The following is a 53,175-nucleotide window of genomic DNA, read 5'->3' on the forward strand; positions in this document are numbered from 1 at the left end:
GGTCGTACATGTGCTCGAACGCGCTGGCACTGGCGCTGGTGCCCAGTTCCAGGCACTCGTTGAGGAAGATGCAGTACAGGTCGACCACGGTCAGCGAGTCGTTGAACAGGCGCGCCGCGCTCAGGTCGGCGCCGAAGGCCACGCCGTGCATGCCCTCGCCATCGCGGTTGGCGGCGATGGTGCCGGCCACGTGCATGCCGTGGGTATTGAAGTAGAGGAACGTGTTGTCCCAGAGGTAGTCGTTGGCCGGGTTGGGGAAATAGTCCTGCAGCTCCGGATCCCACCACTCGGCGATGATCGCGCTCTGGTCGCCGCGGGAATAGAAGCAGGCGTCAGGGCCGCCAAGCACGGTCGTGGAGCTGCAGCGCGCCCCATCCTCCAGCAGGTCGGCCATCTCCAGGCCGCGGTGGTCCTTGCCGGCGAATTCGGTGTGGTCGGCGAAGCTGACGCCAGTGTCCAGCAGGCCCAGCCGGATACCGGCGCCGCTGAGACCGCGCGCGTATGCGTGTTGGGCATTGATCGCGGCCAGGCCCCAGTCGCCCTGGAACTCCTCGTCGGCCCAGGATTCGGGGTCGCCGGGGTTGCCGGGCGTGACCGCCTGCCAGGTGCGGCTGAAAGCATCCTGCGGCAGCACGAAAGTGGCCGAACGTTCGACCTGCGGCCGCGTCATGCGGAACGCATTGGCAACCGCGGCCTTTGCCGCGTGCTGCTCCAGGCTGTCGAAGGTGGCGGCAGTGGCCGGCAGTGCGGCCAGGGAGGAGATTCCGGCAGCGATGGCAAGCGCCAAAGCGGAGTGTCCACGGGACTTGCGCCCACGGATCGGGAACTTCTTGTTCATTTGCTGTCCTTGTGCTGGGAAGCGCCACGGCATCGAGACCGTGCCCAGTGAAACTAGCTTTAGTTTGCGTTCAGGACAATGGCCTGCAAGCAATGCTTGCAGCGGGTTCGAAGATTCAAGGCGTTGCGACTTCGACCACCAGCTTCATCGGCGGCCTGTCCGGCGCTGTCACGCGCACGTCGTAACGGCCGGGCGTGGTCGGCGCCTGCAGCAGGACCCTTCCGTCGGTGGCTTCCGTGCGCGTGCCGAATGCCTCGACGATCGACCCGACAGGGACCTTCGCGGTGGCCTGGCTGCCAGGCTGCATCCGCGTCGGCACCACGATGCGGCTGCCAGGGACCTCGTAGCCTGGCTGGCCGGGGCGGGGGAGGTCCTTGCCGGGCGGCTGTTCGATGGGAGGTTTGCTGGCGATGGGTCCGCTGGTGTCGGGAGCGGTGAATGCAGCGCGCTGCGCTGGCGGAGCCGCGCAGGCGCAGGTGGCGGCCAGCAGTAGCGGACCGGCCATGCGGATGGCGGGCAGGGACCGGAGGGCAGGGCAGGGATGCTGGCTCATCCCGCTTCTGTACCAGAAGCGGGGGGAACGAGGCATCAAATCACATCTCCGCCGCGTGTGCGGTATGACGAACACGCCGCGCGCTACGTTGGTGAACAATCAGCCCAGGAGCACTCAAGTACCAGCGACGGGCAACGTGCACATTGAACTGCGCCCGGCGTACCCGGGGATCGCGGTGGAGATGAACCCCGCCGCACGCAGCGCTGGTGAACAGCCAGCCTAGGGGCGCTCAAGCACCAGCAAGGGGTCGATGCGCACATCGAACCGCGCCCCGATGTACACCAAGATCCCAGGGATCGCGGTCTAGATGAACCCGCCGCTGCGCGCAGCGTTGGTGAACCACCTTTTTCAGGGGCGCTCCAGCACCAGCAGGGGATCGATGCGCACATCGAACCAGTTCATCCCCCAATGCAGATGCGGACCGGTCGCGCGTCCGGTCGCGCCCACCGCGCCAACGACCTGGCCCTGTTCCACCCGGTCGCCCACCTTCACGTCGATCCGCGACAGGTGCAGGAAGTTGGAGCTGATGCCGAAGCCGTGGTCCAGCAGCAGGGTGCCGCCGGTGAGGTAGAGGTCCGGACCGGCGAAGGTGACCACGCCGGCAGCCGGCGCCTTGACCGGGGTGCCGGTGGGCGCGGCGATGTCCATGCCCGAATGCGGCGAACCGGGCTTGCCGTTGTACACGCGCTGGTTGCCGAAGCGGCCGCTGATGCGACCCTGCACCGGCCAGATGAAGCGCTGGGCGAAATCGGCGCGGTCGTCGTCGCGGGCCCGCGCCGCGGTGACCTGGGCCTGTTCGCGGGCGATGCGTTCGGCGATCGCCGGCGGCGGATCCACGGTCTTCGGCGGCACGCCATCGACGCGCTGCACCGGCCAGTCGCGCGGAGTCACCGCGATGCGCTCGATGCTGCGCGTGCCATCCGGGCGGACCACGCTGACCTCGACCGGTCCGGCCTGGTCGCGGCCGACACCGAACACCACCGTGCCGTAGCCGGTGGTGCGCAGGACGCGGCCGGCGTGTTCGACCCGGCTGCCCGGCGGGACCTTGCCGATCACCATGGCGCCCTGCTGGACGCTGGCGGGGAACACCACCCGGGTGTCCTCCTGGGCGGATGCGAGCGGAACAAACGCCAGCACCAGTCCCAGCAGCGCCAGGCGCGCCGCGGCAAGCGCGCGCCGCATCAGCGGGCGAACTGCAGGCGGCGACCGGCAGGCGCGCCGACCAGTTCGCGGCCGTTCCACACAAGCTGGCCGTTGACCCAGGTCGAGGCGATGCGCGAGCGGAAGGTGGTGCCCTCGAACGGCGACCAGCCGCACTTGGAGAGCACGTCCTCGCGGCGCACGGTCAGCGGCTGGTCGTCGACCAGCACCAGGTCGGCCCAGTAGCCCTCGCGCAGGAAGCCGCGTTCGGCCACGTCGAACAGCTGCGCCGGGGCATGGCTGGCCTTCTGCGCCACGCGGGTGATGTCCAGCTTGCCCTCGTGCACCAGCTCGATCGCCGCCAACAGCGCGTACTGCACCAGCGGCAGGCCGGAAGGCGCCTGCAGGTAGGGCTTCTGCTTCTCCTCGAGGGTGTGCGGGGCGTGGTCGGTGGCCAGCACGTCGATCACGTCGTCGACCAGGGCCTGGGTGATGGCCTGGCGGTCGGAAGCATCCTTGATCGCCGGGTTGCACTTGATGAAGTTGCCCAGCCGCTCGTAGTCGGCGCGGTCGAAGCGCAGGAAGTGGATGCAGGTCTCGGCGGTGATCTTCTTGCGCACCTTGCCGTCCGCGCCCACCAGCGGGCCGCGCTCGAACAGCGCCAGCTCGTCGGCGGTGGAGATGTGCAGCACGTGCAGGCGGGTGCCGTGGCGACGCGCGAGCTCCAGCGCCAGCTGGGTGGACTTGATGCAGGCCTCGCGCGAACGGATGTCGGGGTGCATCCCCGGCGTCAGCCCATCGGCGCCGTACTTCGCCTTGAACTCGGCGAGCGTGCGGTCGATGGTCGGGGTGTCCTCGCAGTGGGTGATGATCGGGGTCGGCGCCTCGCGGAAGATCCCGTCCAGGGTCTCCGGGTTGTCCACCAGCATGTTGCCGGTGGAGGCGCCCATGAACACCTTGATGCCCGGCGCGGTCTTCGGATCCAGCGAGCGCACCGCCTCGAGGTTGTCGTTGCTGGCGCCCAGGTAGAAGCCATGGTTGCCCCAGGCCCGGCCGGCGGCCGCCGCGTACTTGGCCTCCAGCGCCGCGGCGTCCAGCGTGGGCGGGTTGGTGTTGGGCATGTCCATGAAGCTGGTCAGGCCACCGGCCACGGCGGCGGCCGACTCGCTGGCGATGTCGCCCTTGTGGGTCAGGCCCGGCTCGCGGAAGTGGACCTGGTCGTCGATCATGCCGGGCAGCAGCCAGCGGCCGCGCGCGTCCACGACCTCCTCGCCGGCGCGGGCCTGCAACCCGCTGCCGATCGCCGCGATGCGGCCGTCCTCGATGCGCAGGTCGCCCTCGGTCTGGCGGCCTTCATTGACCAGGCGGGCGTTGGTGATCAGGGTGGATGGCATCAGTGGTGTCCTTGGCAGGAGTGCGGACGCTCGGGGACCGGGTCGTAGCCGCCGGGATGGAGGGGATGGCAGCGGCCGATGCGGCGCGCAGCCAGCCAGCCGCCGCGCCAGGGGCCATGGCGTTCGATCGCCTGCATCGCGTATTCAGAGCAGCTGGGCACGAACCGGCAGCGCGGCCCCAGCAGCGGACTGATGAAGGCCTTGTAGAAGCGCAACGCCAGGATGAGCAGGCGGGTGATCATCACCGCATGATAACTGCCGCCCCGTGAGGTTGCCGCCCGTGGTGGGGTGGGCTATAAAGGCGCGCTTTCCCGTTTCGTCGGGGAAAAATCGGAGGAACCTTCGTACGTGGCTGCCAAGAAACCCGTGAAGAAGGCCGCCAAGCCGGCCAAGAAGCCTTCCCCCGCTGCCAAGGCAGGGAAGACCGCCAAGCCCGTTGCCAAGAAGGCGGCTGCCGCCAAGCCGGCCAAACCCGCCAAGGCGGTGAAGGCGGTAAAGGCGACCAGGGCAGCCAAGCCCGCGGCAAAGAAGCCCGCCAAGGCGGTCGTCGCCAAGAAGGCCGCGACACCTGCGAAGAAGGCTCCGGCGCCGGCAAAGAAGGCTCCGGCCAGGAAGGCGGCAGTCGCCAGGCCGGCTCCGGCGAAGAAGACCCCGGCCGCGAAGCCCGCCAAGGCCCCGGCCAGCAAGAGCGCCAGCAAGCCGGTGACCCCGGCCAAGGCCACCAAACCGGCAGCGAAGAAAGTCACGGCCCCCGCCGCGACCGCCAAGCCGGCCAGCAAGACCCCCGCCGCCAAGTCCCCGAAGACGACAGCGCCCGTTACCGCGACCGCCAAGCCCTCCGCTGCCAAGGCAGCGCCCAAGCCGAAGACGGCCGCCGCAACTCCGCAAGAAAAGCCAGTGCCCGCAACGAAATCCCCCAGCTCCAATGCCCCGGCCAAGCCGGTCCAGACCCCGCCGGGAACCTCCGGCAAGGTCGCCGTCGCCGTGGTGTCGAAAAAGAACGACAATGTGAGCCCGGCCCCCACCCGCAGGAAGGTCGTGGAATACAAGATCGACGAAGCCACCGGACGCCCGATTTTGCCGGAAGGCTACAAGCCCTCGTCCGACGAGGAGTACATGAACCCGCTGCAGCTGGAGTACTTCCGGCAGCGGCTGATGCAGTGGCGCGCGGACCTGGTCGAAGAGTCCAAGCAGACCATCGAGAACCTCAAGGACGAAGTGCGCGACATCGGCGACGAAGCCGAGCGTGCCACCCGCGAGACCGAGAACTCGCTGGAACTGCGTACCCGCGACCGCTACCGCAAGCTGATCGGCAAGATCGACAGCACGCTCAAGCGCCTGGAGGCCGGTGACTACGGTTACTGCGTCGACACCGGCGAGGAGATCGGCCTGGAGCGCCTGGAGGCGCGCCTGACCGCCGAGCGCACCATCGACGCCCAGGAACGCTGGGAGCACCTGCAGAAGCAGCAGGGCGAGTAAGCCCCGCCGCCAGCGCAGACGACAAGGCCCGCCTCACGGCGGGCTTTGTTTTTTCAAACCCCAGCAGCGTTGCCCCTCTTCCCTCGGGAGAGGGCAGGTACTTGAGCGTCGCCTGCACCCCGACCCCTCGATCCCAGCCACTCCGCAACCCGATCCCGTCCACGGGATGCGGGCGTCCGACGCCATCCCCGCCAATGGCGCCCAAACTGACCCTCGACTCCATGGTGGGAGTCGGCAAGCGCACGTAGCCCGGGTAAGCGAAGCGCACCCGGGGATTTCCCCGCCGATCCGCCAAGGTGGATGCCTGCGCCACGAGCGCAAAGGTCAAACGAAGCCACGACCTGCAAACGCCCGAACACGCGCAGTACCGGGGGCGTGGGGCAAGCAGGCCATGGGTGGCCTGCGGTCGCGCGTTGGAGCAGGACGCGGAGTCGCGCGATGCCCCATGCCCCGGTGCGGCGCGGCTCCGTCCGGGTCCGTGGAACCTCGCAGCGGCCGCTCCGCCACCGCCCGTTACCCGGCGGCGGCCCGACAACGCCGTCAGTATTCCCCAGTCTAGGCGGGGCGCGGGTGGGTCAGAGCTTCCCCAGGTCCAGCCGCCGCAGCTTCGGTGCCTTCACCGCAGTGGTCGCGACCACGCCCAGGGTGACGCAGCCGCCCAGCACCACCGCCGGGACCAGGCCCAGCAACCGCGCCATCGAGCCGGCGTAGAACGCGCCCAGCTCGTTGGACGAGCCGATGAAGATGCCATTGATCGAGGCCACCCGGCCGCGCATGCCGTCCGGGGTGACCAGCTGCATGATGGTCGAGCGCAGCACCACCGATACGCCGTCGCAGACGCCCGACAGCAGCAGGAAGAACGCCGACAGCCAGAAGCTGCGCGACAGGCCGAAGCCGATGATGCACAGGCCGAAGCCGGCCACCGCCCACAGCAGCAGGCGCCCGGCGTTGCGGCCCGGGGTGTGGCGGGCCAGCACCAGGCCGACCACCACCGCGCCCAGGGCAGGGGCGGCGCGCAGGATGCCCAGACCCTCCGGGCCGTAGTGCAGGATCTCGTGGATGAAGGCCGGCGCCAGCGAGATCGCCCCGCCGAACAGCACCGCGAACAGGTCCAGCGCCTGGGCGCCGAGCATGACCTGGTTGCCGAACACGAAGCGCAGGCCCTCGCCGATGCTGGCGAACACCGGCGCGCGCGGGCCGGCCGCCGGCGGTTCCTCCACCCGCAGCGCCAGCAGCACCGCGCCGGAAGCCAGGGCCAGCGCCGCGGCCACGCCATAGGCGACGGTCTTGCCAGCCAGTCCCACCAGCAGGCCCCCCATCGCCGGCCCGCACACCAGTCCCATCTGGAACGCCACGCTGCCGATGCTGGCACCGCGGGCGAACAGATCGCGCGGCAGCACCCGCGCGAACAGTGCGGTGTAGACCGGGGTAAGGAAGGCGCGGACCAGGCCGGTCAGCACGATCGCGGCGTAGATCGGCCAGGTCGAGCCCGGTGCGATCCAGCCGGCGGCGATCAGGGCCAGCAGCACCGCGGTGCTGCACAGGCCGGCGGTGGCCAGCGCGCCGAGCCGGCGCTTGGGGAGGTGGTCGACCAGGTAGCCGGCAAACAGTGCCATGCCGATGTACGGCAGCACTTCGGCCAGGCCGACCAGGCCCAGGGCGAAGGTGTCGCGGGTCAGTTCGTAGACATGCCAGCCGACGGTGACCGCGACGATCTGGTAGGACAGGATCGCGGCGAGGCGGTAGCCGAGCAGGATCCGGAAGCCGCCATGCTGCAGCGGCGAGCGGGGCAGGGCGTCCGGCGCCGCGTCCACCTCAGGCCTGGGCGCGCGCGGTGTCGCGGATGAAGGCCAGCAGCGAGGCCAGGCCGTTGCTGCGGGTCGGCGACAGGTGCCTGGCCAGGCCGATGTCGGCGATGTAGTCCGGCTCGGTGGCAAGGATCTCGCCGGCCGTGCGCCCGGAGTACACGCGCAGGGCCAGGTAGATCAGGCCGGAGACGATGGCCGAGTCGCTGATCGCATGGAACTCCAGGCGCTCGCGGTTGCCCTGCGGCACGATCCAGACCATCGACTGGCAGCCGTGCAGGCGGTGCTCCTCGGTCTTCCACTCCTCCGGGAACGGCGGCAGCTTGCGACCCAGGTCGATCAGGTACTGGTAGCGCTCGGCCCAGTCGGCGAAGAACGCGAACTCGTCGCGGATGGCCTGCTGGGCCTCGGCGGCGGTGGGTTCGAGCGGGAAGGGGGAAGTGGTCATGGGGGTCTCTTGGGGTGTTCCTTGTCGCCGTCCCTGGCGCGGCGTTGCTGGCTCCGGCCGTCCGGCCCGGTCATCGATGGCCGCAGATCCGGAAGCGCGTCAGGCGCGCTTCCAGCGCACGCCCTGCGGCGTGTCCTCGAGCAGGATGCCCTCGGCGGCCAGCTGGTCGCGGAGGGCGTCGGCACGGGCGAAGTCGCGGGCCTTCTTGGCCGCGCCGCGCTCGTCGACCAGGGCCTGGATGCGGGCGTCGTCGTCGTTGGAGATGCCGCGGTTGAACCAGGCTTCCGGCGCCTGCTGCAGCAGGCCCAGGGCCAGGCCGGCACCGAGCAGGCCGGACTTCAGTCGCGCGCGCTCGCTGGCATCGGTGGCCTTGCGCGCCTCGCCGGCGATGCGGGCCAGCTCGGCCAGCGCAAGCGGGGTGTTGAGGTCGTCGTCCAGTGCCGCCTCGATCTCGGCCGGGATCACCGGGCTGGCCTCGATGTCGGCCAGGTCGCGCAGGGTGCCGTACAGCCGGTCCAGGGTGCGCACCGACTGCTCGACCAGGGCGTCCGACCATTCCAGCGGCTGCCGGTAGTGGGCCGAGATCAGCGCGTAGCGCAGTGCCTCGGGCGGATGCGCGCGGACCAGGTCGTGGACCTTCTCGATGTTGCCCAGCGACTTGCTCATCTTGGCGCCGCCGAAGTTGAGCATGCCGTTGTGCAGCCAGTAGCGGGCAAACGGCGCGCCGCCGTGGGCGCACTGGCTCTGCGCGATCTCGTTCTCGTGGTGCGGGAACTGCAGGTCGATGCCGCCGGCATGGATGTCGATGGTCTGGCCCAGGTGGGCTTCGGCCATCGCCGAGCATTCGATGTGCCAGCCCGGGCGGCCGCGGCCCCAGGGCGAATCCCAGCCGGGCAGGTCGTCGCTGGAGGGCTTCCACAGCACGAAGTCGCCCGGATCGCGCTTGTACGGGGCCACCTCGACCCGCGCGCCGGCCAGCATCTCCTCGGTATCGCGGCGCGAGAGGCGGCCGTAGTCCGCGAAGCTGGCCACCGAGAACAGCACGTGGCCCTCGGCGGCGTAGGCGTGGCCCTCGGCGACCAGGCGTTCGCACATGGCGATCATCTGCGCGATATGGCCAGTGGCGGTGGGCTCGATGTCCGGGGCGAAGTCGCCGGCCACGCCCAGCGCGGCCATGTCCTCGCGGTAGGCGGCGGCGAAGCGGTCGGTGATCACCGAGATCGGCACGCCCTGTTCGGCGGCCGCGGCGTTGATCTTGTCGTCCACATCGGTGATGTTGCGCGCGTACTTCAGCGCGCCATGGCGCCGGCGCAGCAGCGCGGCCAGCACGCCGAACACCACCGGTCCGCGGGCGTTGCCGATGTGCACGTAGTTATAGACCGTGGGCCCACACACGTACATGGTGGGGCAGGCGGGGTCGAGGGGCGCGAAGGCTTCGACCTGGCGCGTCAGGCTGTTGTACAGGCGCAGGGACATCGGCACGGGATACCGCGGGGACGGAGCCGCGCATTCTAGCCTGCGGGCCGGCACGGGGTCCGTGGCGCGGCCGCGCCGCGGCGGCGCCGGATCGCCATGGCGCTGCGGTTCAGCCGGCTTCAAGCCGGGGTCCCTACACTGTCCGTTCCGTTACATCCCCCCAGAACGGTTCCGATGCGACTGTCGCTGCAACTTCCCGCGCTGTGCCTGGCCTGCTCGATCTGGCTGCCGGCGGGGGCCCAGGAACCGGAAAGCCGCACTTCCAGCCAGGCCGAGGCCCCTGTCCGCGTGGTTCCGGCCGAGAACGTGCGCTTCGACTACGCCCAGGTGCTGCGGGTCGAGCCGATCTACCAGACCCTGCGCGCGACCCGCACCGAGGAGCGCTGCGACGACGTCCCCGTGGTCGAGGTCCGCTCCCAGGTTTCCGGGGGCGGCAAGGCCGGGCAGCCGTCCGGCGGGGTGCTCAGCCGCATGCTCGACTCGGTCAAGGGCATGTTCCGCGACGAGCCGGAAGCCAAGGCACCGCCCGAGCCGGCGCCGGCCTCGGCGACCCCGCGTGGCGGCTCCAACTGCCGGCTGGTCCAGGTCGAGCGCCAGTTCCAGCGGCCGATCGCCTATGACGTGGACTACGTCTACAAGGGCACCAAGTACCGCTCGCGCCTGGGCGAAGATCCCGGCAACCGGCTGCGGATCCGGGTCTCGGTCACCCCCTGGGTGGGCGAGGGCACGCGCACTCCCTGATCCGACCTTGGGCGTACTTGCACCCTCGGCGGGTGCGTGCGACCATCACCGGCCAATGAATACCGACCTTCAGCCGCACGCTGCGAGTACTGCCCGGATGGCCTCCGGCATGACCTCGCGTGCGCGCCGACCGGAATCCCACCTTTCCGCTGGGTGACCGGAGCGTCGTGCCGTCCGTTCGAGAACCCAGCCCCAGGCTGGGTTTTTTCGTTTCTGGTCCGGGATCGGTTTCATGAGCAAGGGACTGCACCCGGATAACGCATTACCCCATGCCGGCTCGCCGGCCACCACCGCAAGGGATCGATCGATGTCGCTCAAGCACTTCCTCAATACCCAGGACTGGAGCCGCCCGGACCTGGATGCGCTGCTCGCCGAAGCCGCCGCGTTCAAGCGCAACAAGCTGGGTAGCGAGCTCAAGGGGCGGTCGATCGCGCTGGTGTTCTTCAACCCGTCCATGCGCACCCGCACCAGCTTCGAGCTGGGCGCCTTCCAGCTGGGCGGCCATGCCATCGTGCTGCAGCCGGGCAAGGACGCGTGGCCGATCGAGTTCGACCTGGGCACGGTGATGGACGGCGACACCGAGGAGCACATCGCCGAGGTGGCGCGCGTGCTGGCCCGCTACGTCGACCTGATCGGCGTGCGCGCCTTCCCCAAGTTCAAGGACTGGAGCTACGACCGCGAGGACCGCGTGCTCAAGGCCTTCGCGAAGTACTCCACGGTGCCGGTGATCAACATGGAGACGATCACCCACCCGTGCCAGGAGCTGGCCCACGCGCTGGCCCTGCAGGAGCACTTCGGTACCACCGACCTGCGCGGCAAGAAGTACGTGCTGACCTGGACCTACCACCCGAAGCCGCTGAACACCGCGGTCGCCAACTCGGCCCTCACCATCGCCACCCGCCTGGGCATGGACGTGACCCTGCTGTGCCCGACGCCGGAGTACATCCTCGACGAGCGCTACATCGGCTGGGCCAGCCAGAACGTCGCCGAGAGCGGCGGCTCGTTCCAGGTCAGCCACGACATCGAGGACGCCTATCGGGGCGCCGACGTGGTCTACGCCAAGAGCTGGGGCGCGCTGCCGTACTTCGGCAACTGGGAGCCGGAGAAGCCGATCCGCGACCAGTTCAAGCACTTCATCGTCGACGAGCAGAAGATGGCGCTGACCAACAACGGCGTCTTCAGCCACTGCCTGCCGCTGCGCCGCAACGTCAAGGCCACCGACGCGGTGATGGACTCGCCCAACTGCATCGCCATCGAGGAAGCCGAGAACCGCCTGCACGTGCAGAAGGCGGTGATGGCCGCGCTGGTGCGCGGCCGGTGATTCGGGATTGGGGATTCGTGATTCGTGATTCGTGATTCGAAAGAGCAGGACCGGATCCCCCCTCCATTGCCTACTACTGATTTCCGAGAGAGACGCCCCCATGTCACAAGCTGCTTCCACCAATCCCGAATCCCAAAGCCCGAATCCCGCGGCAGCCAGTCGCGACATCGTCCTGGCCTTCTCCGGCGGCCTGGACACCAGCTTCTGCGTGCCCTATCTGAAGGAGCAGGGCTGGAACGTGCACACCGTGTTCGCCGACACCGGCGGCGTGGACGCCGAGGAGCGCGCCTACATCGAGCAGCGCGCCGCGGAGCTGGGCGTGGCCAGCCACGTCACCATCGACGGCGGCGCCGCGATCTGGAACGGCTTCGTCAAGCCGTTCGTGCAGGCCGGCGAGGGTTACCAGGGCCAGTACCCGCTACTGGTCTCCGATCGCTACCTGATCGTCGATGCCGCGCTCAAGCGCGCCGCCGAGCTGGGCACCAATGCCATCGCCCACGGCTGCACCGGCATGGGCAACGACCAGGTCCGCTTCGACCTGGCGGTCAAGGCGCAGGGTGACTATCGCATCGTCGCCCCGATCCGCGAGATCCAGAAGGAACACACCCAGACCCGCGCCTACGAGCAGAAGTACCTCGAGGAGCGCGGTTTCGAGGTGCGTGCCAAGCAGAAGAGCTACACCATCAACGAGAACCTGCTGGGCGTGACCATGTCCGGCGGCGAGATCGACAAGTGGGAAGTGCCCGGCGAAGGCGCCCGCGGCCTGTGCGCGCCGCGTTCGGCCTGGCCGGTCGAGCCGCTGCAGGTGACCTTGAAGTTCGTCAAGGGCGAGGCGGTGGAGCTGGACGGCAAGCCGCTGGAAGGCGCGAAGATCCTGGCCCGCCTCAACACCATGTTCGCCCAGTACGGCGTCGGCCGCGGCATGTACACCGGCGACACCGTGATCGGCCTGAAGGGCCGCATCGTGTTCGAGGCCCCCGGCCTGACCGCGCTGCTGGCCGCGCACCGCGCGCTGGAAGAGGCGGTGCTGACCAAGCAGCAGAACCGTTTCAAGCCGGAAGTGGCGCGCAAGTGGGTGGAGCTGGTGTACGAAGGCTTCTACCACGACCCGCTCAAGGCCGACCTGGAAGCCTTCCTGGCTTCGTCGCAGGAGCAGGTCAACGGCGAGGTGGTCCTCGAGACCCGCGGTGGCCGCGTGGACGCGGTGGCGATCCGTTCGCCGCACATCCTCAGCGCCAAGGGCGCGACCTACGCCCAGTCGGCCGACTGGGGCGTGGAGGAGGCCGAGGGCTTCATCAAGCTGTTCGGCATGAGCAGCACCCTGTGGGCCGAGGTCAACCGCTGAGGTGAGCGAGGCGTCCGCCCGGGTCCTGGTACGCAGCGCCGGCATGGATGACCTGCCGGCGCTGGCGGCGCTGTTCGACGGCTACCGCGTGTTCTACGGGGAGCCGTCGGACCTGGCGCGCGCCAGCGCGTTCCTGCGCCAGCGCCTGGAGCGCGGCGACTCGCACCTGCTGCTTGCGGTGGACGGGCAGGGCATGGCGCTTGGCTTCACCCAGCTCTATCCGCTGTTCACCTCGGTGGGCACCGCACCGATCGAGCTGCTCAACGACCTGTTCGTCGCGCCGGAAGCGCGCGGGTGGGGCGTGGGCCGGGCGCTGCTGCGCAAGGCGGCCGAGGATGCGCGGGCGCGGGGCGCGGTGAGGCTCGAGTTGCAGACCACCGTCGACAACGCCGTCGCCCAGGCGCTGTACGCCAGCGAGGGGTGGGTGCGCGCGGACGGTTTCATTGTTTTCAACAAGGGACTGTGACGGTGGCCATGCTGCGTATCAGCGACGACCGCAACGAACTCGATGTCGACCTGGTCCACGGTTTCCTGTCCCGTGAGGCGTACTGGAGCCAGGGCATCCCGTGGGAGACGGTGGAGCGGGCGATCGCCGGCTCGCTGTGCTTCGGCGGCTACCTCGAAGGCGAGGGCCAGGTGGCCTTCGCCCGCGTCATCACAGACGGCGCCACCTTCGGCTACCTGGCCGACGTGTTCGTACTGCCGGCACATCGCGGCCGCGGCTACGGCAGGCAGCTGGTGGCCGCGGTGCTGGCCCACCCGCAACTGCAGGGCCTGCGCCGTTTCATGCTGGCCACCTCGGACGCGCACGGCCTGTACGCGCAGTTCGGCTTTACGGAGCCGGCGCGGCCGCAGACCCTGATGGAAATCCTGCGGCCTGGCATCTACCAGTCCGCCGCCGTTACCGCCTGACAGACAGAGCCCATGACCGACCTGCTGGAATCCACCCTCGCGCACCTTGGCAAGCTGGTGTCCTTCGACACCCGCAACCCGCCGCGCGCGATCGCCGCCGAAGGCGGCATCTTCGATTACCTGCGCGCGAACCTGCCGGGATTCGACGTGCAGGTGGTGGACCATGGCGCCGGCGCGGTCAGCCTGTACGCGGTGCGCGGCACGCCGAAGTACCTGTTCAACGTGCACCTGGACACGGTGCCGGATTCGCCGCACTGGAGCGCGGATCCGCACGTGATGCGCCGCCTGGACGACCGCGTTGTCGGCCTGGGCGTGTGCGACATCAAGGGCGCGGCCGCGGCGCTGGTGGCCGCGGCCAATGCAGGCGATGGCGATGCCGCCTTCCTGTTCTCCTCCGACGAGGAGGCCAACGATCCGCGCTGCATCGCCGCCTTCCTCGAGCGCGGCGTGCCCTACGAGGCCATCCTGGTCGCCGAACCCACCATGGGCGAGGCGGTGCTCGCGCACCGGGGAATTTCCTCGGTGCTGATGCGCTTCAAGGGCCGTGCCGGGCATGCCTCCGGGCAGCAGGACGCGGCCGCCAGCGCGCTGCACCAGGCCGTGCGCTGGGGCGATCGCGCGCTTGACCACGTGCAGTCGCTGGCGCATGCGCGTTTTGGCGGGCTGACCGGCCTGCGCTTCAACATCGGCCGCATCGAAGGCGGGATCAAGGCCAACATGATCGCGCCGGAGGCGGAGCTGCGCTTCGGCTTCCGCCCGCTGCCCTCGATGGACGTGGAACAGCTGCTTGCGACCTTCGCCGGTTTCGCAGAGCCGGCCGCCGCGCACTTCGAGGAGACCTTCCGCGGGCCGAGCCTGCCGTCGGGAGACATCGCGCGCGCCGAGGAACGCCGCCTGGCCGCGCGCGACGTCGCCGATGCGCTGGGCCTGCCGATCGGCAACGCGGTGGACTTCTGGACCGAGGCCTCGCTGTTCTCGGCCGGCGGCTACACCGCTCTGGTGTACGGCCCGGGCGACATCGCCCAGGCCCATACCGCCGACGAGTTCGTGACCCTGGACCAGCTGCGCGGCTATGCCGAATCGGTCCACCACATCATCAACGACCCGCGCTGACACCGGCCAATCCCGTCCCGGCGCTGCCGGTTCTTCCCCTTTCCGAAACCCGACCGTGAACGTTCCCGCCACCCCGACCCAGATCCAGACCCGCCAGACCATCGTCCGCCTGCTGTCCAGCATGGCCAGCGCCAAGGAGATCAGCCAGTACCTCAAGCGCTTCTCCCAGGTCGACGCCAAGCGCTTCGCGGTGGTGAAGGTCGGTGGCGCGGTACTGCGCGACGAGCTGGAGGACCTGACCTCCTCGCTGGCCTTCCTGCAGGAGGTCGGGCTGACCCCGATCGTGCTGCACGGCGCCGGCCCGCAGCTGGATGCCGAACTGTCGGCGGCGGGCATCGAGAAGCAGACCGTCAACGGCCTGCGCGTGACCTCGCCCGAAGCGTTGGCGATCGTGCGCCGCGTGTTCCAGGCCTCAAACCTCAAGCTGGTCGAGGCGCTCCAGCGTAACGGCGTGCGCGCCACCTCGATCACCGGCGGCGTGTTCGAGGCCGATTACATGGATCGCGACACCTACGGCCTGGTCGGCGAGGTGAAGAAGGTCAACCTTGCGCCGATCGAGGCCAGCCTCAACGCCGGCTCGATCCCGGTGATCACCAGCCTGGGTGAGACTCCCTGCGGCCAGATCCTCAACATCAACGCCGACTTCGCCGCCAACGAGCTGGTGCGCGAATTGCAGCCTTACAAGATCATCTTCCTTACCGGCACCGGCGGCCTGCTCGACGAGAACGGCCGGATCATCGATTCGATCAACCTGTCTACCGAGTACGAGCACCTGATCCGGCAGCCGTGGATCCATGGCGGCATGAAGGTCAAGATCGAGCAGATCAAGGACCTGCTGGACAGCCTGCCGCTGGAGTCGTCGGTGTCGATCACCCGCCCGGCGGACCTGGCCAAGGAGCTGTTCACCCACAAGGGTTCGGGCACCCTGGTGCGGCGCGGCGAGCGCGTGCTGCGGGTGGAGTCGTGGAAGGACCTGGACCTGGCCGGCATGAAGACGCTGATCGAGTCCAGCTTCGGTCGCGAGCTGGTGCCGGACTACTTCGAGCGCACCGACCTGCTGCGCGCCTACGTGAGCGAGAACTACCGTGCCGCGGTGATCCTGGTGCGCACCCCCGAAGGCGTGTACCTGGACAAGTTCGCGGTGCTGGACGACGCCCAGGGCGAAGGCCTCGGCCGCGCGGTCTGGAACCTGATGCGCGAGGAGACGCCGCAGCTGTTCTGGCGCTCGCGCCACAACAACCAGGTCAACATCTTCTACTACGCCGAGTCCGACGGCTGCATCAAGCAAGAGAAGTGGAAAGTGTTCTGGTACGGCATCACCGGCTTCGACCATATCGAGCGCTGCGTGGCCCACTGCGCCACCCGCCAGCCCACCCTGGTCGGCTGAAATGGACGCCGCGTCCCTGCAGGCCTGGCGCGAGGCGCCCGTTCTGGCGGGAGGCCACGCCGTGCTTGAGCCGCTCTCGCCGGCCCACGCCGATGCCTTGCGCGTGGTCTCGGAGGAGGGCGGCCTGCACCGGCTCTGGTACACCAACGTGCCGGCACCCGACCGGGTCGATGCGTTCATCGATGCCGCGCTGGAAGCGCAGGCCGGGGGCAGGGTGCTGGCCTTCGCCGTGCGCGATGCCGCCGGCGAGGTGGTCGGCACCACCCGCATGTACGGGCTCGATCCCGAGGTGCCGCGGCTGGCCATCGGCTATACCTGGTACGCGCCGCGGGTGCAGCGTACCGGGGTCAATACCGAGTGCAAGCTGATGCTGCTGCAGCACGCCTTCGAGGCGATGGGCTGCGCCTCGGTCTACTTCGAGACCAGCTGGTTCAACCAGCGCTCGCGCCAGGCCATCGCCCGGCTTGGCGCGAAGCAGGACGGTGTCCTGCGCAACCACAGGCGGCACGCCGACGGGACGCTGCGCGATACCGTCGTGTTCTCCATCCTCGACACCGAATGGCCGGGGGTGCGCAGCCACCTCCGCTCCCGACTGGATTCACACGCATGAGCAGGAAGTACTCCATCGGCATCGTCGGCGCCCGCGGGCACACCGGCGCCGAACTGATCCGCCTGGTGGCGGCCCACCCGCAGCTGGAGCTTGCGTTCGTGTCCTCGCGCGAACTCGCCGGCCAGCGCGTGGCCGACCACAACGACGCCTACCAGGGCGAGCTGCGCTTCGAGAACCTCGCCCACGACCAGGTCGCGGCCAAGCGCGCCGACGTGGTCGTGCTGGCGCTGCCCAACGGCAAGTCCGACGAGATCGTCGCCGGCATCGACGCCCAGGCCCCGGACACCCTGGTGGTGGACCTGTCCGCCGACCACCGCTTCGACCCGTCCTGGTACTACGGCCTGCCGGAGATCACCCGCGGCAGCTACCAGGGCCAGAAGCGGATCAGCAACCCCGGCTGCTATGCCACCGCGATGCAGCTGGCGATCTGGCCGCTGATCGAGTACCTGGCCGGGCCGCCGCAGTGCTTCGGCGTCTCCGGCTATTCCGGCGCCGGCACCACGCCCTCGGACAAGAACAACACCGAGCTGCTGCGCGACAACCTGATGCCGTACGCGCTGGCCGACCACATCCACGAACGCGAGGTGTCCTCGCAGCTGCGCGTGCCGGTGGAGTTCATGCCGCACGTGGCCCCGCATTTCCGCGGCATCACCATGACCGTGAACATGTGGCTGCGCGAACCGCTGAAGGCCGACTGGGTGCAGGCGCGCTACGAGCAGCGCTACGCCGGCGAGCCGCTGGTGGACGTGCTGGCGCAGGCGCCGTGGGTGAGCCGCATCGCTGGCCGCCACGGCGTGGAGATCGGCGGCTTCACCGTGGCCCCGGGCGGCAAGCGCGTGGTGGTGGTGGCGACCCTCGACAACCTGCTCAAGGGCGCGGCCACCCAGGCCATGCAGAACATCAACATCGCGCTGGGACTGCCGGAACTGGCCTCGATCCCGGCCTTCAAGGAGAGTGCCCATGGCTGATTTGCTGTGGCAGAAGCCCGGCGTGGCGGTGGACGCGCAGATCCAGCGCTTCCTCGCCGGCGACGACGTGATCCTGGACCGCGAATTCTTCCTGCACGACATCGCCGCCAGCACCGCGCACGCGGAAGGGCTGCAGCGCATCGGCATCCTTTCGGCCGACGAGCTGGAAGGCCTCAAGCGCGAGCTGGCGATCCTCGCCGACGATTTCCGCAACGGTGCCTTCGTCCTGGACGAAAGCTACGAGGACTGCCACTCGGCGATCGAGGCGCGCCTGACCGAGCGCCTGGGCGATGCCGGCCGCAAGATCCACACCGGCCGCAGCCGCAACGACCAGATCCTGGTGGCGACCCGCCTGTGGCTGAAGGAGAAGCTGGCGCGCGTGGCGCAGCTGTCGCGCGAGGTCGCGCGGGTGGCGCTGGACCGCGCCGCCGCAGAGAAGGACCTGCCGATCCCGGGCTATACCCACATCCAGCGCGCCGTGGTGTCCTCGGCGGGCATGTGGTGGGCCGGCTGGGCCGAGGCCTTCATCGACGACGCCATCCGCGCCACCGACACCCTCGAGCTGGTCGACTGCAACCCGCTGGGCACGGCCGCCGGCTACGGCGTCAACCTCAAGCTGGACCGCGAGCACACCACCTCCGCGCTCGGTTTCGCGCGCATGCAGGTCAGCCCGGTCTACGCCCAGCTGTCGCGCGGCAAGTTCGAGCTAGCGGCGCTGGAAGCGCTCGGCAGCGCAACCCTGGACCTGCGCCGCCTGGCCTGGGACTTGTCGCTGTACACCACCGCCGAGTTCGGCTTCGTCTCGCTGCCGGCTCAGTACACCACCGGCAGTTCGATCATGCCGAACAAGCGCAACCCGGACGTGATCGAGCTGATGCGTGCCACCCACGCCAGCGTGGCCGCCGCGCGCACCGAGATCGAGCAGCTGCTGTCGCTGCCATCGGGTTACCAGCGCGACCTGCAGTCCTCCAAGGGCGCGATCGTGCATGGCTTCGGCCGTGGCCTGGCCGCGCTGGAGCTGCTGCCGGCGCTGCTGGCCAACCTGGAATGGCGCGAGGAGAAGCTGCGCGCGGCGATCGACTCGGGCATGTACGCCACCGACGTGGCGGTCGAGGCGGCCATCGCCGGCGTGCCGTTCCGCGAGGCCTACAAGGCCGCCGCCGCCAGCGCCGACACGGCGGGGCAGGGGCGCACGCCGGAAGGCAGCCTGGCCGCGCGCACCTCGCCCGGCGCGGCCGCGGACCTGCGCCTGGCCGAGCTGGAAGCGCGCTGGTCCGCGCTGGCCTGATCCAACCCGCTGGCCGGTGCAATGCACCGGCCAGCACAGTGACAAGCGGGCAGCCAGCTGCCCGTGGCAGTGCCCCGGGGATCGCCGACAGGATGGAAGCACCATGAAGCACTACCTCGTCATCGCCATGCGCCGGCCGGGCTTCGACCCGGACGTGGTCGCACCGCACCTGGCATACCTGGACGACCTGCACGCGCGCGGCCTGCTGGCCAGCTCCGGCGGCTTCGCCGACGGCAGCGGCGGCGCATACGTGCTGCAGGGCGTGGACAGCCTGGCCGAGGCCCAGGCCATCGCCGATGCCGATCCGCTGGTGCTGACCGGCAATTCCGACCTCACCGTGCGCGAGTGGAAGCTCGCCGACCGGGGCGGGCGCTGACCCATGGGCAACGATTCCCTGTCCCTGCAGGCCATCCCGTCCTGGCGCCGCGCGGTGCTCAAGGTCGGCAGCAGCCTGCTGGCCGCCGACGGCGGCGGTGGACTGTCGCCGCGCTTCGCCCTGGGCCTGGCCCAGTTCGTGTCCTCCTCGGTACTGGCCGGCCGCGAGGTGGTGATCGTGTCCTCCGGCGCGGTCGCCGCCGGCCGCGCCATCCTGCCGCGCGCGGCCGAGGCCGGCGCCGCCATGGCCCAGCGCCAGGCGCTGGCCGCGCTTGGCCAGGCGCGCCTGATCGAGCTGTGGCAGCGCTTCTTCGAGCGTCCGGTGGCGCAGGTGCTGCTGACCCACGACGACCTGCGCAACCGCCGCCGCTACCTCAACGCCCGCGCCACGCTCAAGGAGCTGCTGGCACTGGGCACGCTGCCGGTGGTCAACGAGAACGACACCGTCTCGGTGGACGAGCTCAAGCTCGGCGACAACGACAACCTGGCCGCGATCGTCGCCGCCCTGATCGACGCGGACGTGCTGTTCATCGCCACCGACATCGACGGCCTGTACGACGCCAACCCGCGCACGAACCCCGGCGCGAAGCTGCTGCCCGAGGTGCTGGAGCTCGGCCCCGAGGTGCTGGCCATGGCCGGCGGCAGCGGCAGCGCGGTCGGTACCGGCGGCATGCGCACCAAGCTCGAGGCCGCGGCCAAGGCCGGCGCGGCCGGCATCGACACCGTGCTGTTCAACGGGCGTCGCCCGGAAGTGGTGCGCGAGCTGGTCCATGACCGCCTGCACGGCACCCGCATCCGCGCCGCGCGCAGCCGCATCGCCGCGCGCAAGTACTGGTTGCGGCACGCGCCGCTGGAGCGTGGCGCGCGCATCGTGGTCGATGCCGGCGCCGCCGGTGCGCTGGCCGGCAAGGGCGCCTCGCTGCTGCCGGGCGGCGTGCTCGCGGCCGAGGGCGAGTTCCGCCGCGGCGACATGGTCGAAGTGGTGGTGCGCGGCCAGGCTGGTGACAGTGCGATCGCCCGCGGCATCAGCCAGTACTCGGCGGTGGACGTCGGCCGGATCGCCGGCCGCCACTCGCGCGACATCGAATCCATCCTGGGCTACAACTACGGCGGCAACGTCATCCACCGCGACGACCTGGTGCTGCTGGGGTCGTGAGCATGCGCGGCCGCCCAGCGGGACGCGCGGCGGCCTGATCCAAACCATCGCAGGGACCCGACATGAGCGACATCAAGACCCAGGCGCTGGAGGCGCGCGAAGCCGCGCTGGCCATCGCCCAGCTGTCCACCACCGGAAAGGACGCGCTGCTGCGCGCCATGGCCGATGCGCTGGAGGCTGACGCCGCCACCATCCTCGAGGCCAATGCGCGCGACATCGAGGCCGCCGCGGCCAAGGGCGTGGGCAGCGCGATGCAGGACCGCCTGCGCCTGGATGCGAAGCGCCTCAAGGGCGTGGCCGATGCGCTGCGCGAAGTCGCCGGGCTGCCCGACCCGGTGGCCCAGGTCACCCGCGCCTACGACCGCCCCAACGGCATCCATGTCGAGCGCGTGCGCGTGCCGCTGGGCGTGATCGCGATGATCTACGAGGCGCGCCCGAACGTGACCGCCGATGCCGCGGCGCTGTGCCTGAAGGCCGGCAACGCGGTGATCCTGCGCGGCGGCTCGGAGGCGATCCATTCCAATACCGCCATCGCCGCCTCGCTCAAGCGCGCCCTGCGCGAGGCCGGGCTGCCGGAGGCGGTGGTGACCCTGGTCGAGGACCTGCGCCGCGAGACCATCCTCGAGCTGATCCAGCTCAACGACATCGTCGACCTGGTGATCCCGCGCGGCGGCGAGGGCCTGATCCGGTTCGTGGCCGAACACGCACGGGTGCCGGTGATCAAGCACTACAAGGGCGTCTGCCACCAGTACGTGGACGCGCCGGCCGATCTCGGCCTGGCCTTGGATCTGCTGGTCGATGGCAAGGTCTCGCGTCCGGCCGCGTGCAACTCGCTGGAGACCCTGCTGGTCCACGCCGACGTGGCCGCCTCGTTCCTGCCACGTGCCGCGCGCGAACTGCGCGAGCGCGGGGTCGAGCTGCGGGGGTGCGAGCGCAGCCGGGCGATCGTGCCGGACCTGGTGGTGGCCACCGAGGACGACTACGCCGCCGAATACCTGGACCTGGTCCTGGCCGTGCGCGTAGTCGACGACCTGGAGGAGGCCATCGCCCACATCCAGCGTTACACCTCCGACCATACCGAGGTGATCGTCACCGCCGATGCCAGCCATGCCGAGCGCTTCGTCCAGGCGCTGCGCTCGGCGGTGATCATGGTCAACGCGTCCTCGCGCTTCTCCGACGGCGGCGAGCTCGGCCTGGGCGCGGAGATCGGCATCTCCACCACGCGCCTGCACAGCTACGGCCCGATGGGCCTGGAGGCGTTGACGGTGGAGCGCTTCGTGGTGCGCGGCGAGGGCCAGGTGCGCCATCCGGACCTGCTGGCGCAGCCGGACTGAGGAAGGCAAGGGCGGCCCCGCGCCGCCCGCGTGCCTGGATTACCAGCGGTCCTCGAGCCAGGCCGGACGGCAGGCCAGCACGGCACCGCAAAGCATCAGGCCCACGCACACGGCGAGGAACAGGAACGACGCGCCCCAGCCATGGGTGCGCGCGTGCAGCAGGCCGAACAGCAGCGGACCCAGGCAGCTGAGCGCATAGCCCACGCCCTGGGCGAAGCCGGACAGCGCGGCCGAGCCTGCCGGGGAGCGCGTGCGCAGGTTCACCAGGGTCAGCGCCAGCGGGAAGGTGCCCGGGCCCAGCCCCAGCAGCGAGACCCACAGCACCGGCGCGGCCAGCGGCGCCCAGTAGAGCCCGGCGAAACCGGCAAGGTGGCAGGCGGCGCAGAGCACCGCGATTGGCAGCGGGTTGCGCATGCGCGCGGCCAGCGACGGCATCACCAGCGCACTGGCCAGCCCCAGCGCCGAGAACAGGGCCAGCATCGTGCCGCCGAAGGCAGCGCTGGTCCCGGCCTCGACCATCAGCCCGGGCAGCCAGGTGAACAACGCATAGGTCACCAGCGAGGTCATGCCGAACATCAGGGCCATGCCCCAGCCCAGGCCGGTCTTCCACACCCGGCCACGCATGGCCGGTGCGGCCAGCTCCGGCGCCTCGTCGCCGGAGCGCACGGCCTGGTCGTGCAGCCGCGCCAGCGGGTTGCGCGGGTCGCGCTCGCGCCGCAGCACCGCCAGCCAGGGCAGCAGGGCGGCGACCGCCAGCAGGCTCCACAGGCCCATCGACACGCGCCAGCCGGCCGCGGCGGCCACGGGAACGGCCAGCAGCGCTGGCAGGATGGTGCCTACCTGCAGCACGGTGATGTAGACCGAACTGAGCGTGCCGACGCGATCAGGGAAGTAGCGCTTCACCAGCGGCGGCAGGATCACGTTGCCGATGCCCATGCCGGCCAGGGCCACGGCCGAAGCGACCAGCAGGGACCCGCTGGAGCCGCTCAGGGAGCGCCACAGCAGTCCGGTGGCAGCCAGGGCCATGGACAGCACCGCGGTGCGCTCCAGGCCCAGCCTGTGCGCCAGGCGGGGGGTGCCGACGCCGGCGGCGGCGAAGGCCGCGGTGGGAACCATGCCGAGCACGCCGGCCAGCGCCGGGCCGAAGCCGAATTCGCGGCCCAGCACGTCCAGCAGCGGCGTGACCGAGGTGACCGCGGTGCGCAGGTTGAAGGCGGCCAGCACGATGCCGGCCAGCACCAGCGCCCGCCCAGGGATCCTGGTGGCACCGGCGGAAGGGGAAGCGTGCATGCGTGATGGCCTCGCGGCTGCGGTTTCCGGATCCCGGAAAGCAAAAACCGGCGCGAGGCCGGTTCTGCGTACCGCTTGGATATTGGTCGGGGAGACAGGATTCGAACCTGCGACCTCTACGTCCCGAACGTAGCGCTCTACCAGCCTGAGCTACACCCCGACAGGGCGCGCATCATAATGGATATCGAAGCGGGTGGGCAAGGATTTTCACAAGAAATTTCCAGATCACTCGCCGGGCTTGGCCGCGGTACTCGGCGAACCCGTCGCGGCGCGGCGCGCGAGCACCGCTTCGCGGTGGGCGATGTAGGCGTTGGCGGCCAGGATCACCAGCGCGCCGGCCAGGGTCCAGCCATCGAGCACCTCGTCGAACAGCAGCCAGCCGAACACCGCGACGATCGGCAGCTGCATGAAGCCGATCGGGGTCAGCGCCGAGACTTCGCCGAGCTTGAGCGCGCGGGTCCACAGCATGTGCCCGCCGGTGCCGAACACGCCGGCCGCCGCCACCCACACCCAGGTGATGCCCTGCGGCCAGGTCCAAACCCCCAGCGCCGGCACCAGCGACATCGGCACCCACAGCAGGGTGGTCCAGATGACGATGCGGTCGGCCGGCTCGGTGGCCGAGAGCTGCTTGATCTGGATCGCGACGATCGCCGACAGCAGCGCGGCCATTACCGCGACCAGGGTGCCGGTGCTGAAGCCGGTGCTGCCCGGGCGCACGATCAGCAGCACGCCGATGAAGCCTAGCACCACCGCGGCCCAGCGCCGCGCGCGCACCTGCTCGCCCAGCATCGCTGCAGCGGCGATCGTGGCGAACAGCGGGGTGGAATAGGACAGCGAGATGGCCTGCGCCAGCGGCAGGTGGCCGATGGCCCAGAAGCCGGCCAGCATCGAACAGATGCCGACCAGGCATCGGAACAGGTAACGCGGGAAGTGCGCGGTGCGCAGCAGTCCCGGCCCATGGCGCAGCAGCAGCGGCGTCGCCGCCAGCAGGCCGAAGAAGTTGCGGAAGAACGCGACCTCGAAGGTGTGCAGGCTGGCCGACGCCAGGCGGATCGCCACCACCATCATCCCGAACAGCGCGGTGCTGCCCAGCATCAGCAGCGCGGCACGCAGCGGTACCGGGAGCGGGCGGCGTGCCTCGGCCATCAGCCGGCCCACTCCGCCCCGACCAGCCGTGGCTCGGGTTCCAGCGCCACGCCGAAGCGTTCCTGCACCGAGGCGGCGATGCGCCGCGCCAGCTGCAGCAGCTGCAGGCCGGTGGCATTGCCGTGGTTGACCAGCACCAGGGCGTGGCCGGCGGACACGCCGGCATCGCCCTCGCGTGCGCCCTTCCAGCCGCAGGCATCGATCAGCCAGGCGGCCGAGAGCTTGCGGGTGGTCGCGGCGTCGCCGGGGAACACCGGCAAGGCGGGATTGGCCACGCGCAGCGCTTCGGCCAGCGCCTGCGGCACGATCGGGTTCTTGAAGAAGCTGCCGGCGTTGCCGACCACGGCCGGGTCAGGCAGCTTGCGCCGGCGGATGCGGATCACCGCCTCGGCGACTTCGCGCGGGCCGGGCGAGGCCACGCCCATCGCCGCCAGTTCCTCCGCCAGGCCGGTGTAGTCCAGGCGCGGCGCGGCGGTGCGCGAGAGCTCGAACTCGACCGCGGTGACGATCCAGCGCCCGGGCTGGCGCTTGAACGCGCTGTCGCGGTAGCCGAAGGCGCAGGCCCCGCGGTCCAGGCGCACGAAGGCCTGTGCATCGAGGTCCCAGGCTTCCACCGCGGTGATGCGCTCGCCGGCTTCCACGCCGTAGGCGCCGATGTTCTGGATCGGCGCGGCGCCGACGCTGCCGGGGATCAGGGCCAGGTTCTCCAGGCCGGACAGGCCCTGTTCCACCGACCACATCACCAGGCCGTGCCACTCGACGCCGGCTTCGGCCCGCACGTGCACGCGTTCGCCATCGTCTTCCAGCATGCGGATGTCGTGGCCGCCCATCACCAGCGCCGCGCCGGGCGCGTCGCCGGCGAACAGCAGGTTGCTGCCACCGCCCAGCGGCAGCAGCGGCAGGCCGCGCAGCTGCGGCAGGGCAAGCGCCTCTGGGAGCAGGGATGCGTCGTTGACCTGCAGCAGCCATGGCGCGCGCGCGGGCACGCCGAAGGTGTTGCGCGCGGCCAGGTCCGCGTCGCGGACCAGCTGGTAGAGAGCGGTCATGCCACGCCTGCGGTCATGCGTCGGCGGTGCCGCGGCTGGGGGCTTCCTTGCGCCGGCGCATCGCGTCCACGCATTCGGCCACCAGTTCCGGGCCGCGGTAGACCAGGCCGGTATAGCACTGCACCAGGGTGGCGCCGGCGGCCATCTTGGCCACGGCGTCGGCACCGGAAAGGATGCCGCCCACGCCGACCAGCGGGATCGACTCGGGCAGGCGTGCGCGCAGGCGGCGCAGCACGAAGGTCGACTGCGGCATCAGCGGCGCGCCGGACAGGCCACCGGCCTCGTCGGCATGGTTCATGCCCTGTATCCGCGAGCGGTCGATCGTGGTGTTGGTCGCGATCACGCCGTCCACCGCCAGGTCGGACAGCACCCGCGCGGCGGCGTCGATGTCGTTGTCGCTCAGGTCCGGGGCCACCTTGACCAGCACCGGCACGCGCTTGCCGTGCTGGGCGGCCAGCTTCTCCTGGGCCTCGCGCAGGGTGCCGACCAGGCGGCGCAGCGCCTGTTCCTCCTGCAGCTCGCGCAGGCCGGCGGTATTGGGCGAGGAGATGTTGACGGTGACGTAGTCGGCCAGCGGATAGACCCGCTCCAGGCAGTGCAGGTAGTCGCTGGCCGCGTCCTCGTTCGGGGTGTCCTTGTTCTTGCCGATGTTGATGCCCAGCAGGCCGCCCTTGCGCTGGGCCCGCTCGACGTTGCGCACCAGCGCGTCGACGCCGTCGTTGTTGAAGCCCAGGCGGTTGATCACCGCCTGGCCGGCCGGCAGCCGGAACATGCGTGGCTTCGGGTTGCCCGGCTGCGGTCGCGGGGTGACCGTGCCGACCTCGACGAAGCCGAAGCCCAGCGACAGCAGCGCGTCGATGTGGGCGCCGTTCTTGTCCAGGCCGGCGGCCAGGCCGACCGGGTTGGGGAAGGTCAGGCCCAGCACCCGGGTCGGCAGCGGCGCGCAACGGCGCGCCAGCGCCGCCGTGGCGCCGGTGGAGTAGGCCAGGTCGAGCGCCTTGAGGCCGAGGCCATGGGCGCGCTCGGCGTCGAGTCCGAACAGGAAGGGGCGGGCGAACGAGTAGACGGACATCAGCCCATGGTCCCCAGCCAGGCGATTCCGCCCAGGAACATGAAGATCACCACCAGGCCCAGCACGCCTATCAGCACCGGCAGCCAGCCCAGCACCAGTCCCACCATCGCCAGGCCGTCGCCGTCGAGGACCCCGCGCGAGCGGCGGATCTCGGAGCGGGCCATGTGCCCGGTGACGATGGCCACCAGCGAGCCCAGCAGCGGCAGCAGCGTCCAGCCAAGCAGGCCTGTGACGAGGCTGGTGATCGCCAGCGGGCTGGTCTTGGGGATCTGGTTCATTCGGGTTCCTGCAGGGTGCGGGTGCGGCGCCTGGCGCGCGCGCAGGGGCGATTATTCCAGAAACACGCCGCGGCGCCGTCGCTCACGGCATGGCCCCGGTGCGCAGGGCGTGCGCCCACTCCGGCCGGCCGAGCGTTTCCGCCCGTCGTGCGGCGGCCTCGTGGTCGTACTCCACCCCCAGCAGTTCGGCCTCCCAGCGGCCGTCGCGGCGCTCCAGCAGGGCGTAGCGGGCGTGCGGGGTGCCGGTCCCGGACTGGTGGCGCACCGGGTAGCCGGTGTCGAAGGCGGGCAGGCCGACGCTGCCGGGGTTGCAGGCCAGGCGGCCGCCGTCCAGGCGCAACTGGCGCGGGGTATGCGAGTGGCCGCACAGGACCAGGGCGGCATCCGCGGCCTCGGGGTGGTCCAGGCGCGCGGCCACGGCGTGGGCGCTGGCCGCGACCAGGACCGGCGGGGCGATGTCGTCCAGCAGGTACTGCAGGTCGCTGCCCGGGGTGCCGTGGCAGAGCAGGACGTCGTCCAGGCGCAGGCGCGGGGGCAGGGCGCGGATCCAGTCCAGCTGGTCCGGTGCCAGGGCCTGGCGGGCGTGGGCATCGGAGCTGGCCAGGCCGGCGGGATCGCCCAGCAGCTGGCGCTCGTGGTTGCCGGCGATGGTCGGCAGGCCCAGCGGGATGAGTCGCTCGAGGGTCTCGCGTGGCCACAGCGGGCCGGAGACGATGTCGCCGAGGTTGACGATGAGGTCGCAGCCGCGGCGCTCGATGTCGGCCAGGACCGCTTCCAGCGCGGGCAGGTTGCCGTGGATGTCGGACAGGGCGGCGATGCGCATCTCGGTTGGGAATTCCCGGTGGGGATGCGTGTGTGTTAATCGAAACCGGGGTGGTCGTCCACCGTAATGGAGGCCGTGCCGCGTCCACTGCGTGCGTCCGGCGGCGGGTGGCCGCCGCCGGACGCGGTGCTGCTTACAGGTCGAACTTGATGCCTTGGGCCAGCGGCAGCGAATCGGAGTAGTTGATGGTGTTGGTCTGGCGGCGCATGTAGACCTTCCACGCATCCGAACCGGACTCGCGGCCACCGCCGGTGTCCTTCTCGCCACCGAAGGCGCCACCGATCTCCGCGCCGGAGGTGCCGATGTTGACGTTGGCGATGCCGCAGTCGCTGCCAGCGGCCGACAGGAACTTCTCGGCCGACTTCAGGTTGGTGGTGAAGATCGAGGACGACAGGCCCTGCGGCACGCCGTTCTGCATCTCGATGGCCTCGTCCAGGGTGCTGTACTTCATCACGTACAGGATCGGCGCGAAGGTCTCGTGCTGCACGACCTCGTCGCTGTTCTGCAGGCCGGTGATGATGGTCGGCAGGACGAAGTGGCCCGGACGGTCCAGCTTCTCGCCGCCGGTGGCGACGGTGCCGCCGGAGGCCTTGGCCTTCTCGACCGAGGCCAGGAACTGCTGCACGGCCTCGGCACTGTTGAGCGGGCCCATCAGGTTGGCGGTGTCCAGCGGATCGCCGATCTTGCCCTCGACCTGCTTGTAGGCCTTGACCAGGGTCTCCAGCACGTTGTCGTAGATGGACTCGTGCACGATCAGGCGGCGGGTGGTGGTGCAGCGCTGGCCGGCGGTGCCGACCGCGCCGAACACGATGCCCGGGATCGCCAGCTTCAGGTCCGCGGTCTCGTCCAGGATGATGGCGTTGTTGCCGCCCAGCTCCAGCAGGCAGCGGCCCAGGCGGCGGGCGACCTTCTCGTTGACGATGCGGCCGACTTGGGTCGAGCCGGTGAAGGAGATCAGCGGCACGCGCCGGTCGTCGACCAGCTTCTCCGACAGCGCGGTGCCGGCGTCGTTGACCAGGAAGAAGATGTCCGGGAAACCACCTGCCTTCAGCGCCTCGTTGCAGATCTTCATCGAGGCGATCGCGGTCAGCGGGGTCTTGTTCGACGGCTTCCAGATGCAGACGTCACCGCAGATCGCGGCCAGGAAGCTGTTCCAGCTCCACACCGCGACCGGGAAGTTGAAGGCCGAGATGATGCCGACCAGGCCCAGCGGGTGGTACTGCTCGTACATCCGGTGGCCCGGACGCTCGGAGTGCATGGTGTAGCCGTAGAGCATGCGGCTCTGGCCCACGGCGAAGTCGGCGATGTCGATCATCTCCTGCACTTCGCCATCGCCCTCGGCCTTGGACTTGCCCATCTCCAGCGCGACCAGCGAGCCGAGCGCGTCCTTGTTCCTGCGCAGGGCCTCGCCGCACAGGCGGATGGCCTCGCCGCGGCGCGGCGCCGGGGTGGTACGCCAGGTCTTGAAGGCTTCCTGGGCGCGGGCAATGACCGTCTCGTAATCGGCGTCGGTGGTGGCTTGGACCTCGGCGATCACCTCGCCGGTGGTCGGGTTGGTCGGGCGCAGCACGCCCGCGCCGGTGGCGTCGGACCAGCGGCCGTCGCCGAGGTAGGTGCCGGAATTGGTGGCGCCAAGGCCCAGGGCCTCGAGCAGCGATGCGGACATGGAATCTCCTGGAGGTGAGGGCGGGACCACCGCGAGCGGAAGCCCTGCCTGGATGCTTGCCCCGATTCTAACAATCGAAACCATTTCGCACCGGCTGGGTCCGGCAGCGGGGTCCGGCAGCGGGGTCCGGCGACGGTCCGGATTGGCCGGGCACGGGCGCCATGCGACAATCCCCCGGCTTGGCCCCGTAGCTCAGCTGGATAGAGCGTCCCCCTCCTAAGGGGAAGGTCGCACGTTCGAATCGTGTCGGGGCCGCCAGGCTTTCCCGGCCCCGCCCATGCGGGGCCGTGTCGTTTCCGCCTCCTGCCGCTCCGGTCTACCTGGTCCCGTGCCTGCCGGTTGACGGCCTCGCATGGCCCGCGGAGACTCGGCGCCGGGCGTCCCGTGGCGCACGGGCGGCACCGGTCATCGGGACCGGGAAGCGTGCCCGGCAGGGGCGCCGGCCTTCGTCGCCAACGCGGGTGCCGCCCCAGCACAGGGAAAGCAGCGATGAGTTTCGACCTGATGGTGTTCGATCCCGGGGTCGCCCCGCGCGAGCGTGCCGCCTTCATGCAGTGGTACGAGCAGCAGACCGAATGGGCCGAGGACCACGACTACGACGATCCGGCCGTGGCCTCGCCCGCGCTGCAGCGCTGGTTCGCGGACATGGTCCAGTACTTCCCGCCAATGAACGGCCCGCTGGCCGATCCCGATGCCGCCGGCCCCGAAGTCACCGATCACTGCATCGGCCGCCACGTCATCTACTCCGCCTTTGCCTGGCCGGTGGCCAAGCAGGCCCATGCGCGCATGAGGGAGCTGGCGATCCTCCATGGCGTCGGGTTCTTCCACGCCAGCGACCTGCATGGGGAGCTGCTGTTTCCCGACCTGCCGCCACCGCCGCCGAGGAAGAGGCCCTGGTGGCGCTTCTGGTAATGCGGTCGTAGACAGGACGGACCACTGGGAGGCAACCACGGATGGCCTTGATGGATGCAGTCGAACTGTTGCTGTCACTCGAACCCTCGGTCTGGCGGTTCGCGCTGGCGACCGCGGCCGGGGCGGGTGCCGGAATCTGGATCTACCACCTGTGCGGCAGGACCCCTGCGGGCTTCGCCCTGGGCCTGGGCGCCGGGCTCGCCGGCATGGTCGCCGGCGCGTGCTGGGAATACTTCCACCGGCGCAGGCGCTACCGATGACTCCCACGCCGCACCGATGCGGCAGGGCAGCTTGCGCCATCCTGCACGCGCGGACAGTATCGGGCACGTAAGCGTGCCCGCTTCGCGGCGGAATACAGACAGCTCCACGACGACAAGGAGAAGGTCATGAAGGCAGTTGCCCTGGCATTCCTCGCTGCATGCGCGCCGTTGGCGGCGCAGGCGGCCGTCCCGGAACAGGTCCAGTTCAAGGGCTCGGTGCTGCGCGACGATGCCGTCGCCGTGCTGTTCGACCTGCAGGTCCCGAGCGGCGAGGGCACCACCCTCGAGATGGAGGACGGTTCGCGCCTGGAGCTGGATACCCGCGGCGTGGTGCCCGGTGGCGAGGGCGTGCGCATGCGCCTGCTCTCGCCGGAGGGCAAGGTCCTGCACCAGGCCAGCAATCCCGATCCGGAAGCCGCGAGCCTGTTCTTCGCCTACCGCGTCTGCGATGGCCGCGCGACCTACATGAGTCCAGTGCCGGAAACCGTGCCTTCCTGTCCGAAGGGCAGCTGAGCGCGGACGTAGCGGCGCCAGCGCCCATCACGCACAGGTACAGGGGGACTCATGCGGATACCCATGTCCGCGGCTGTGCGCTGTCTGGCGATGGCGTGCCTCGCGCCACTGCTGGCGGCGTGCAACCGCCAGGAAGAGGCGCTGGCATCGCCTGCCGCCTCCTTCGCGACGCCTGCCTCCCAGGTGTTCGCCGCGGTGCCGGCACCTGGCGTCCCGCCGGCGACGGGCTGGATCCTGGTGGATGGCAGCGTGGAGGACGTGGCCGCCGGTGCGCGATTACGCCTGGCTATTCGAGCCCCGCCACCATCCGGTCCGGTTCCGGGTCGAACTGCATCCACAGGATGACGGCAAGGTCGCGGTGCTGCTGCCCGATGGACTGCCGACCTACCAACTGCTCAACTTCACCATCTGGCTCTCCGCACCGCCGGAGCAGGAGCAGGTCGAAGGTGCGGTGGGCTGGATGACGCCGCCCGATGGCAAGCGCCGCTACTACCTGGAGCCGGAACTGGCCAATCCGGCGGGCGATACGGTCATCGCCAGCGATGCCGGGGGCCGCCAGGTCCGGGTGTGGCTGCCGACGGGCGCGGTGTCGGCGCTCAGCAGCACCGGCCGGTACCGGCCCCAGCCGGAAATCCTGCGTTCGGCCACGCCGGTGGTGCTGGAACTGGTGTACGACAAGGTCGATATCGCCTGCGGGTTCGGCGGCAACCCGCGCTTCGTTCCCAACCGCCCCGCCGACCTCGGCCCGCGCGCCATGATGGACGCCGACGTGACCCAACCCTGCGCGATGCTGCGCTAGCTGGCGCGGCTTGCCGCGGACGTTCTACGCTGCGCGGCTGAGCGGGCAGTCACCGGGGACAGGGATGCGACTGGCGGGAAAGATCATCGAGTGGAACGACGAGCGCGGCTTCGGCTTCATCGCGCAGAACGGTGGCAGCCAGCGCGTGTTCGTCCACGTGCGCGATTTCGAGGGCCGCGCCCGGCGGCCGGTGGTGGGCGACCCGGTCACCTACGAGCCCGGCCAGGATGCGCGCGGCAGGCCGATGGCCACCCGCGTCCGCAATGCGCGCCAGCCGGCCGCGAAGCCGCAGTCCTCCACGTCGAGGTTTCCACGCACCGCGGTGGCGCTGGTCGCACTCGCAGGCGTGGGAGCTGGGGTGTTTGCCGGCCTGCTGCCACTGGTCGTCGGATTCGCCTACCTGTTCATGAGCGGGGTGTCCTACTTCATGTACTGGGCGGACAAGAGCGCCGCGCAGAACGATGCCCGGCGCACGCCCGAGGCCAACCTCCACCTGGTGGACCTGCTGTGCGGCTGGCCGGGCGCGCTGCTCGCGCAGCAGCAGTTCCGCCACAAGACGGTCAAGCAACCGTTCGTGGCGTTGTTCTGGCTGACAGTGTTGATCAATATCGCCAGCGTCGCCTGGCTGGTGCACTCGGGCATGCTCGAGGGCATCGGCTGAACCACGCGGCGTCGCACCGGCGCTGCAGTACGGAGGAGGTATCCATGCAGGCAAGTTCGGAATTCTTCGTTGGCTGGGGCACGCTCTCGCTGATCAATGCGGGCCTTGCCCAGTCCAAGGGTCGCAGCGGCCTGCTGTGGTGGCTGGCGTCCATCTTCATCGGCCCGCTGGCGACCCTGCTGATCGTGGTGCTGCCGGCGGCGGGGCGATCGGCGCTGTAAGGCGAGGCTGTGCTAACTGTTTCTTTCGCAACGGAAAATTTTCCGCGATGTGGCGCTGCAACACTTGACACGGCCCCCACGCATCGTGTCCTCTTGATGCCCATGTCGACCCCGAACGCCAACGTGATCCTGCTTCCGCCACCGCGGCGGATGCGTGCGTGCGCTTCGGCCACCGGCATCACCGCGATTACCACCGCCACCGGTATTACCCGCCCGGTGCGGCCCGTCGTGTTCGTGTAACTGCGAAACCCACGGCCCCGCACCTGGATCAGGCGCGGGGCGACCCGCACCGATACGCGCGCTGGGCCTCACAACCGAGGTCTCCGATGTCGTCTGCCGCAGTCGCAAGTCCTTCCGGATCCGTCCAGCCTTCCGCCGTCGCCCGCACCGTGGTGCACAAGTTCGGCGGCACGTCCGTTGCCGATGCCGAGCGTTACCGCCACGTCGCCCAGCTGCTGCTGGCCCGCGACGAGGACATCCAGGTCACCGTCGTCTCGGCGATGAAGGGCGTGACCGATGCGCTGATCGGCCTGGCCCAGGCGGCCGCGGCGCCGCAGGGCGCGGACGTGCCGCAATGGGAGGACGCCTGGCACGACCTGCGTGCGCGCCATCGCAGCGCCGCGGTCGCGCTGCTGGCCGAGCATGCCGGCGAGGCGGTCGAGTGGATCGACCAGCGCTTCGACGAGCTGGCGCAGGTGCTGGGCGCGGTCGCCGTGCTCGGCAGCCTGCCGGAGGAAGTGCTGCAGCGGGTGCAGGGCCTGGGCGAGGTGTATTCGGCGCAGCTGCTGGGCCTGCACCTGGGCGCGCTGGGCGAGGACTGCGCGGTGCTGGACGCGCGCGACGTGCTGGTGGTCACCCACGGCGACCTGGGCGTGGACGTGGACTGGGCGCGCAGCGCGGAGCGGCTGGCGCAGTGGCGCCAGGCCAACCCGCAGAAGCGGGTGGTCGCCACCGGCTTCGTGGCGCGCGATGCCAACGGCCGCATCACCACCCTGGGCCGCAACGGCAGCGACTTCTCCGGCGCGATCTTCGCCGCGCTGTTCGAGGCCGACGAGCTGCACATCTGGACCGACGTGGACGGCGTGCTCTCGGCCGATCCGCGCGTGGTGCCCGAAGCGGTGCAGCTGGAGTCGCTGAGCTACGACGAGGCCTGCGAGCTGGCCTATTTCGGCGCCAAGGTGGTGCATCCGCAGACCATGTACCCGGCGATCGAGCGCGGCCTGCCGATCGTCATCCGCAACACCTTCCAGCCCGGGCACCCGGGTACCCGCATCAGCGCCGGGCGCGATCCGAGCCGTCCGGTGAAGGGCCTGACCCTGAGCCCGAACCTGGCCATGGTGAACCTCGAGGGCACCGGCCTGATCGGCGTGCCGGGCACCGCCGAGCGCGTGTTCGCCGCGCTGCGCAACGCGCGGGTGTCGGTGGTGATGATCTCGCAGGGTTCATCCGAGCATTCGATCTGCTGCGTGGTCCGCCAGGACGACGCCGAGCGCGCCCAGGCGGCGCTGCTCAACGCCTTCGCCCACGAGCTGGCGGTCGGCCAGGTGCAGCGCGTGCAGCACGTGCCAGGCATCAGCGTGCTGGCCGCGGTCGGCGACGGCATGGCAGGCCAGCCGGGCATCGCCGCGCGCCTGTTCGGTGCGCTGGGCCGGGCCCAGGTCAACATCCGCGCCATCGCCCAGGGCTCGTCCGAGCGCAACATATCGGTGGCGATCGACAGCGACCAGGCGACCCGCGCCCTGCGCGCGGCGCATGCCGGGTTCTGGCTGTCGCCGCAGACCTTCGCCGTCGGCGTGATCGGCCCGGGCAACGTCGGTGGCGCGCTGCTCGACCAGCTGATGTCCGCGCGCGGCAAGCTGCTGGAGCGCGCGCGCCTGGACCTGCGCCTGCGGGCGATCGCTTCGCGCAGCCGCCAGCTGCTGGATCCGCGCGGGATCGAGGGCGACTGGCACCAGGCCTATGCCGCCGCCCGCGAGCCGCTGGACCTGGACCGCTTCACCGCACACCTGCTCGACTCGCACCTGCCGCACATGGTGATCGTCGACTGCAGCGGCAGCCCGCAGGTGGCCGACCGCTACGCGCAGTGGCTGGCCGCCGGCATCCACGTGGTCACCCCGAACAAGCAGGCCGGTTCCGGTCCCCTGCAGCGCTGGCGCGAGATCCGTGCCGCCGCCCAGGGCAGCGGCGCGCGCTTCCGCTACGAGGCCACGGTCGGCGCCGGCCTGCCAGTGATCTCGACCCTGCGCGACCTGCTGGATACCGGCGACAAGGTGACCTCGATCGAGGGCATCTTCTCCGGCACCCTGGCCTGGCTGTTCAACCGCTTCGACGGCAGCGTGCCGTTCTCGGAACTGGTGGCCGAGGCGCGCTCGCTGGGCTACACCGAACCGGATCCGCGCGACGACCTCTCCGGCACCGACGTCGGCCGCAAGCTGGTGATCCTGGCGCGCGAGGCCGGCTGCGAGCTGAGCATCGAGGACGTGCAGGTCGAGAGCCTGGTCCCGGCAGCGCTGCGCGAATCCAGCGTGGACGACTTCATGGCGCGGCTGCGCGAGGTCGATGACGGTTTCGCCGAGCGGCTCGGGCAGGCCAAGGCCAACGGCAACGTGCTGCGCTACGTGGCGCGCCTGGATGCGCAGGGCAAGGCCTCGGTCGGCCTGGTCGAGGTGCCGCGCGACCACGCCTTCGCCAACCTGCGCCTGACCGACAACATCGTCCAGTTCACCACCCGCCGCTACTGCGAGAACCCGCTGGTGGTGCAGGGCCCGGGCGCGGGCCCGGAGGTGACCGCCGCCGGCGTGTTCGCCGACCTGCTGCGTGTGGCCGCCGGCCGCGGAGCGCGCCTGTGACGGCCGATCCGATGCAGCGCCAGGCCACGGCCTTCGCCCCGGCATCGGCCGGCAACGCGGCGGTGGGTTTCGACATCCTCGGCTTCGCCCTGGCCGGCGCCGGCGACACGGTCACCGTGCGCCGCATCGCCGGGCCGGAGGTGCGCATCCGCGAGATCCGCGGTGCCGCGCATCCGTTGCCGCTGGAGGCCTCGCGCAATACCGCCGGCGTCGCCCTCGAGGCGATGCGCCGCGCCCTGCAGCTGCCGTTCGGCTTCGAGCTGGAGATCGACAAGGGCATCGCCCTGGGCTCGGGCATGGGCGGCTCGGCCGCGTCCTGCGTCGGCGCACTGGTGGCGGCCAACGCGCTGCTGGACCGGCCGCTGACCCGCCATGCGCTTTATCCGTTCGCGCTGGAAGGCGAGGCGGTGGCCAGCGGCGGCCGCCATGGCGACAACCTCGGCCCGATGCTGCTTGGCGGCCTGGTGCTGGCCACCGCGGACCGGCTGGTGCGGATCCCGGTGCCGGAGGAATGGCACAGCCTGCTGGTGCATCCGGAGGCCGTGCTGGAGACGCGCAAGGCGCGCGAGGCCCTGGCCGGCAGCTACGAATTGTCCGAGTTCGTCGCCCAGAGCGCGAACCTGGCCCTGGTGCTGGCCGGTTGCCATGCCGGCGATGCCAGCCTGGTGCGTGCCGGCCTGCGCGACGTGCTGGTCGAGCCGCGCCGCGCCGCGCTCATCCCGGGTTTCGCCGCGGCCAAGGCGGCGATGCTGGACGGCGGGGCGATGGGCGCGAGCATCTCCGGCGCCGGCCCCAGCGTGTTCGGCTGGTTCGAGAACCGCGCCGGCGCCGAGGCCGCCGCGCCGGCGGTGCAGGCCGCGTTCGCCGCTGCAGGACTGGAGAGCCAGGCCTGGGTCGCGCCGCTGGACAGCCCCGGCGCCTCGCTGCTGTAACCGCCGCCCGGGGCGCGGGCCGACCGCGCACCCGGGCATGACGCCCACGGATGGCCGCCCGGCGGTCGCCCCACGTTCCGACGGATCCACGATGAACTTCATTTCCACCCGCAATGCCGCGCCCGCCGTGAACCTCAGCCAGGCCATCGCCGCCGGTCTGGCGCCGGATGGCGGCCTGTACGTGCCGCAGGCGCTGCCGGCGCCGCGCCAGCTGCGCGCCGGCGCCACCCTGGCCGAAACCACCAGCGGGCTGCTCGCGCCGTTCTTCGCCGGCGACGCGCTGGAGGCCGAGCTGCCGGCGATCTGCGCCGAGGCCTTCGACTTCCCGGTGCCGCTGCTGCCGCTGGCGACCCCGAACGACCATGTGCTGGAGCTGTTCCATGGGCCGACAGCGGCCTTCAAGGACATCGGCGCGCGCTTCCTCGCCGCCTGCCTGGCGCGCATCCGCCGCGGCGCGGAGCGGCCACTGACCATCCTGGTCGCCACTTCCGGCGACACCGGGGCCGCGGTCGCGGCCGCGTTCCATGGCCAGCCGGGGCTGCGCGTGGTCGTGCTGTATCCGGACGGCCGGGTCTCGCCGCGCCAGGCGCACCAGCTCGGCTGTTTCGGCGACAACGTCTCGGCGCTGCGGGTGGCCGGCTCGTTCGACGACTGCCAGGCCCTGGTCAAGCGCGCGCTCAACGACGCGGAGCTGCAGGCGCAGGTGCCGCTGAGTTCGGCCAACAGCATCAGCCTGGGCCGGCTGCTGCCGCAGATGAGCTACTACGCACATGCCTCGCTGGTCCACCATGCGGCGACCGGGCGCGAGCTCAACTTCGTGGTGCCCACCGGCAACCTCGGCAATGCCCTGGCCGGGATCCTCGCCCGCGCCCTGGGCGCGCCGCTGGGGCGGATCGTGCTGGCGACCAATGCCAACCGCGTGCTGCCGCGGTTCTTCGCCGGGGACGCCTACAGCCCGGGCCCGAGCGTGGCCACCATCGCCAATGCCATGGACGTGGGCGCGCCCAGCAACTTCGAGCGCCTGCTGTGGCTGTACGGCGGCGACGAGGCCGCGCTGCGCGAGGGGTTCACCGCGATCGCGGTCGACGACGACACCATCCGCGCCACCATCCGCGCGCGCAGCCAGCAGCACGGCGAGGTGTTCTGCCCACACACCGCCACCGCGGTGCACGTGCTGCAGGAGCTGCGCGCCGACGGCACCGATGGCGACTGGGCGGTGGCCGCCACCGCGCATCCGGCCAAGTTCGAGTCGGTGGTCGAGCCGCTGGTCGGGCATCCGGTCGAGGTGCCGCCGGCACTTGCCGAGCTGCTCACGCGCCCCGCGCATGCCGATCCGGTGCCGCCGGACTACGGGGCCCTGCGCGGGCACCTGCTGCGCTGACGTCCAGCCGGCCCGCGGGCATCCGCGGGCCGCTGGCTAGAATGCCGCTTTCCGCCAGGGGCGCCCCCATGCCGTATACCCCCATCGTGGCCACGCTCGGCTACGTGCTTTCGCCGGACCGCTCGAAGGTCCTGATGATCCACCGCAACGCGCGCAAGGACGACCACCAGCTCGGCAAGTACAACGGCCTGGGCGGCAAGATCGAGCGCGACGAGGACGTGGTCGCCGGCATGCGCCGCGAGATCCGCGAGGAGGCCGGCATCGAATGCACCTCGATGCAGCTGCGCGGCACCATCAGCTGGCCCGGCTTCGGCAAGCACGGGGAGGACTGGCTGGGCTTCGTGTTCGTGATCGACGGCTGGACCGGTACGCCGCTGGAATCCAACCCGGAAGGCACGCTGGAATGGGTGGAGGTCGCCCGCCTGGGCGAGCTGCCGATGTGGGAGGGCGACCGCAACTTCCTGCCGCTGGTGTTCGACGCCGATCCGCGGCCCTTCCACGGGGTCATGCCTTACCGCGACGGGCGCATGCAGTCCTGGAACTGGTCGCGCGTGTGAGCCGATGTTCCACGCGCCGCGCGGTTTTCCACACCGGGTGTGGAAAGCAACGGGAGAAGCGTGTGGATAAGCCACGGGCGCGCTTGTGGCAGTAGCGTGTCAAGAGGGGTGGTGAAAATTTCGCCACCCCGGGATCGGCGGGGAACAAGGTTTTCCACACCGCCTGTGGATGGTTTACGGACAAGTGTGTGGATAACTGCCGCGGCGCCTTGCGTGACGGACTCGTCAAGATGGGTGGCGAAAATTTGGCCACACGAATTTGGGGGCCTGACGCAGCGGGTGATGTTCCACGCGATATATCCGCACGGACCGATCCATGCGCTTGATCGCGAACGCGCGGCAGCTGGTCGCGATGGCGTGCACTGGTAAACGTCGTCGCGCCCCCGGATGTTGACGGCGCGCACCGCGCGCGCCGTTGCCGCGTTTACTGCGCGGTCCAGCCGCCGTCCAGCACAAGGCACTGGCCGGTGAGGTTGCGCGCCGCCGGCGAGAGCAGGAACGCGGTGGTGCCGGCCAGTTCGTCCATGCCGATGAACACACCCTTGGGCATCGGCTTGAGCATCACCTGCGAGACCACTTCCTCCTCGGAAATGCCGCGGGTGCGGGCCTGGGCCGCGATCTGGCTGTCCACCAGCGGGGTCTTCACGTAGCTGGGGCAGATGGTGTTGATGGTGATGTCCGTATCCGCCGTCTCCAGCGCCACCACCTTGGAGAATCCGACCAGGCCGTGCTTGGCCGCCACGTACGCACTCTTGTACGGGCTGGCGACCAGGGCATGGATGCTGCCGATGTTGACGATGCGGCCGTAGCCACGCTCGCGCATGCCAGGCAGCACCGCGCGGGTCAGGCGGGCCACGCCGACCAGCATCACCTGGACCAGGAAGTCCCACTTCTCCAGCGGGAACTCCTCCAGCGGCGAGACGTGCTGCAGGCCGGCGTTGTTGACCAGCACGTCGACCGGGCAGGAGATCGAGGTCAGCGCATGGGCGATGCTGGTATCGGAGGTCACGTCCAAGGCCACCGCTTCGGCCGAGCCGCCGGCGGCGCGGATCCCTTCGGCGACCGTGCCGGCACCCTCGGCCGACAGGTCGCTGACGATCAGGTGGTGGCCCGCGGCGGCCAGTTCGCGGGCGATGCCGGCGCCGATGCCGCTGGCCGCGCCGGTGATGAGGATGTTGCGCATGATGCGTCTCCGGTGGCTCGCCCCGACTTTAGCAAGCGCCCGCGTCGGCGGAAGCCGGGCATGCGCACCCGGCGTCCACCTGGCGGGGGCGTATCCTGTTCGCCACCCCACCCAGGTCCTCCGCATGTCCCGCCACTTCTCGATGCTGCGCGAATTCCAGCTCGCCGACTGGTTCACCCTGGCCAACGCGTTCTGCGGCACCGGGGCGGTGTTCGCGGCGATGCGTTTCCTGCAGGACGGGCGGGTGGCGGACCTGATGGCCGGCATGGCCCTGATCCCGCTGGCCTTCATCTTCGATGCCCTGGACGGGCGGGTGGCGCGCTGGCGCAAGTCGTCCTCGACCCTGGGCCGCGAGCTGGACTCGCTGGCCGACGTGATCTCCTTCGGCCTGGCCCCGGCGGCGCTGGCCTACGCCTGCGGCATGCAGGGCGGCTGGGACTGGCTGGTGCTGTCGTACTTCGTCGGCTGCGGGGTCAGCCGCCTGGCCCGCTACAACGTCACCGCCGAGTTGCTGGCCGGTGACGAGGGCAAGGTGAAGTACTTCGAGGGCACGCCGATCCCGACCAGCCTGGTGCTGGTGGTGGTGCTGGCGGTAGCGGCCTGGCAGGGCAGCATCGGCACCGAGCTGTGGTGGGGCCAGCTGCAGCTGGGGCCTTGGCAGCTGCACCCGCTGGTGCTGCTGTTCGCCCTGTCCGGTTCGCTGATGATCAGCAAGACCATCCACATTCCCAAGCCGTAGGCTGCGAGGCCCCGGGCCGCTGCTAGAATCGTCGGCGACACCGGAGGGCTCATGGCCAACGCATCTTCGCCCGGCGACCTCGACTCGATGGCACGCCAGTACTGGGACACCTGGAGTGGGCTGATGGGCATGGGGCCGGCGGGTTCCGGCACATGGACCGGCCTTGGCGGAATGGCGCCCGGGCAGCCCGCACCGGCGGCGTTCGACTGGTACGCGCGGATGCAGGAAGTGGCGGCCCAGTTCGCCGACGGCGGCGGCAGCGCCGCCGACATCGCCGGCGCCTGGCGGCAGATGCTGGGCGGCCAGGACGGCAATCCCTTCTCGAGCTTCTTCCAGGGCATGCCGGGCGCGTTCGGCGCGGCCACGGTCGGCTGGCCCGACCAGGTGCGCCCATTCGTCGACGCCATCCTGCGTCCGCTGCGGCAGCAGGCTTCCGGTTGGTTCGGCCAGCCCGGCCTTGGCCCGGCACGAGAACACCAGCAGCGCCTGCAGGCGCTGGCCGCGGCCTGGCAGGAATGGGAGGAGCGCAACGAGGAATTCAACGCGCTGCTCTCGCGTATCGGCAAGGACGCGTTCGCCCGGTTCGAGCGCCTGCTCGGGCAGCAGGAGACCCCGGAGCAGCGCCTGGCCACCGCGCGGGCGCTGTTCGACCTGTGGATCGATGCGGCCGAGGAGGCCTGGTCCGAGGCGGCGCTGTCCGAGGAATACCAGAACCACTACGCTGCCCTGACCAATGCGCTGATGCGCGTGCGCAAGGGCCTGCAGCACGAGATCGAGCGCATCAGCGAGCTGCTTGGCCTGCCTGGGCGCACCGAGGTGGATTCGGTGCATCGCAAGGTCGCCGAGCTTGAGCGCACCGTGCGCGAGCTGCGCCGTGCCGCCGGGCTGAAGCAGGGTGCCGCCAGGGCGGTGCCGGCCACGGCACCGAAGCGTCCGCGCAAGGCCAGGCCCGCGGCTGCGACTGCGCCGGAGCCGGTGCCCGCGAGCCAGCCCGAAGCGAAGGTCGAATCGCCGAAGGCCGCCGCTGCCAGGCCCGCGCCCGCCACGAAGGCCGTGAAGGCTGCGAAGGCGAAAACGAAGCAGGCCGCGAAGCCGGCTCCGAAGAAGCCCGGCGGGAAGGTCTCGAAGCAGGCTGCGAAGAAGCCGGCCAAGCCGGCCGCCACGCCCAGGCCGCGCACTGCCGCCGCCCGTGCCGCCGCTCCCGCGGCCAGGGCCGAAGCGAAGCCAGCCAAGGCCAGCACGCCAGCTACCTCGACCGCGAAGCGCGAAGCGCCTGCCAGCGCCGCCAGGAAGACCAGGGCCGCCGCGGCGCAGCCCGCCGCCGCGGCGAAGAAGCCGGCGCGAAAGGCCGCCGCTGCCACGACGTCCAGGCCTGCTCCAGCGGCAAAAACTGCGGCCGCTCCCACGCCCCGCGCCCGCAAGGGCCAGGCCGCGCAGCCGGCTACCGGCGCGCAGGTGGTGTCGATCAAGGACTGGGTCAGCCGCAACCTCGGCGAGGGCAAGGCTGACGGTCGTCGCGGAGGCCGCGGCCGATGAGCGGCGAGCCGCTGCAGTTCGATCCGCTGGCGCTGGCTCAGGAGGCGATGCAGTTCCATCGGCGCCTGGTGCAGGGCATGCGCGTGCTGGGCCAGGTCGGCGAGGTCGACTACGGCGCCACCGAGCGGCAGGAGGTCTGGCGCGACGGCAAGACCGTGCTCTACCGCTTCGTCGGCGAGCGCGAGCCCACCGGACCGGCGCTGCTGATCGTCTACGCCCTGGTCAACCGTCCCTACATGGTCGACCTGCAGGAGGACCGCTCGCTGGTGCGCGGCCTGCTGGCGCTGGGCCTGGACGTGTACGTGATCGACTGGGGCTACCCGGACCGCTCGGACCGCTGGCTCACGCTCGACGACTACATCAACCGCTTCATCGACGGGGCCGTCGACCACCTGTCCGCCGCGACCGGCGGCCCGGTGAACCTGCTGGGCGTGTGCCAGGGAGGCGCGTTCTCGCTGTGCTATGCGGCGCTGCACCCGGAGAAGGTGCGCAACCTGGTCACCATGGTCACCCCGGTGGACTTCCAGACCCCGGACAACATGCTGTCTGGCTGGGTGCGCGGGCTGGACGTGGACCTGTTCGTGGACGCGCTGGGGAACATCCCGGCCGACCTGATGAACGCCAGCTACCTGATGCTCAAGCCGTTCCGCCTGAACCTGCAGAAGTACGTGGGCCTGGTGGACGCGCTGGAGGATCCGAAGGCGGTGGAGGACTTCCTGCGCATGGAGAAGTGGATCTTCGACTCGCCCGACCAGGCCGGCGAAGCTTTCCGCGACTTCATCAAGCAGTTCTACCAGGGCAACGCCTTCATCAACGGCACCGCCCGCATCGGCGAGGAGCCGGTGGAGCTGGGCTTCGTCGACATGCCGGTGCTGAACATCTACGCCGAGCAGGACCACCTGGTCCCGCCCGCGGCCTCGCGCGCGCTGGGGGGGCTGGTCGGCACCGACGACTACACCGAGCTGGGTTTCCGCGGCGGCCATATCGGCCTGTACGTCTCCAGCCGCGCCCAGCGCGAGGTGCCGGCGGCGATCGAGCGCTGGCTGGCGGAACGGCAGGGCTGAGCAGCGCTGCATCCCGGGCAGGCCCACTGGAGTCTTCCATGAGCGCATCCGCAGGCAGGCCTGGCCACGCCCGGGACATCCGCGAGGGCGCCACCGCCCAGCTCGCGTCCCTCCTGCGCCACGCGCGCCTGGCCATCGCCGCCGTGGCCCTGGCCTTGGTCCTGTCGCCGGCCGCCTCGGCCGCCGACAAGGCCGCCATCGATCCACGCACCGACGGCGAGATCCGCGCCCTGGTCGCCGCGCTCGGTGACTCCGGCTGCCGCTTCCAGCGCAACGGGCGATGGCACGATGCGGCCGCCGCGCGCGACCACCTGCAGCGCAAGTACGACTACGCCCGCAGGCGTGGCCTGGGCGGCAGCACCGAAGACTTCATCGAACAGGCCGCCAGCCACAGCAGCTTCACCGGCCGGCCCTACCGGATCGCCTGCCCGGGCCAGGCTGAACGACCGGCGGGCGAGTGGCTGCGCGAGCGCCTGGGACGACTGCGCGCCGACGCGGGGCGGCGCTAGACTCGGGCCAGGTCCCACCGGAGTCCGCCATGAGTGCCACCGCGACGGGCGGCCTGACCCGCTCGCTCAACGACCGCATGATCGCCGGGGTAATGGGCGGCATCGCGCGCCGCTTTGGCTGGAGTTCGACCTGGGTACGCATCATCTACGTGGTCGGTTCGATCATCTCCGCCGCATTCCCCGGGATGCTGGTCTACCTGATCCTGTGGCTGCTGATCCCCAACGAATCCGACTGAGCGTGCCGCTGCATCGCTTCCTGCGTGCGGCCGGAATGGCCGTGGGCATGGCCTGGACCTCGCCCTGGACCCTGGCCGGGCTGCTGGCCGGGATCGCCGGGATGCCGTTCGGCGCGCGTGCGCACCTGAGCCGGCGCGATCTCGCCCTGGTGTTCGCACGCTGGCCCTGGGGGCCGGGCGGGGCGATGACCCTGGGCAATGTCGTGCTCGCCACCGGCCCCGACCTCGATGCCTCCTGCAACACCTACGAGCACCGCGCCGGGCGCTGCCTGCATCCACAGGTGCGGCTGGGCGACCACGAGCGCGCCCACGTGTACCAGTACATGTTGCTGGGGCCGCTGTTCGTGCCGGTGTATTTCCTCTGCGGCGGCATTTCCGTGCGCAATCCGCTGGAGCGCGCGGCCGACCATTACGCCATGCATGGCCATGGCTGGTGGCCGTGGGGCTAAACAGAGGCTGACTGCAACCGCGCCGACATCTCCTTGTTTCTTAACGGAAACACGCGCTGCCTACATTGGTTGCACGAGTTCCTAACGGCCGGCGTCCCAGACTTGCGCGGCTGGTCTGACAAGAACAAGAAGAGGAAACGGCCGTGTCTATCGTGTTGTTTGTTGGCGGGAGCAAGGATGGCACCCGCGGATTCATCCCGCACGGATTCACCAAGTCCATGCGCGAGACCCTCGAGCACGGGCGCGAGATCTACGTCGAACGCATGGTGCGCCTGGCCCGCTTCGGGACCGTGCGCGTCATGGCGCTGGAAAGCCTGTGCGAGGACCTTGTCGCCCGCCTGGCTCGACGGTATTACGAGGCGGCCGCGCAGGCGGCCTGACCTCGACCAGGGGGCCGGCGGCCGACGAAGGCCGCCGAGCCGGGGCGGTGCTTTAGCGGCAGGTGCCGCTGTACCGGATCGTATCGCCGTCTGTCTTGATGCCGAGCATGGACCGCTGGGGCGGGGCCTTGGTCAACCGGCGCTCCGTGATCTCATAGGCGTTGCACCCGTTGGCCTGGGTGTAGTCCCGAATCCAGCCAAGGCGCGTGGCCTCGCCCTCGTCGGTCTGCGCGCCTCGCCCTGCCGCGTTGGCAGTCATCTCCCACTGGCCGGGTCCAGTCATGGTGAATTGGCTCAGGAGGCCACGGTCCATGTCGCGCACGGATGCGCAGCCGGTCAGGGCAAGGATCAGCAGGGGCAGGGCTTTGCGCATGGCGGCCTCTGTGTCGGGGGATGTGATGCCGCACTACTGCACGGCTGCACAAAAACTGCACATCCATCCCTGCTCGACTTGTGGATAAGTGACCTAAGTCATTGGTGCCGAAGGTGGGACTCGAACCCACACGGTTTTAAGGCCGGCGGATTTTGAGTCCGCTGCGTCTACCATTCCGCCACTTCGGCGCGGGCGCGCAGTATAGCGGACCGCGCCGTCACGCGGCCGGGTCGGTGCACAGGTGGCGCTCCTCGCGCCGGGTCCAGCCGCAGGCGCCCAAGGCCCCGTCCTCGGGGACGAAGACGTGGCAGCGCAGCAGGGGGTGCTGGTAGACGTGCAGGGACACGGCCACGGCGTCGGCCTGCGGGTTGCGGATGGCATGGTATTCGTGCGGCGGGATCAGGCTGCCGGCCGAGCCGGGCGCGGCCTCGAGCTCGTCCACCGCCTCGAAGCGCCAGCGTTCGCCCTCGCGGGCCAGCGGCTCGTAGCGGGTGATGGCCAGACGGCCATGCCACACGCCCTCGACGCACCAGGCGCCGTCGTGGTCATGGATATGGGTGCCCTGGCCGGGCCCCCAGGTCATGGCGACCACGCTGTAGCCCAGCTCCGGGCTGGTATGCAGCTCGCGCCGGGCGTAGTGGTCGGTGATCGGCTGCAGCACCTGCGCCGGCAGCCCGACCTCGCGGTCGCCGAACAGCGACACCAGGGCGCTGCGCAGGGCGGCGGTGACCGCGCGTTCCTCGCCCAGCGCCACGGCCGCATCCAGCGCGGCCACCATCTTGTGCTTGCCCTGGAAATCCACGTGCCCTTCGCCTGCCTGGTACAGGCGGCGATGGAGCGGCGCGCCTGCGTCAGGACAATGTTTCGGAGGAAACGATCATAGCCGATCGAGGAAGTCCCGGACCGCCGGGCCGAAACGGGCGAAATCGACCAGGAAGGCATCGTGGCCCTGCGGCGAGTCCATGCCGACGAAGCCGGCATCGGCGCCGCCCCGGGCCAGGCCCTCGGCGACTTCCTGCTGCTGCTGCACCGGGAACAGGATGTCGGTGTTGGCGCCGATCGCCAGCGCGCGCTCGATCCGGATCGTGGCCAGCCCGGCCAGCACGTCGCCGTTGCCGTATTCGGCCGCGTCGAACCAGTCCATCGAGCGGCTCAGGTAGAGGTAGCAATTGGGGTCGTAGCGGCGCACGAAGCGGCGCGCATGGCCTTCCAGGTAGCTCTCGACCTGGAATTCCAGGCCGAACGGATCCTCCTCGCCGCCGCCGTTGGCGAACGGCGAGCTCTGGTCCAGGCGCACCCGGCCGAAGCGGCCGTCCCATTCCAGCGCCGAGCGGTAGGTGATCACGCCCAGCTTGCGGGCGATGCGCATGCCGGACTCGGGCCAGGTGTCGTGGTCGTAGCTGCCGCCGTTCCAGTTCGGGTCCAGGCGGATGGCCTCGCGCTGCAGCGAGCGCACGGCGATGGAGAAGGGCAGGGCGCGCGCGCTGCCAGAGATGTTGACGTGGCTGCGGGCGATGCCCGGATGCCTCAGCAGCAGGCCCAGCGCGGTCATGCCGCCCATCGAGTTGCCGACCACGCAGGCCAGCCGGTCGATGCCGAGCCCACGCACCACCGAGGCGGCGGCATCGGCCACGTCCTCGATCGACAGCTCGGGGAAGGACAGGCGGTAGAGGTCGCCGGTGGCCGGATCCAGCGAGGCCGGGCCGGTCGAACCCTTGCAGCTGCCCAGCGCGTTGACGCAGATGACGAACCAGCGGCTGGTGTCGATCGGCTTGCCGGGGCCCAGCATCGGTTCCCACCAGCCCGGTTCCGGGTCGTGCGGGCCGGAGGCGGCATGCGCGTCGGGGGACAGGCCGGTGAGGATCAGCACGGCGTTGCCGGCATCGGGGGCTAGCGTGCCCCAGGTCTCGTAGGCCACGCGCGCGCCGTGCAGCGCGCCGCCGCGCTTCATCGGGAAGGGCGAGGGCAGCGCGTGGAAGCGGGTGCCCGGCGGGATGAATTCGTATTCGGAGGCCGATGCCATAGGCGGCGCAGTGTAACGGCATCGCCCGCGGCACGCTGTCGCTGGTGACGGCTGAAACGGTCCGTGACGCCAGCGGCGGCGAGGCATGGGCCGCGTGCTGCGGCCGGGTTTGGGCTCAGGGTGGCGGAGCGCCGATCACCAGTTCGACCGTATCGGCGGAGGGCAGGCGCACCTGCACCGGAGCCGATTCGATATCGCCTTCGCCGCGGTTGGCGCTGCCGGCGGCGGAGATACGCGCCAGGACCTCGACCTCCTCCAGCGCGGAGAGCTTCTGGGTCGGCATCGGGCTGTCGCGGTCGTCCAGCACCACCTCCAGGGGCAGGTCGCGGGCGCGATGGCGCTCCACGGCCACCGGCATCGGCGGGCCACCCGGCACGCGCGCCAGCACGAACACCACGGCCTCGCCCTCGATGCGCGCACGCGCGGCGAAGCCGGGATCCAGCACCACCTTCACCTTGAGGCCTTCGCCGGACGCGACCGCGGCTGGAGCGCCCAGCGGCGGCAGGCCGGCATCGGCGCGGGCGGCATCGATCTGCACACGCAGGCTGCGCGCGGTGGCCTCGTCGACGCCGGGCAACAGTGCCTCCCAGGTCGCGGCTGCCTCGGCGGCCTGGCCGGCCTGGCGCTGTGCCACGCCGATGAACCAGCCGGCGCGGGCGTGGTCGGGACGGACCTGGCGCGCGCGCTGCAGCCAAGCCATGGACTGCTCGTCGAACAGGCGCTGCGGATGGGCGAGGGCACGGGCCTCGGCGGCATCAACCAGCAGGTCGGGTTCGTCCGGGGCGTATTCGAGGGCACGGACATAGGCGTCGCGCGCGCCGGCGGCATCGCCCAGGGTGGCGCGGGAGCGGGCCAGCAGGGCCCAGCCTTCCGGCTGTTCGGGATTGCGCTCCAGCTCGGCGGCCAGCTGGGTGACGGCCTCCTCGAGGCTGGCCGGTTCGGCCATGGCGACCGGCGCGCGCAGGGCTTCCGGCGTGCCGATCAGCAGGTACAGGGCGAAGGTGCCGGCGCACAGCACCACCACGCCGGCGGCGACCACCCGCGGGCGGCCCAGCGGGCGCAGCACCCAGAGCGAGACCGCCAGCACCACGACCAGGGCCAGCAGGCCGAACAGCAGGACCGGGGCGCTCACCATTCGTGCTCCGAGGGGGCGTCGTCGTCGCGGGCGGGCGCGGCCTGGGCGCGGCGGCGGACGATGGTCCACACCACCGCGGCGCCACCGAGCAGGATCAGGCCCGGGCCGAACCACAGCAGCCAGGTGTGGCTGTCCACGGTCGGCCGGTACAGCACGAATTCGCCGTAGCGCTGCACCAGGTGCTGCTTGATCTCGGCGTCGCTGCGGCCCTGGCGCATCAGCGCCAGCACTTCGCGGCGCATGTCGTGGGCGATCTGCGCATTCGAATCGGCCAGCGACTGGTTCTGGCACATCACGCAGCGCAGCTCGGAAGTCAGCGCGTGGAAGCGGGCTTCCTCGGCGGCGTCGGTGAAGGCCAGCGGGGCCGGGTCGGCGGCCGCCTGGGCCAGCGCCGGCGGCGCATGGGCCAGGGCCAGCACGGCGGCCAGCAGCAGGCGCAGGTAGCGCGCGGCCGGGCTCACCTGGCGCGCTCCACCTGTTCCAGTGCCGGCAACAGGCGGGTGGCCACGATCTCCTCGGTCAGCGGACCGGTGTGCTTCCAGCGCACCACGCCGGCGCCGTCCACCAGGAAGGTCTCCGGCGCGCCGGCCACGCCCCAGTCCAGCGCGTAGCGGCCCTCGTAGTCGGCCAGGACCACGAAGAACGGGTTGCCGAACTGTTCCAGCCAGCGCAGCGCGTCCTCCGGTTCGTCCTTCCAGTTGTAGCCGACCACGCGCACGCGGCGGGTCTCGGCGAAGCGGGTCAGGACCGGGTGTTCCTCGCGGCAGGCCGCGCACCAGCTGCCCCAGACGTTGAGCACGTAGGGCGCGCCGCGCAGGTCGGCCGAACCCAGCTGCACCGAGGGATCGTGCAGCACCGGCAGCGTGAATTCCGGCGCCGGCCTGTCGATCAGGGCCGAGGGCAGCACGTCGCGGTCGGCGTCGCCGGAGCGCATCACCCCGTGCACCATCAGGCCCAGCAGGCCGACGAAGAACAGGGCGCCGATCACCACGGCGACCACGGGCAGCCCCTGCGGCTTCTGCGGAGTGTTCATGCGGTCTTCTCCTTGCTCACGCGGCGGAAGCGGCGGTCGCCGGCGGCCACCAGGCCACCCAGCGCCATCAGCGCCGCACCACCCCAGATCCAGCGAACGAATGGCTTGATGTGCACGCGCACCGCCCAGGCACCATCGCCCAGCGACTCGCCAAGGGCGACATAGACGTCGGCGGTCACGCCGGGGCGGATGCCGGCCTCGGTCATCACCTGGCCGCCGCTGGCGTAGGCGCGCTTCTCCGGATGCAGCAGGACCAGCGGGCGCTCGTCGCGCAGCACCTGCACGTGGCCGCGGTCGGCCAGGTAGTTCGGGCCCTGCAGCTGGTCCACGCCCTGGAACTCGAACGCGTAGCGCCCGACCTCGAGGCGCTGGCCCGGCTTGAGCGCGACCTCGCGCTGCACGTTCTGAGCCTCCACCAGCAGGGCGCCGACCACGAACACGGCCAGGCCCAGGTGGGCCAGGACCATGCCCCACATCTCGGCGGTCAGGCGGCCGCTGTTGCGCAGCCGCGCCCATGCGAAGTGCAGGGTGCCCAGGCCGACCCAGGCGGCGCCAGCGACGCCGACGGCGGTCTTCCATGCGCCTTGGGGCGCGGTGAAGTAGGCGGCCACGCCGGCGACGAGGGCCATGCCCAGCCACGGCAGCAGGGCGGCGGCCAGCTTCGAGGGCTGCTCGCGCTGCCAGCGCGCCAGCGGGCCCAGCGGCACCAGTGCCAGCAGCGGCGCGATCAACACGAAGAACAGCAGGCCGAAGTAGGGCGGGCCGACCGAGATCTTGCCCAGGTCCAGGGCGTCGGCCAGCAGCGGGTACAGCGTGCCCAGCAGGATCATGGCGCAGGCGCTGGCCAGCAGCAGGTTGTTGAGCAGCAGCAGGGTCTCGCGCGAGACCGGCTGGAAGCCCGCGCCGGCCTCGAGTCGCCCTGCGCGCAGCGCGTACAGCAGCAGCGAGCCGCCGATCACCAAGCCCAGGAAGATGAGGATGAACAGGCCGCGCGAGGGATCGGCGGCGAAGGCGTGGACGCTGGTCAGCACGCCCGAGCGCACCAGGAAGGTGCCCATCAGCGACAGCGAGAACGCGGCGATCGCCAGCAGCAGGGTCCAGCCGGCGAAGCTGCCGCGCTTCTCGGTCACGGCCTGGGAGTGGATCAGCGCCGCGCCCACCAGCCACGGCATGAAGGCGGCGTTCTCGACCGGATCCCAGAACCACCAGCCGCCCCAGCCCAGCTCGTAGTAAGCCCACCAGCTGCCCAGGGCGATGCCCACGGTCAGGAAGGCCCAGGCCACGTTGGTCCACGGCCGCACCCAGCGCAGCCAGCGCGCATCGATGCGGCCGTCCAGCAGCGCGGCGATGGCGAAGGCGAACGGGATCGAGAACCCGGCCCAGCCGACGTACTGCATCGGCGGGTGGATGATCATCCCCGGGTCCTGCAGCAGCGGGTTGAGGTCGCGGCCTTCCATCGCCGCCGGCAGCAGCCGCTCGAACGGATTTGAGGTGAACACCAGGAAGGCGAGGAAGCCGCAGGCGACGATGCCCAGCGTGCCCAGCACCCGCGCCACCACGGTCTGCGGCAGGTGGGTGGAGAGCGCGGCCATCAGCGCGTTCCACACGCACAGCACCAGCACCCACAGCAGCAGCGAACCCTCGTGCGAGCCCCACACCGCCGTGTAACGGTAGACCATGGGCAGCAGCGAGTTGGAGTTGGTGGCGACGTAGCGGACCGAGAAGTCCTGCGACACGAAAGCCCAGGTCAGCAGGGCGAAGGCGCCGCCGACCAGCACCAGCTGGGCGTAGCTGGCCGGGCGGGCGACGGCCATCAGCCGGGCATCGCCGCGATGCGCGCCGGCCAGCGGCAGCAGCGCCTGCGCGGCGGCGACCAGCAATGCCAGGGCAAGGAGGACCTGGCCAAGTTCAGGCAGCATCGCTGCCTCCTGCGGCATGACAGGAAGCATGTGCCCCGCGGATGGGCGCCCCGGCCCGGGCCAGGGCCGTCACTGCTGTTCGTTCCCGGGCGCCGGCACCTGCACCTCGTGCTTCTGGTGCGCAACGCCCATCTTGTCGGCCACTTCCTTGGGCATGTAGGTCTCGTCGTGCTTGGCCAGCACGTTCTCGGCGACGAACACCTCGCCCTCCATGCGCCCGGTGGCGACCACCGCCTGGCCCTCGCGGAACAGGTCGGGGAGGATGCCGGTGTAGCGCACCGGCAGCTGCGCATCGCCGTCGGTGACGCGGAAGCTGGCCTCCATCGAACCGGCCGGGCGCGCGAACGAGCCCTTCTCGACCATGCCGCCGAGGCGGAAGCGGGCGCGCTCGCCGGCCTCGCCACGCAGCACTTCGGCCGGGGTGTAGAGGTAGGCGACATTGCGCTGCAGGGCCATGGCGACCAGGGCGGTGGCCAGGCCCGAGGCCAGCACCAGGACGAGCACCAGCAGCAGCCGGCGGCGGCGTTGCGGATTCATCGGGTCAACTCCACGTCCGTGGCGGGACGCCCGGACGGCTTGCGGTCGCGGCGCGCGCGCAGGCGGGCGGCGCGCAGCTGGCGCCGGACCTGCAGCCGCGGCGCGAGGAAATCCCACAGGAACACGGCGACGAACACGGCATACGCGCCGATCACGTAGGGCAGGTAGCTCATGGCTCGCCTCCGGCCAGCTTGCGCACCCAGTCCTTGCCGGACTCCCGGCGCAGGTTGTCGGCGCGGGCGCGCGCCAGCAGCGAACCGGCGAACCAGAACTTGGTGCCGATCACCATCCACCACAGCGGCGCCATCATGCTGGCGTCCATGCTGGACTGGCCGAACACGCGGATGGTCTGGCCCTGGTGCAGCGAGTCCCACCACTCGACCGAGTAGCGGATCACCGGCAGCAGCGCGACCCCGACGATGGCCAGCAGGCCGGCGGCACGGGCCGAGGCGCGGCGGTCGTCGCCGGCGTGGTAGAGGCCGATCACGCCCAGGTACAGGAACAGCAGGATCAGCTCGGTGGTCAGGCGCGGGTCCCAGTCCCACCAGGTGCCCCACATCGGCTTGCCCCAGATCGAACCGGTAGCCAGGGTGACCACGGTGAAGCCCGCACCGATCGGCGCGCAGGCCATGGCCAGGATCTCGCACAGCTTGATCCGCCAGACCAGGGCGATGGCCGCGTACAGCGCCATCAGCGCGAACACGAACATGCTCATCCAGGCCGAGGGCACGTGGATGTAGAGGATGCGTGCGCTGTCGCCCTGCTGGTAGTCGGCCGGGACATGGAACAGGGCCAGCCACGCGCCCACGCCCAGGGTCAGCAGCGCCGCGGCCCAGAACCACGGCGCCCAGCGCGCCGCGAAGCGGTCGAAGTACGGCGGTGAGCCGAGGAGGTGGAACCAGCGGATCACCGGGTTCATGGGATGGATCACGTCGCTCGCGTTTGGCGCCGGCTGGCCTGGGCCTGCCGGACGGGCTGTTCAGGGCATTCTTCCAGACTGGCCCCCGAAGGGCCAAGCCGGACGCATGGACAAAATGTCCACCCCGGGCGCATCCGGTGCTGCGGGGCGGTTCGGCACGCAGGCCATGGTGCGGCCCGTGCGGCCATTCTGCCTTGATCGGGCGCAATGCGCCGGGTTTCAGCCCTGGGCGATGCGGATCGCCGCGGCCGCGGCCAGCGGCGCCAGCACCGCCGAGGCCACCAGCCCGGCCGCCATCAGCAGCAGCGCGCCGCTGGCGTCCAGGCCCTGCGCGGTCGCGGCCACGCTGCCGGCGCCGAACACCAGCACTGGCACGTACAGCGGCAGCGCCAGCAGGGCCACGAGGATGCCTGAGCGCTTCAGGCCCACGGTCAGGGCCGCGACCACCGCGCCAAGAAGGCTCAGGATCGGGGTGCCCAGCAGCAGGGTCAGCATCAGGATCGGCAGCTGCGCGCGCGGCAGGTACAGGAACTCGCCCAGCACCGGCACGACCAGCAGCAGCGGCACGGTGGTGGTCAGCCAGTGGCCGAAGGTGCGCACCGCCACCAGCCAGGGCAGCGGCACCGGCGCCAGCAGCCACTGCTCCAGCGAGCCGTCCTCGGCGTCGCCGCGGAACAGGCTGTCCAGCGAAAGCAGCCCGGCCAGCAGCACCGCCACCCAGATCGCATAGGGGGCGACGTGGTCGCGCAGGACCTCGCGCCCGCCGCCCATGGCCAGGGCGAACATCACCACGACCAGGAGGGCGAACAGGGCCGGCTGCAGGGCATCGCCGCGGCGTCGCCAGACCAGTCGCAGATCGCGCAGCAGCAGGGCGCGGGCGGACTGGCGCAGGCCGGGCGCGGCGCTCATGCCTCGGCTCCCAGCGCCAGCATGCGGGTACGCACCGGCGGCGCGGCGTAGGCGCCGTGGGTGGTGAGCAGGGTGGCGCCGCCGTCGCGCAGGTGCGCCGAGACCATGCGGTTGACCAGGTTGATGCCTTCCAGGTCGAGGT

At 70.6% G+C, this 53,175-nt stretch carries 60 protein-coding genes and 3 tRNA genes (2 of these 63 running past the window's edge); 33 read left to right on the top strand and 30 right to left on the bottom strand.

Going from position 1 to position 53,175, the window contains the following annotated elements; genetic code table 11:
* The 5 genes from PSESU_RS06075 to yidD form a co-directional block, all read right to left on the bottom strand.
* On the bottom strand, positions 1 to 838 hold the 5' portion of the coding sequence (locus tag PSESU_RS06075; RefSeq protein ID WP_013534891.1) for an autotransporter domain-containing protein. Its footprint begins 2,516 nt before the window's first position; only the first 838 of its 3,354 coding nucleotides appear in the window; the start codon lies at positions 836 to 838; its stop codon lies beyond the left edge, outside the window.
* Positions 839 to 953: 115 nt separating this feature from the next.
* Positions 954 to 1,391 carry a hypothetical protein gene (locus PSESU_RS06080; protein ID WP_233275256.1) on the bottom strand — a complete coding sequence of 146 codons (438 nt, stop codon included), beginning with the start codon at positions 1,389 to 1,391 and terminating at the stop codon, positions 954 to 956.
* 348 nt (positions 1,392 to 1,739) lie between these two features.
* On the bottom strand, positions 1,740 to 2,573 hold the full coding sequence (locus PSESU_RS06085) for a M23 family metallopeptidase (RefSeq protein ID WP_013534893.1): 834 nt from the start codon (positions 2,571 to 2,573) through the stop codon (positions 1,740 to 1,742).
* Positions 2,573 to 3,925: a dihydroorotase gene (locus tag PSESU_RS06090; RefSeq protein ID WP_013534894.1), complete on the bottom strand. Its 1,353-nt coding sequence runs from the start codon at positions 3,923 to 3,925 to the stop codon at positions 2,573 to 2,575. Before PSESU_RS06090 ends, PSESU_RS06085 begins: the two co-directional genes overlap by 1 nt.
* Positions 3,925 to 4,167, bottom strand: a complete 243-nt coding sequence (gene yidD, locus PSESU_RS06095; protein ID WP_013534895.1) for a membrane protein insertion efficiency factor YidD — start codon at positions 4,165 to 4,167, stop codon at positions 3,925 to 3,927. The genes PSESU_RS06090 and yidD overlap by 1 nt, the downstream gene beginning before the upstream one ends.
* Positions 4,168 to 4,273: 106 nt before the next feature.
* Between yidD and dksA the strand changes: the two genes are divergently transcribed.
* On the top strand, positions 4,274 to 5,404 hold the full coding sequence (gene dksA, locus PSESU_RS15865) for an RNA polymerase-binding protein DksA (protein ID WP_013534896.1): 1,131 nt from the start codon (positions 4,274 to 4,276) through the stop codon (positions 5,402 to 5,404).
* 575 nt (positions 5,405 to 5,979) lie between these two features.
* Here the strand turns inward: dksA and PSESU_RS06110 are convergent.
* From PSESU_RS06110 to cysS, 3 genes are all read right to left on the bottom strand, one after another.
* Complete coding sequence (locus tag PSESU_RS06110; protein ID WP_013534897.1) at positions 5,980 to 7,218, bottom strand: MFS transporter; 1,239 nt, start codon at positions 7,216 to 7,218, stop codon at positions 5,980 to 5,982.
* Between the two features lies 1 nt (position 7,219).
* Positions 7,220 to 7,657 carry a SufE family protein gene (locus PSESU_RS06115; protein WP_013534898.1) on the bottom strand — a complete coding sequence of 146 codons (438 nt, stop codon included), beginning with the start codon at positions 7,655 to 7,657 and terminating at the stop codon, positions 7,220 to 7,222.
* A 99-nt stretch (positions 7,658 to 7,756) separates the two neighbouring features.
* The gene (cysS, locus tag PSESU_RS06120; protein WP_013534899.1) at positions 7,757 to 9,133 is read right to left on the bottom strand and encodes a cysteine--tRNA ligase; all 1,377 of its coding nucleotides are present in this window, start codon (positions 9,131 to 9,133) and stop codon (positions 7,757 to 7,759) included.
* A 174-nt stretch (positions 9,134 to 9,307) separates the two neighbouring features.
* On the opposite strand from cysS, the gene PSESU_RS06125 reads away from it, so the two are divergent.
* The 13 genes from PSESU_RS06125 (at position 9,308) to PSESU_RS06185 (ending at position 21,683) form a co-directional block, all read left to right on the top strand.
* Positions 9,308 to 9,874, top strand: a complete 567-nt coding sequence (locus PSESU_RS06125; protein WP_013534900.1) for a hypothetical protein — start codon at positions 9,308 to 9,310, stop codon at positions 9,872 to 9,874.
* Between the two features lie 307 nt (positions 9,875 to 10,181).
* Positions 10,182 to 11,195, top strand: coding sequence for an N-acetylornithine carbamoyltransferase (locus PSESU_RS06130; protein ID WP_013534901.1), 1,014 nt, complete (start codon positions 10,182 to 10,184; stop codon positions 11,193 to 11,195).
* A 100-nt stretch (positions 11,196 to 11,295) separates the two neighbouring features.
* Positions 11,296 to 12,540, top strand: a complete 1,245-nt coding sequence (locus PSESU_RS06135; RefSeq protein ID WP_013534902.1) for an argininosuccinate synthase — start codon at positions 11,296 to 11,298, stop codon at positions 12,538 to 12,540.
* A 43-nt stretch (positions 12,541 to 12,583) separates the two neighbouring features.
* Positions 12,584 to 13,006, top strand: a complete 423-nt coding sequence (locus PSESU_RS06140) for a GNAT family N-acetyltransferase (RefSeq protein WP_041764568.1) — start codon at positions 12,584 to 12,586, stop codon at positions 13,004 to 13,006.
* Between the two features lie 8 nt (positions 13,007 to 13,014).
* Positions 13,015 to 13,452, top strand: a complete 438-nt coding sequence (locus tag PSESU_RS06145; RefSeq protein WP_013534904.1) for a GNAT family N-acetyltransferase — start codon at positions 13,015 to 13,017, stop codon at positions 13,450 to 13,452.
* Between the two features lie 12 nt (positions 13,453 to 13,464).
* On the top strand, positions 13,465 to 14,565 hold the full coding sequence (locus tag PSESU_RS06150; protein ID WP_013534905.1) for an acetylornithine deacetylase: 1,101 nt from the start codon (positions 13,465 to 13,467) through the stop codon (positions 14,563 to 14,565).
* Positions 14,566 to 14,686: 121 nt separating this feature from the next.
* Positions 14,687 to 15,952: an acetylglutamate kinase gene (locus PSESU_RS06155; protein WP_428992112.1), complete on the top strand. Its 1,266-nt coding sequence runs from the start codon at positions 14,687 to 14,689 to the stop codon at positions 15,950 to 15,952.
* A 1-nt stretch (position 15,953) separates the two neighbouring features.
* Positions 15,954 to 16,562 carry a GNAT family N-acetyltransferase gene (locus PSESU_RS06160; protein WP_013534907.1) on the top strand — a complete coding sequence of 203 codons (609 nt, stop codon included), beginning with the start codon at positions 15,954 to 15,956 and terminating at the stop codon, positions 16,560 to 16,562.
* A complete protein-coding gene (gene argC, locus PSESU_RS06165; RefSeq protein ID WP_013534908.1) occupies positions 16,559 to 17,530 on the top strand; it encodes an N-acetyl-gamma-glutamyl-phosphate reductase in 972 nt (323 codons plus the stop codon). Before PSESU_RS06160 ends, argC begins: the two co-directional genes overlap by 4 nt.
* Positions 17,523 to 18,818: an argininosuccinate lyase gene (gene argH / locus PSESU_RS06170; protein ID WP_013534909.1), complete on the top strand. Its 1,296-nt coding sequence runs from the start codon at positions 17,523 to 17,525 to the stop codon at positions 18,816 to 18,818. The genes argC and argH overlap by 8 nt, the downstream gene beginning before the upstream one ends.
* 103 nt (positions 18,819 to 18,921) lie before the next feature.
* On the top strand, positions 18,922 to 19,194 hold the full coding sequence (locus PSESU_RS06175) for a YciI family protein (RefSeq protein WP_013534910.1): 273 nt from the start codon (positions 18,922 to 18,924) through the stop codon (positions 19,192 to 19,194).
* Positions 19,195 to 19,197: 3 nt separating this feature from the next.
* On the top strand, positions 19,198 to 20,349 hold the full coding sequence (gene proB, locus PSESU_RS06180) for a glutamate 5-kinase (RefSeq protein WP_013534911.1): 1,152 nt from the start codon (positions 19,198 to 19,200) through the stop codon (positions 20,347 to 20,349).
* Positions 20,350 to 20,411: 62 nt separating this feature from the next.
* Positions 20,412 to 21,683, top strand: a complete 1,272-nt coding sequence (locus tag PSESU_RS06185) for a glutamate-5-semialdehyde dehydrogenase (RefSeq protein WP_013534912.1) — start codon at positions 20,412 to 20,414, stop codon at positions 21,681 to 21,683.
* A 39-nt stretch (positions 21,684 to 21,722) separates the two neighbouring features.
* Here the strand turns inward: PSESU_RS06185 and PSESU_RS06190 are convergent, their stop codons facing one another.
* The 8 genes from PSESU_RS06190 to amaB form a co-directional block, all read right to left on the bottom strand.
* Entirely contained in the window at positions 21,723 to 22,973 is a 1,251-nt protein-coding gene (locus PSESU_RS06190; RefSeq protein ID WP_013534913.1) for a CynX/NimT family MFS transporter, read from the bottom strand.
* Positions 22,974 to 23,056: 83 nt separating this feature from the next.
* Positions 23,057 to 23,133: transfer RNA gene (locus tag PSESU_RS06195), tRNA-Pro, on the bottom strand.
* A gap of 65 nt (positions 23,134 to 23,198) precedes the next feature.
* The gene (locus tag PSESU_RS06200) at positions 23,199 to 24,119 is read right to left on the bottom strand and encodes a DMT family transporter (RefSeq protein WP_013534914.1); all 921 of its coding nucleotides are present in this window, start codon (positions 24,117 to 24,119) and stop codon (positions 23,199 to 23,201) included.
* Positions 24,119 to 25,165: a UDP-N-acetylmuramate dehydrogenase gene (murB, locus tag PSESU_RS06205; protein ID WP_013534915.1), complete on the bottom strand. Its 1,047-nt coding sequence runs from the start codon at positions 25,163 to 25,165 to the stop codon at positions 24,119 to 24,121. The genes PSESU_RS06200 and murB overlap by 1 nt, the downstream gene beginning before the upstream one ends.
* Positions 25,166 to 25,178: 13 nt before the next feature.
* Positions 25,179 to 26,237 carry a quinone-dependent dihydroorotate dehydrogenase gene (locus tag PSESU_RS06210; RefSeq protein ID WP_013534916.1) on the bottom strand — a complete coding sequence of 353 codons (1,059 nt, stop codon included), beginning with the start codon at positions 26,235 to 26,237 and terminating at the stop codon, positions 25,179 to 25,181.
* On the bottom strand, positions 26,237 to 26,515 hold the full coding sequence (locus PSESU_RS06215) for a DUF4190 domain-containing protein (RefSeq protein ID WP_013534917.1): 279 nt from the start codon (positions 26,513 to 26,515) through the stop codon (positions 26,237 to 26,239). Before PSESU_RS06215 ends, PSESU_RS06210 begins: the two co-directional genes overlap by 1 nt.
* Positions 26,516 to 26,597: 82 nt before the next feature.
* Complete coding sequence (locus PSESU_RS06220; RefSeq protein WP_013534918.1) at positions 26,598 to 27,338, bottom strand: metallophosphoesterase family protein; 741 nt, start codon at positions 27,336 to 27,338, stop codon at positions 26,598 to 26,600.
* Positions 27,339 to 27,471: 133 nt separating this feature from the next.
* Positions 27,472 to 29,004, bottom strand: coding sequence for an L-piperidine-6-carboxylate dehydrogenase (amaB, locus tag PSESU_RS06225; RefSeq protein WP_013534919.1), 1,533 nt, complete (start codon positions 29,002 to 29,004; stop codon positions 27,472 to 27,474).
* Between the two features lie 181 nt (positions 29,005 to 29,185).
* Between amaB and PSESU_RS06230 the strand changes: the two genes are divergently transcribed.
* The 12 genes from PSESU_RS06230 (at position 29,186) to PSESU_RS06275 (ending at position 38,089) form a co-directional block, all read left to right on the top strand.
* Positions 29,186 to 29,262: transfer RNA gene (locus PSESU_RS06230), tRNA-Arg, on the top strand.
* A gap of 231 nt (positions 29,263 to 29,493) precedes the next feature.
* Positions 29,494 to 29,916, top strand: coding sequence for a hypothetical protein (locus PSESU_RS06235; RefSeq protein WP_013534920.1), 423 nt, complete (start codon positions 29,494 to 29,496; stop codon positions 29,914 to 29,916).
* Positions 29,917 to 29,966: 50 nt separating this feature from the next.
* Positions 29,967 to 30,176, top strand: a complete 210-nt coding sequence (locus PSESU_RS06240) for a hypothetical protein (RefSeq protein WP_155942729.1) — start codon at positions 29,967 to 29,969, stop codon at positions 30,174 to 30,176.
* A gap of 126 nt (positions 30,177 to 30,302) precedes the next feature.
* Positions 30,303 to 30,689, top strand: a complete 387-nt coding sequence (locus PSESU_RS06245; RefSeq protein WP_013534922.1) for a hypothetical protein — start codon at positions 30,303 to 30,305, stop codon at positions 30,687 to 30,689.
* A gap of 241 nt (positions 30,690 to 30,930) precedes the next feature.
* On the top strand, positions 30,931 to 31,488 hold the full coding sequence (locus PSESU_RS06250; protein WP_013534923.1) for a hypothetical protein: 558 nt from the start codon (positions 30,931 to 30,933) through the stop codon (positions 31,486 to 31,488).
* A 64-nt stretch (positions 31,489 to 31,552) separates the two neighbouring features.
* Complete coding sequence (locus tag PSESU_RS06255; RefSeq protein ID WP_013534924.1) at positions 31,553 to 32,149, top strand: DUF1294 domain-containing protein; 597 nt, start codon at positions 31,553 to 31,555, stop codon at positions 32,147 to 32,149.
* 44 nt (positions 32,150 to 32,193) lie between these two features.
* On the top strand, positions 32,194 to 32,370 hold the full coding sequence (locus PSESU_RS16405; protein ID WP_013534925.1) for a hypothetical protein: 177 nt from the start codon (positions 32,194 to 32,196) through the stop codon (positions 32,368 to 32,370).
* 96 nt (positions 32,371 to 32,466) lie between these two features.
* A complete protein-coding gene (locus PSESU_RS16120) occupies positions 32,467 to 32,610 on the top strand; it encodes a hypothetical protein (protein WP_155942730.1) in 144 nt (47 codons plus the stop codon).
* An 86-nt stretch (positions 32,611 to 32,696) separates the two neighbouring features.
* Complete coding sequence (gene thrA, locus PSESU_RS06260) at positions 32,697 to 35,219, top strand: bifunctional aspartate kinase/homoserine dehydrogenase I (RefSeq protein ID WP_013534926.1); 2,523 nt, start codon at positions 32,697 to 32,699, stop codon at positions 35,217 to 35,219.
* Positions 35,220 to 35,230: 11 nt separating this feature from the next.
* A complete protein-coding gene (locus PSESU_RS06265) occupies positions 35,231 to 36,151 on the top strand; it encodes a homoserine kinase (protein ID WP_049782294.1) in 921 nt (306 codons plus the stop codon).
* Between the two features lie 91 nt (positions 36,152 to 36,242).
* Positions 36,243 to 37,532 (top strand): threonine synthase, encoded by a 1,290-nt coding sequence (thrC, locus tag PSESU_RS06270; RefSeq protein WP_013534928.1) that lies wholly within the window; start codon positions 36,243 to 36,245, stop codon positions 37,530 to 37,532.
* Positions 37,533 to 37,600: 68 nt separating this feature from the next.
* Complete coding sequence (locus PSESU_RS06275) at positions 37,601 to 38,089, top strand: NUDIX hydrolase (RefSeq protein WP_013534929.1); 489 nt, start codon at positions 37,601 to 37,603, stop codon at positions 38,087 to 38,089.
* Positions 38,090 to 38,513: 424 nt separating this feature from the next.
* Here PSESU_RS06275 and PSESU_RS06280 read toward each other — a convergent pair whose 3' ends face one another.
* Positions 38,514 to 39,272, bottom strand: coding sequence for a 3-hydroxybutyrate dehydrogenase (locus PSESU_RS06280; protein WP_013534930.1), 759 nt, complete (start codon positions 39,270 to 39,272; stop codon positions 38,514 to 38,516).
* A gap of 124 nt (positions 39,273 to 39,396) precedes the next feature.
* Here PSESU_RS06280 and PSESU_RS06285 point away from each other — a divergent pair, with 124 nt between their 5' ends.
* The 7 genes from PSESU_RS06285 to PSESU_RS06315 all read left to right on the top strand — a co-directional run bounded on the left by PSESU_RS06285 (position 39,397) and on the right by PSESU_RS06315 (position 44,185).
* Positions 39,397 to 40,011, top strand: coding sequence for a CDP-alcohol phosphatidyltransferase family protein (locus PSESU_RS06285; RefSeq protein WP_013534931.1), 615 nt, complete (start codon positions 39,397 to 39,399; stop codon positions 40,009 to 40,011).
* A 51-nt stretch (positions 40,012 to 40,062) separates the two neighbouring features.
* Positions 40,063 to 41,547, top strand: coding sequence for a poly(R)-hydroxyalkanoic acid synthase subunit PhaE (locus tag PSESU_RS15660; RefSeq protein WP_013534932.1), 1,485 nt, complete (start codon positions 40,063 to 40,065; stop codon positions 41,545 to 41,547).
* On the top strand, positions 41,544 to 42,611 hold the full coding sequence (locus tag PSESU_RS06295; RefSeq protein WP_013534933.1) for a class III poly(R)-hydroxyalkanoic acid synthase subunit PhaC: 1,068 nt from the start codon (positions 41,544 to 41,546) through the stop codon (positions 42,609 to 42,611). The genes PSESU_RS15660 and PSESU_RS06295 overlap by 4 nt, the downstream gene beginning before the upstream one ends.
* Positions 42,612 to 42,649: 38 nt before the next feature.
* Positions 42,650 to 43,120 carry a DUF5329 domain-containing protein gene (locus tag PSESU_RS06300; RefSeq protein WP_013534934.1) on the top strand — a complete coding sequence of 157 codons (471 nt, stop codon included), beginning with the start codon at positions 42,650 to 42,652 and terminating at the stop codon, positions 43,118 to 43,120.
* 29 nt (positions 43,121 to 43,149) lie between these two features.
* A complete protein-coding gene (locus PSESU_RS06305; protein ID WP_013534935.1) occupies positions 43,150 to 43,356 on the top strand; it encodes a PspC domain-containing protein in 207 nt (68 codons plus the stop codon).
* A gap of 35 nt (positions 43,357 to 43,391) precedes the next feature.
* Entirely contained in the window at positions 43,392 to 43,805 is a 414-nt protein-coding gene (locus PSESU_RS06310; protein WP_049782425.1) for a hypothetical protein, read from the top strand.
* Between the two features lie 143 nt (positions 43,806 to 43,948).
* Positions 43,949 to 44,185: a hypothetical protein gene (locus PSESU_RS06315; RefSeq protein ID WP_013534937.1), complete on the top strand. Its 237-nt coding sequence runs from the start codon at positions 43,949 to 43,951 to the stop codon at positions 44,183 to 44,185.
* A 52-nt stretch (positions 44,186 to 44,237) separates the two neighbouring features.
* Here the strand turns inward: PSESU_RS06315 and PSESU_RS06320 are convergent, their stop codons facing one another.
* The 13 genes from PSESU_RS06320 to ccmA form a co-directional block, all read right to left on the bottom strand.
* Complete coding sequence (locus PSESU_RS06320) at positions 44,238 to 44,558, bottom strand: hypothetical protein (RefSeq protein ID WP_013534938.1); 321 nt, start codon at positions 44,556 to 44,558, stop codon at positions 44,238 to 44,240.
* Positions 44,559 to 44,660: 102 nt separating this feature from the next.
* A tRNA-Leu gene (locus PSESU_RS06325) sits at positions 44,661 to 44,746 on the bottom strand.
* A 29-nt stretch (positions 44,747 to 44,775) separates the two neighbouring features.
* Positions 44,776 to 45,336 carry a cysteine dioxygenase gene (locus tag PSESU_RS06330; RefSeq protein ID WP_041764581.1) on the bottom strand — a complete coding sequence of 187 codons (561 nt, stop codon included), beginning with the start codon at positions 45,334 to 45,336 and terminating at the stop codon, positions 44,776 to 44,778.
* A gap of 99 nt (positions 45,337 to 45,435) precedes the next feature.
* Positions 45,436 to 46,581 (bottom strand): homoserine O-acetyltransferase MetX, encoded by a 1,146-nt coding sequence (gene metX, locus PSESU_RS06335; RefSeq protein WP_013534940.1) that lies wholly within the window; start codon positions 46,579 to 46,581, stop codon positions 45,436 to 45,438.
* A 115-nt stretch (positions 46,582 to 46,696) separates the two neighbouring features.
* A complete protein-coding gene (locus PSESU_RS06340; protein WP_013534941.1) occupies positions 46,697 to 47,716 on the bottom strand; it encodes a tetratricopeptide repeat protein in 1,020 nt (339 codons plus the stop codon).
* The gene (locus PSESU_RS06345) at positions 47,710 to 48,147 is read right to left on the bottom strand and encodes a cytochrome c-type biogenesis protein (protein ID WP_041764583.1); all 438 of its coding nucleotides are present in this window, start codon (positions 48,145 to 48,147) and stop codon (positions 47,710 to 47,712) included. Before PSESU_RS06345 ends, PSESU_RS06340 begins: the two co-directional genes overlap by 7 nt.
* Before the next feature lie 26 nt (positions 48,148 to 48,173).
* Entirely contained in the window at positions 48,174 to 48,749 is a 576-nt protein-coding gene (locus tag PSESU_RS06350) for a DsbE family thiol:disulfide interchange protein (protein WP_013534943.1), read from the bottom strand.
* Entirely contained in the window at positions 48,746 to 50,668 is a 1,923-nt protein-coding gene (locus PSESU_RS06355; protein WP_013534944.1) for a heme lyase CcmF/NrfE family subunit, read from the bottom strand. The genes PSESU_RS06350 and PSESU_RS06355 overlap by 4 nt, the downstream gene beginning before the upstream one ends.
* Before the next feature lie 69 nt (positions 50,669 to 50,737).
* Positions 50,738 to 51,205 carry a cytochrome c maturation protein CcmE gene (gene ccmE, locus PSESU_RS06360; RefSeq protein WP_013534945.1) on the bottom strand — a complete coding sequence of 156 codons (468 nt, stop codon included), beginning with the start codon at positions 51,203 to 51,205 and terminating at the stop codon, positions 50,738 to 50,740.
* Positions 51,202 to 51,378, bottom strand: coding sequence for a heme exporter protein CcmD (ccmD, locus tag PSESU_RS06365; RefSeq protein ID WP_013534946.1), 177 nt, complete (start codon positions 51,376 to 51,378; stop codon positions 51,202 to 51,204). Before ccmD ends, ccmE begins: the two co-directional genes overlap by 4 nt.
* Positions 51,375 to 52,124 carry a heme ABC transporter permease gene (locus tag PSESU_RS06370; RefSeq protein WP_013534947.1) on the bottom strand — a complete coding sequence of 250 codons (750 nt, stop codon included), beginning with the start codon at positions 52,122 to 52,124 and terminating at the stop codon, positions 51,375 to 51,377. Before PSESU_RS06370 ends, ccmD begins: the two co-directional genes overlap by 4 nt.
* A gap of 219 nt (positions 52,125 to 52,343) precedes the next feature.
* Complete coding sequence (ccmB, locus tag PSESU_RS06375; protein WP_013534948.1) at positions 52,344 to 53,033, bottom strand: heme exporter protein CcmB; 690 nt, start codon at positions 53,031 to 53,033, stop codon at positions 52,344 to 52,346.
* Positions 53,030 to 53,175: the 3' end of a heme ABC exporter ATP-binding protein CcmA gene (gene ccmA / locus PSESU_RS06380; RefSeq protein ID WP_013534949.1), read on the bottom strand. The gene runs 493 nt beyond the window's last position; only the last 146 of its 639 coding nucleotides appear in the window; the start codon falls outside the window, past its right edge; the stop codon is at positions 53,030 to 53,032. Before ccmA ends, ccmB begins: the two co-directional genes overlap by 4 nt.

Source organism: Pseudoxanthomonas suwonensis 11-1 (assembly GCF_000185965.1).
In the GTDB taxonomy this organism is placed as follows: domain Bacteria; phylum Pseudomonadota; class Gammaproteobacteria; order Xanthomonadales; family Xanthomonadaceae; genus Pseudoxanthomonas; species Pseudoxanthomonas suwonensis_A.

What these genes read in the sequence shown, in the direction of transcription:
- PSESU_RS06080 (WP_233275256.1), bottom strand. Translation starts at nt 1,391, where the DNA reads ATGAGCCAGCATCCCTGCCCTGCCCTCCGGTCCCTGCCCGCCATCCGC.
- PSESU_RS06085 (WP_013534893.1), bottom strand. Translation starts at nt 2,573, where the DNA reads ATGCGGCGCGCGCTTGCCGCGGCGCGCCTGGCGCTGCTGGGACTGGTG.
- PSESU_RS06090 (WP_013534894.1), bottom strand. Translation starts at nt 3,925, where the DNA reads ATGCCATCCACCCTGATCACCAACGCCCGCCTGGTCAATGAAGGCCGC.
- yidD (WP_013534895.1), bottom strand. Translation starts at nt 4,167, where the DNA reads ATGATCACCCGCCTGCTCATCCTGGCGTTGCGCTTCTACAAGGCCTTC.
- PSESU_RS06115 (WP_013534898.1), bottom strand. Translation starts at nt 7,657, where the DNA reads ATGACCACTTCCCCCTTCCCGCTCGAACCCACCGCCGCCGAGGCCCAG.
- cysS (WP_013534899.1), bottom strand. Translation starts at nt 9,133, where the DNA reads ATGTCCCTGCGCCTGTACAACAGCCTGACGCGCCAGGTCGAAGCCTTC.
- PSESU_RS06125 (WP_013534900.1), top strand. Translation starts at nt 9,308, where the DNA reads ATGCGACTGTCGCTGCAACTTCCCGCGCTGTGCCTGGCCTGCTCGATC.
- PSESU_RS06130 (WP_013534901.1), top strand. Translation starts at nt 10,182, where the DNA reads ATGTCGCTCAAGCACTTCCTCAATACCCAGGACTGGAGCCGCCCGGAC.
- PSESU_RS06135 (WP_013534902.1), top strand. Translation starts at nt 11,296, where the DNA reads ATGTCACAAGCTGCTTCCACCAATCCCGAATCCCAAAGCCCGAATCCC.
- PSESU_RS06140 (WP_041764568.1), top strand. Translation starts at nt 12,584, where the DNA reads ATGGATGACCTGCCGGCGCTGGCGGCGCTGTTCGACGGCTACCGCGTG.
- PSESU_RS06145 (WP_013534904.1), top strand. Translation starts at nt 13,015, where the DNA reads ATGCTGCGTATCAGCGACGACCGCAACGAACTCGATGTCGACCTGGTC.
- PSESU_RS06150 (WP_013534905.1), top strand. Translation starts at nt 13,465, where the DNA reads ATGACCGACCTGCTGGAATCCACCCTCGCGCACCTTGGCAAGCTGGTG.
- PSESU_RS06155 (WP_428992112.1), top strand. Translation starts at nt 14,687, where the DNA reads ATGGCCAGCGCCAAGGAGATCAGCCAGTACCTCAAGCGCTTCTCCCAG.
- PSESU_RS06160 (WP_013534907.1), top strand. Translation starts at nt 15,954, where the DNA reads ATGGACGCCGCGTCCCTGCAGGCCTGGCGCGAGGCGCCCGTTCTGGCG.
- argC (WP_013534908.1), top strand. Translation starts at nt 16,559, where the DNA reads ATGAGCAGGAAGTACTCCATCGGCATCGTCGGCGCCCGCGGGCACACC.
- argH (WP_013534909.1), top strand. Translation starts at nt 17,523, where the DNA reads ATGGCTGATTTGCTGTGGCAGAAGCCCGGCGTGGCGGTGGACGCGCAG.
- PSESU_RS06175 (WP_013534910.1), top strand. Translation starts at nt 18,922, where the DNA reads ATGAAGCACTACCTCGTCATCGCCATGCGCCGGCCGGGCTTCGACCCG.
- proB (WP_013534911.1), top strand. Translation starts at nt 19,198, where the DNA reads ATGGGCAACGATTCCCTGTCCCTGCAGGCCATCCCGTCCTGGCGCCGC.
- PSESU_RS06185 (WP_013534912.1), top strand. Translation starts at nt 20,412, where the DNA reads ATGAGCGACATCAAGACCCAGGCGCTGGAGGCGCGCGAAGCCGCGCTG.
- PSESU_RS06190 (WP_013534913.1), bottom strand. Translation starts at nt 22,973, where the DNA reads ATGCACGCTTCCCCTTCCGCCGGTGCCACCAGGATCCCTGGGCGGGCG.
- PSESU_RS06200 (WP_013534914.1), bottom strand. Translation starts at nt 24,119, where the DNA reads ATGGCCGAGGCACGCCGCCCGCTCCCGGTACCGCTGCGTGCCGCGCTG.
- murB (WP_013534915.1), bottom strand. Translation starts at nt 25,165, where the DNA reads ATGACCGCTCTCTACCAGCTGGTCCGCGACGCGGACCTGGCCGCGCGC.
- PSESU_RS06210 (WP_013534916.1), bottom strand. Translation starts at nt 26,237, where the DNA reads ATGTCCGTCTACTCGTTCGCCCGCCCCTTCCTGTTCGGACTCGACGCC.
- PSESU_RS06215 (WP_013534917.1), bottom strand. Translation starts at nt 26,515, where the DNA reads ATGAACCAGATCCCCAAGACCAGCCCGCTGGCGATCACCAGCCTCGTC.
- PSESU_RS06220 (WP_013534918.1), bottom strand. Translation starts at nt 27,338, where the DNA reads ATGCGCATCGCCGCCCTGTCCGACATCCACGGCAACCTGCCCGCGCTG.
- amaB (WP_013534919.1), bottom strand. Translation starts at nt 29,004, where the DNA reads ATGTCCGCATCGCTGCTCGAGGCCCTGGGCCTTGGCGCCACCAATTCC.
- PSESU_RS06235 (WP_013534920.1), top strand. Translation starts at nt 29,494, where the DNA reads ATGAGTTTCGACCTGATGGTGTTCGATCCCGGGGTCGCCCCGCGCGAG.
- PSESU_RS06240 (WP_155942729.1), top strand. Translation starts at nt 29,967, where the DNA reads ATGGATGCAGTCGAACTGTTGCTGTCACTCGAACCCTCGGTCTGGCGG.
- PSESU_RS06245 (WP_013534922.1), top strand. Translation starts at nt 30,303, where the DNA reads ATGAAGGCAGTTGCCCTGGCATTCCTCGCTGCATGCGCGCCGTTGGCG.
- PSESU_RS06250 (WP_013534923.1), top strand. Translation starts at nt 30,931, where the DNA reads ATGGCAGCGTGGAGGACGTGGCCGCCGGTGCGCGATTACGCCTGGCTA.
- PSESU_RS06255 (WP_013534924.1), top strand. Translation starts at nt 31,553, where the DNA reads ATGCGACTGGCGGGAAAGATCATCGAGTGGAACGACGAGCGCGGCTTC.
- PSESU_RS16405 (WP_013534925.1), top strand. Translation starts at nt 32,194, where the DNA reads ATGCAGGCAAGTTCGGAATTCTTCGTTGGCTGGGGCACGCTCTCGCTG.
- PSESU_RS16120 (WP_155942730.1), top strand. Translation starts at nt 32,467, where the DNA reads ATGCCCATGTCGACCCCGAACGCCAACGTGATCCTGCTTCCGCCACCG.
- thrA (WP_013534926.1), top strand. Translation starts at nt 32,697, where the DNA reads ATGTCGTCTGCCGCAGTCGCAAGTCCTTCCGGATCCGTCCAGCCTTCC.
- PSESU_RS06265 (WP_049782294.1), top strand. Translation starts at nt 35,231, where the DNA reads ATGCAGCGCCAGGCCACGGCCTTCGCCCCGGCATCGGCCGGCAACGCG.
- thrC (WP_013534928.1), top strand. Translation starts at nt 36,243, where the DNA reads ATGAACTTCATTTCCACCCGCAATGCCGCGCCCGCCGTGAACCTCAGC.
- PSESU_RS06275 (WP_013534929.1), top strand. Translation starts at nt 37,601, where the DNA reads ATGCCGTATACCCCCATCGTGGCCACGCTCGGCTACGTGCTTTCGCCG.
- PSESU_RS06280 (WP_013534930.1), bottom strand. Translation starts at nt 39,272, where the DNA reads ATGCGCAACATCCTCATCACCGGCGCGGCCAGCGGCATCGGCGCCGGC.
- PSESU_RS06285 (WP_013534931.1), top strand. Translation starts at nt 39,397, where the DNA reads ATGTCCCGCCACTTCTCGATGCTGCGCGAATTCCAGCTCGCCGACTGG.
- PSESU_RS15660 (WP_013534932.1), top strand. Translation starts at nt 40,063, where the DNA reads ATGGCCAACGCATCTTCGCCCGGCGACCTCGACTCGATGGCACGCCAG.
- PSESU_RS06295 (WP_013534933.1), top strand. Translation starts at nt 41,544, where the DNA reads ATGAGCGGCGAGCCGCTGCAGTTCGATCCGCTGGCGCTGGCTCAGGAG.
- PSESU_RS06300 (WP_013534934.1), top strand. Translation starts at nt 42,650, where the DNA reads ATGAGCGCATCCGCAGGCAGGCCTGGCCACGCCCGGGACATCCGCGAG.
- PSESU_RS06305 (WP_013534935.1), top strand. Translation starts at nt 43,150, where the DNA reads ATGAGTGCCACCGCGACGGGCGGCCTGACCCGCTCGCTCAACGACCGC.
- PSESU_RS06310 (WP_049782425.1), top strand. Translation starts at nt 43,392, where the DNA reads ATGGCCGTGGGCATGGCCTGGACCTCGCCCTGGACCCTGGCCGGGCTG.
- PSESU_RS06320 (WP_013534938.1), bottom strand. Translation starts at nt 44,558, where the DNA reads ATGCGCAAAGCCCTGCCCCTGCTGATCCTTGCCCTGACCGGCTGCGCA.
- PSESU_RS06330 (WP_041764581.1), bottom strand. Translation starts at nt 45,336, where the DNA reads ATGGTGGCCGCGCTGGATGCGGCCGTGGCGCTGGGCGAGGAACGCGCG.
- metX (WP_013534940.1), bottom strand. Translation starts at nt 46,581, where the DNA reads ATGGCATCGGCCTCCGAATACGAATTCATCCCGCCGGGCACCCGCTTC.
- PSESU_RS06340 (WP_013534941.1), bottom strand. Translation starts at nt 47,716, where the DNA reads ATGGTGAGCGCCCCGGTCCTGCTGTTCGGCCTGCTGGCCCTGGTCGTG.
- PSESU_RS06350 (WP_013534943.1), bottom strand. Translation starts at nt 48,749, where the DNA reads ATGAACACTCCGCAGAAGCCGCAGGGGCTGCCCGTGGTCGCCGTGGTG.
- PSESU_RS06355 (WP_013534944.1), bottom strand. Translation starts at nt 50,668, where the DNA reads ATGCTGCCTGAACTTGGCCAGGTCCTCCTTGCCCTGGCATTGCTGGTC.
- ccmE (WP_013534945.1), bottom strand. Translation starts at nt 51,205, where the DNA reads ATGAATCCGCAACGCCGCCGCCGGCTGCTGCTGGTGCTCGTCCTGGTG.
- ccmD (WP_013534946.1), bottom strand. Translation starts at nt 51,378, where the DNA reads ATGAGCTACCTGCCCTACGTGATCGGCGCGTATGCCGTGTTCGTCGCC.
- PSESU_RS06370 (WP_013534947.1), bottom strand. Translation starts at nt 52,124, where the DNA reads ATGAACCCGGTGATCCGCTGGTTCCACCTCCTCGGCTCACCGCCGTAC.
- ccmB (WP_013534948.1), bottom strand. Translation starts at nt 53,033, where the DNA reads ATGAGCGCCGCGCCCGGCCTGCGCCAGTCCGCCCGCGCCCTGCTGCTG.